Genomic DNA, 55,379 nt, shown 5'->3' on the forward strand with positions numbered 1-55,379 from the left:
GCGGCATGTCTTGGAATGGCTGAAAGACTACGGCCAGGAACCGAAACACCTGCTGTTTGTATCCAGCAGCAGCGTATACGGGCAGCAGAATGGGGAATGGGTCGACGAAACATCCGAGACCCAGGCGAAAGGCTATTCAGGGCAGGTGATGCTCGAAGCCGAGCAAGTGGCGCTCAGCAGCGGCATTCCGGCCAGCGTTGTGCGGTTGACGGGGATTTACGGCCCGGGCCGTGAGTGGCTGCTGACCCAAGTGCGCCAAGGTTATCGCGTCGCGATCGATCCACCGCTGTATGGCAACCGGATTCACGCGGACGATGCGGCAGGCTTGTTGGCGTTTTTGCTCCGGCATGTGGAGCAGGGCGGTTCGCTGGATAAGGTCTATATCGGCGTCGACGATTCACCGGCGCCGCTGGCTGAGGTGGTGGCCTGGTTGCGTGAGTACCTGGGCGTGACAGAGTGGTCCGAAGACGCCAGTGTGCGGCGGGCGGGCAGTAAGCAGTGCAGTAATGCGCGGATCAAGGCGTTGGGTTGGGTACCGACGTATCCAAGCTATCGCGAAGGGTATGCAGCCATTCTTAAAGGCTGAAATGCGGTTAAAGATGTGGGAGGGCTTGCCTCCTCCCACATTTGGATCTGGGTGATGACGGCTATTGTTTTTCAAGCAGCCATTGGCGTGGACCTTGGGTGAATTGCGGCACTTCGTCCGCCTGTGCGGTGTTGACCGCCTGGAATATTTCCAGCTGCTTGCCTTTGCGGGCGAAGATCCAGGGGTTGCCGACACCGTTGAGTTGCAGCCAGATGCTGTCGTAGCCGCCGCTCATGGAGGCGCAGTCGCCCGCCAGGCACAGTGAGTACCGATCAACATTTGGCAGGCCCACGACCTTGCCGTCGGGCTGGAACTGCACGATGGCGCCGTTTCCGAAGCCGTCAGTGATCTTCCAGTCGCCGCCCATATAGGCCGCGTACAGCGCGCGCTCAAAGTTGGCGCCCAGTGGCGCGCCTTCCGGTGCGGGGTCCTGGGCACGGGCGAACAGTTGCTCAGGCTCATTGTCGTTGGCGGATTGCAGCAGTTGCTTGCCTTTGCGCTTGAGTTCGGTGGCGGAGCTGCCGTAGAAATCCACGTTCCAGGCGCCGGATTTTTCACCAAGCAACTTGCCTTCGGCGACTTCAAAACCGTTGTAGTAGCGCGCCTGCGAAGCCTTGGGGTTGATCTCCCATTCGAGGTTCGGGCCATAGCTTTGCAGCGCTTCACGCAAAGGGCCGCCTTTGGCTGCCGCATCGATGGCGACCTGATTGATCCAGGTGCCGCTCACATCCAAATCGGCAGGGTTGCTGGCGCAGCCGCCAAGCAGCAGGGCGAGCAACGACGTGGCTACAAGCGCTTTGCGCATCATGAAATCCTTTTAAAACGAAGTCGGCGCAGCCTGTGGAGGCTGCGCCGGGTGTTTTACTCGATGACCAGAATCGCGTCCATTTCAACCTGCGCGCCCTTTGGCAGGGCTGCAACACCAATCGCGGCACGGGCGGGGTAAGGCTGTTCGAAGTACTTGCCCATGATCTCGTTGACCTTGGCGAAGTGGCTCAGGTCGGTGAGGAAAATGTTCAGCTTGACGATGTCCTTGAAGGAGCCGCCGGCGGCTTCTGCTACGGACTTGAGGTTTTCGAAGACCTGTACGGTCTGGGCTTCGAAGCCTTCCACCAGTTCCATGGTCTTTGGATCCAGCGGGATCTGGCCGGACATGTAGACGGTGTTGCCCGCCTTGATGGCCTGGGAATAAGTACCGATGGCGGCTGGGGCTTTGTCGCTGGTGATAACGGTCTTGGTCATGAATGACTCCTTGTAATGGATGGGCTACGCACGCATGCGAGTGATGCGGATCACACCGGTCAAGGCGCGCAGTTTCTTGATTACGCGGGCCAGGTGCACGCGGTCATGCACACTGACCACCAGCTGGACCACGCTGATGCGACCATCGCGCTCGTCCATGCTGATTTTCTCGATATTGCCGTCGGCCGCGTTGACGCTGCTGGCCAGCAGGGCGATCAGGCCGCGCTGGTGTTCCAGCTCCACGCGCAGCTCGACGTTGAATTCGCCGGTGACATCCTTGGCCCACGAGAGCTGGATGCATTTTTCCGGGTTGTGACGGATCTCGGTGATGTTGCGGCAGTTGTCGAGGTGAACGACCATGCCCTTGCCAGCCGACAGGTGGCCGACAATCGGGTCGCCAGGGATCGGCGTGCAGCATTTGGCGTAGCTGAGCACCAGGCCCTCGGTGCCGCGAATCGCCAGCGGGCCTTCGGGGCTTGGCAACTGTTCGCCTTCGCCCAGCAGGCGGCGTGCGACCACGTAGGCCATGCGGTTGCCCAGGCCGATATCTTCCAGCAGGTCTTCGATGGTTTCCTGGCGGTACTCGTGGAGCATCGCTTGCACGCGCTCTTGCGGAATCTTGTCCAAGGCGCTGTCGAAGCCGTTGAGTACTTTGTTCAGCAGGCGTTCGCCCAGGCTGATGGACTCGGAGCGGCGCTGCAGTTTCAGGGCATGGCGGATGTGTGTGCGGGCCTTGCCGGTGACCACGAAGTTGAGCCACGCCGGATTCGGGCGGGCTCCGGGTGCACTGACGATCTCGACCGTGGAGCCGCTTTGCAGCGGTTCGGACAGCGGCGCGAGACGGCGGTTGATCCGGCAGGCAATGCAGCTGTTGCCGACGTCGGTGTGCACCGCGTAGGCAAAGTCGACCGCAGTGGAGCCTTTGGGCAGCTCCATGATGCGGCCTTTGGGCGTGAACACGTAGACCTCGTCCGGGAACAGGTCGATCTTCACGCTTTCGATGAATTCCAGGGAGTTGCCGGCACGTTGCTGCATTTCCAGCACGCCCTTGACCCACTGGCGCGCGCGGGCATGGGTGCCTTTGGGCTGCTCGTCGCCGCTGGATTTGTACAGCCAGTGCGCAGCGATGCCATTGTTGGCCATCTCTTCCATTTCGCGGGTGCGGATCTGGATCTCGATGGGCACCCCGTGCATACCGAACAGCGTGGTATGCAGCGATTGATAGCCGTTGGCCTTGGGAATGGCGATGTAGTCCTTGAAGCGCCCCGGCAGGGGTTTGTACAAATTATGCACAGCCCCGAGTACGCGGTAGCAGGTATCGACCTTGTCCACGATGATGCGGAACGCGTACACGTCCATGATCTCGTTAAAGGCCCGGCGCTTGCCGCGCATCTTCTTGTAGATGCCGTAGATGTGCTTCTGCCGGCCGCTGACCTCGCCCTCGATCTCGTCGATCGCCAGGCAATGGCTCAGGGATTCTTCGATCTTGTTGACGATTTCCTTGCGGTTGCCCCGGGCACGCTTGACCGCCTGGTAGATGCGCGCCGAACGCATCGGGTGCATGGCTTTGAAGCCGAGGTCTTCGAACTCGATACGAATGGCGTGCATGCCCAGCCGGTTGGCGATGGGCGCGTAGATTTCCAGGGTTTCCTTGGCGATGCGCCGGCGTTTTTCGCCGGACAGCACTTCCAGCGTACGCATGTTGTGCAGCCGGTCGGCCAGCTTGACCAGGATCACCCGGATATCGCGGGCCATGGCCATGGCCATCTTCTGGAAGTTTTCCGCCTGGGCTTCGGCCTTGGTCTCGAAGTTCATCTGGGTCAGTTTGCTGACCCCGTCGACCAGTTCGGCCACGGTTTCGCCAAATTGCGCACTGAGCGCTTCCTTGGCAATGCCGGTGTCTTCGATCACGTCATGCAGCATCGCGGCCATCAGGCTCTGATGGTCCATGTGCATGTCGGCCAGGATATTTGCCACCGCAAGAGGATGGGTGACGTACGCCTCGCCGCTTCGGCGGCGTTGGCCGTCGTGGGCTTGTTCGGCGTAGAAATACGCTCGGCGGACCAGGTTGACCTGGTCGGGGCCGAGGTAGGTCGATAAGCGATCGGCGAGGGCGTCTATGCTCGGCAAAGTGTGAACTCCTGCCGAAGGCTGTGACCCCGCGCCGTGCTACGTCGACCAGGCATAGGCTTAGACGGCCTCGTTGGACTCGTCCTCGAACGCTGCGAACAGCGGTTCGTCTTCAACGATCTCAGCGTTGGCGATGAACTCGTAGCTCATCAGGCCTTCAGCGATTTCGCGCAGGGCTACAACGGTAGGCTTGTCGTTTTCCCACTGTACCAGGGGCTCTTTGCCGCCAGTAGCCAGTTGACGGGCACGCTTGGTAGAGAGCATGACCAGCTCAAAGCGGTTTGCCACGTGGTCTAGGCAGTCTTCAACGGTTACGCGGGCCATGATATTCCTCGGAGCGAATGCAAGATGCGCGCTGCCCGGTTGGGCGAGCGGACTAAACAGTTTAAAAAATCACCAGCGTTTAGGGAAGCGCTGATTTTTCGCAGGCCCTCGCAAAACCGCTACAAGCGCCAATGTAAAGCCCTTGCAGCGGTTTTGGGAAGAGCCAATCAGCCGAGCAGTTCGGCCAGTAATTTGCCGAAACGCTGCTGTTGACGCTTTTGCTGGAGCTGATTGGCACGAAAAATCGCCTTCAAGTCATCCAGTGCGTGGGAAAAATCGTCATTGATGATCAGGTAGTCGTAGTCGACGTAGTGGCTCATTTCGCTGACGGCTTCACGCATGCGGCCTTCGATGATTTCGTCGCTGTCCTGTCCCCGGTTGGTCAGGCGCTGGTGCAACGCCTCGAGGGACGGCGGCAGGATGAAGATCGAGCGTGCCTTGGGCATCAGCTGGCGCACTTGCTCGGCGCCCTGCCAGTCGATTTCCAGGATCAGGTCATGGCCTTCGTCCAGGGTCTGCTGCAGGTGGCTTTGCGAGGTGCCATAGAGGTTGCCGAATACTTCGGCGCGCTCCAGGAAGTCGCCGTGTTCGATCATCTTGACGAACTCGGTGCGCTCGACGAAGTGATAGTGCACGCCGTTCACCTCGCCCGGGCGCATGGCACGGGTGGTGTGGGAGACCGAGATGCGAATCTGCTCGTCGGCGTCGGTCAGGGCCTTGACCAGGCTGCTCTTGCCCGCGCCCGAAGGGGCGGAAATGATGTAAAGGGTGCCGGTGCTGTGGGTCATGGAGGTTGCCTTACTCAATATTCTGTACTTGTTCGCGCATCTGCTCGATCAACACCTTGAGGTTGACCGCCGCCGTGGTGCTGCGCGGATCGAAAGCCTTGGAGCCCAGTGTATTGGCTTCGCGGTTGAGTTCCTGCATCAGGAAGTCCAGGCGCCGACCAGCGGCGCCGCCGGACTTGAGCACGCGGCGCACTTCGAGGATGTGGGTGCTCAGGCGGTCCAGCTCTTCGGCAACGTCGCTCTTCTGCGCCAGTAGCACCATTTCCTGCTCCAGGCGCACGGGGTCGAGGTCGGCCTTCATGTCGGTGAAGCGATCGAGGACCTTCTGGCGTTGGGTGGCGAGCATTTGCGGGACCAGCTCGCGCAGGATGACCACGTCTGCTTCGATCGATGTCAGGCGCTCATTGATCAGTCGGGCCAGTTCGGCGCCTTCGCGCTCGCGGCCGGCCTTGAGCTCCTTCAAGCCCTGGGTGAACAGGGCGAGGGCTTCGGCATTGAGGGCTTGCGGGTCGGTGGCATCGGCCACCAGCACGCCGGGCCAGGCCAGCACTTCCAGAGGGTTCAGCGCGGCGGGTTGCTTGATCAGGCCGGCGATGGTTTCGGCGGCAGCGACCAGTTGCGCTGCGCGCTCGCGATCCACCTGCAGCGGCTTGCCAGTGGTTTCCTCGGTAAACCGCAGGGTGCATTCCAGCTTGCCGCGGGAAATCCCCTGGCGCAGTGCCTCACGCACGGCGCCTTCGAGGTCGCGGAAGGATTCCGGCAGGCGCAGGTGCGGTTCCAGGTAGCGGCTGTTGACCGAGCGCAGTTCCCAGCTCAGGGTGCCTTGGACACCGGCTTTTTCGACGCGGGCGAAGGCGGTCATGCTGTGCACCATGGAGGTACCTCGCGTTACAGCCTGCAAACACGGGCTGATGGGTAAATTGAAGCCGACTGGCTGCGAAGGCGCAGGATTGTAGCGCAGTGCGGCGAGCGCGCCCAAACAATGGGCGATAGGCTGGCCATTCGTAACCAGATTTTTAGCAGTGCCCCGAATCGGCTCGCGGCTCTATAATGCTCGGCAGTTTTTCGTCCTCAGTACAGGTATCCCCTATGAAACGTCCAAGTGGTCGCGCTGCCGATCAGCTCCGCTCGATCCGCATCACCCGCAACTACACCAAACACGCCGAGGGATCCGTACTGGTCGAGTTTGGCGATACCAAGGTGATCTGCACCGTCAGCGTCGAAAACGGTGTGCCACGTTTCCTCAAGGGCCAGGGCCAGGGCTGGTTGACCGCCGAATACGGCATGCTGCCGCGCGCCACCGGCGAGCGTAACCAGCGTGAAGCCAGCCGTGGCAAGCAAGGCGGCCGCACCCTGGAAATCCAGCGCCTGATCGGGCGCTCCCTGCGCGCCGCGCTGGACATGTCCAAGCTGGGCGACGTGACCCTGTACGTCGACTGCGACGTGATCCAGGCCGACGGTGGTACGCGTACTGCGTCCATCACCGGCGCCATGGTGGCGCTGGTTGATGCACTGAAAGTCATCAAGAAGCGTGGCGGCCTGAAAGGCGGTGACCCGCTCAAGCAGATGATTGCCGCCGTATCGGTGGGCATGTACCAGGGCGAGCCAGTGCTGGACCTGGACTACCTGGAAGATTCGGCCGCCGAGACCGACCTGAACGTGGTGATGACCAGCACCGGTGGTTTCATCGAAGTGCAGGGCACCGCCGAAGGCGCGCCTTTCCAACCGGCCGAGCTGAACGCCATGCTGGCCCTGGCGCAGAAAGGCATGACCGAAATCTTCGAATTGCAAAACGCCGCACTGGCTGACTAAGCCGGCTTCAAGGAGAAGCGCCATGAGTGACAGTCAATTGCCGGTTCCGGCACCGACCAAGGAAGTTCGCCAGTGGGCGATGTTGTGTCACTTCGCGGCGTTCCTGGGGTTGGTGTTCCCCTTCGGCAGCCTGTTGGGGCCGCTGATCGTGTGGCAGATCAAGAAGGATATGGACCCGCTTATCGATGATCAGGGCAAGGAAGCCCTGAACTTCCAGATCACCGTGGCCATCGCCTGGCTGGTCTGCATGGTGCTGGGGTTCGTGGTGATCGGCTTTCTGCTGATGTTGATCCTGGTGGTGGCGGCGCTGGTGCTGACGATCATCGCTGGCATCAAGGCCAACAACGGCACGGCCTATCGCTACCCGTGGACCTGGCGCCTGGTCAAATAACACCCACAAAAAAACCGACAGCGATGTCGGTTTTTTTGTGCCTGGATAAAGACCTTAGATGGTCAGTGTCCAGTCGTAGTCCACGATCAGCGGCGCGTGCTGCGAGAAGCGCGGCTGGCGCGGCAAACGTGCACTGCGCACGAACCGGCGCAGACCTGGGGTCAGCAACTGGTAGTCGAAGCGCCAGCCCAGGTTGAGCATCTCAGCCTGTTCGTTGTCTGGCCACCAGCTGTACTGGTCGCCTTCGCGGCTGACTTCGCGCAGGGCATCCACATAGCCCATGTTACCGACAATCTCGTCCATCCAGGCCCGTTCCGGCGCCAGGAAACCCGGGGATTGCTGGCTGTCGCGCCAGTTCTTGATATCCAGCTTTTGTTGCGCCACGTACAGCGAGCCACAATAAATGTACTCGCGACGTTTGCGTCGCTGTTTATCCAGGTAACGGGCGAAATCGTCCATTAGCTTGAACTTCTGGTTCAAGTCTTCATCGCCGTTCTGCCCCGAAGGAAGCAGCAAGGTCGCGATGCTGACCTTGTCGAAATCGGCTTGCAGGTAGCGCCCGTAGCGGTCGGCTGTCTCGAAGCCGAGGCCGCTGATGACCGCCTTGGGTTGCAACCGCGAGTACAAAGCCACGCCACCTTGGGTGGGCACTTCGGCATCGCAGGCATAAAGGAAGTAGCCATCCAGTTGGAAGGCTGGGTCGTCCAGTTCAAAGGCGGAGGCGCGGGTGTCCTGCAGGCAGATGACGTCGGCATTCTGAGCTTGCAGCCAACTGAGCAAACCACGCTCGACTGCAGCCTGAATACCATTAACGTTCACACTGATGATCCGCATAAATGGCCCCAAAAATCGCGTGCGTGTATGATACACGCCGTCTACCTAATTAGCTAAATCCGTGGTATCTGAGGCTTTTTTCATGCAGGCGTATCAACGCGATTTCATTCGTTTTGCCATCGATCGCGGGGTTTTGCGCTTCGGTGAGTTCACCCTCAAGTCCGGGCGCACCAGCCCGTACTTCTTCAATGCGGGCTTGTTCAACTCGGGTTCGGCCCTGGCTCAGCTGGGTCGTTTCTACGCGGCAGCCATTGTTGAAAGCGGTATTTCCTTCGACGTGCTATTTGGCCCGGCCTACAAGGGTATTCCCCTGGCAGCTGCAACGGCCGTGGCCCTGGCGGAACATCATGGGCGGGATCTGCCATGGTGCTTCAACCGCAAGGAAGCCAAGGCGCATGGCGAAGGTGGCAGTCTGGTGGGTGCGCCGCTGACCGGCGATGTATTGATCATTGATGACGTGATCACGGCCGGTACGGCTATCCGTGAAGTGATGCAGATCATCGCTTCCCAGGACGGCGCCAAGGCCGCTGGTGTGCTGATCGCGCTGAACCGTCAGGAGCGTGGCAACGGTGAGTTGTCGGCGATCCAGGAAGTGGAGCGTGATTTCGGTATTCCAGTGGTAAGCATCGTGTCGTTGAACCAGGTGTTGCAGTTCCTGGAAGATGATCCGCAGCTCAAGCAGCACTTGCCGGCAGTGAAGGCGTATCGCGAGCAGTTCGGCGTTCAGTAATCGGCGCCCAACAAAAAGCCCCACCCCTTGTAGGAGCGAGCAAGCTCGCTCCTACAAGGGGTGGGGCTTTTTAGTGCTTTAAGGACGCTTGCGGTTACTGATCAGCGTGCCCACGCCGGTATCGGTGAAGATTTCCAGCAGGATCGCATTCGGCACACGGCCATCCAGGATCAGCGAGCTGCCGACGCCGCCTTGCACGGCTTCCAGCGCGCAACGGATCTTCGGCAGCATGCCGCCGTAGATGGTGCCGTCGGCGATCAGTTCGTCCACTTGTTGAGTGGTCAAGCCGGTCAGTACCTTGCCTTCCTTGTCCATCAGGCCGGCGATGTTGGTCAGCAGCATCAGCTTTTCAGCCTTCAGCGCCTCGGCTACCTTGCCGGCGACCAGGTCGGCGTTGATGTTGTAGGACTCACCGTTGGCACCCACGCCGATCGGCGCGATCACCGGGATGAAGTCACCCTTGACCAGCAGGTTCAGCAGGTCGGTGTTGATGCCGATCACTTCGCCTACCTGGCCGATATCGATGATTTCCGGCTGGGTCATTTCCGGCGTTTGACGGGTAACGGTCAGTTTTTTCGCACGGATCAGCTCGGCGTCCTTGCCGGTCAGGCCAATGGCGCTGCCGCCGTGACGGTTGATCAGGTTGACGATGTCTTTGTTCACCTGGCCGCCGAGGACCATCTCCACCACGTCCATGGTTTGCGCGTCAGTGACGCGCATGCCATCGATGAAGTGACTCTCGATCGACAAGCGCTTGAGCAGGTCGCCGATTTGCGGGCCGCCACCGTGGACAACAACAGGGTTGATCCCCACGGCTTTCATCAACACGATGTCGCGGGCAAAGCCGGTTTTCAGCTCGTCGCTTTCCATGGCATTGCCACCGTACTTGATCACCAGCGTCTTGCCGACGTAGCGTCGAATGTAAGGCAACGCTTCGGACAGGACCTTGGCGGTGTTAGCAGCGGCTTCGCGTTCGAGGGTCATTCAGGGCTCCGGTAAAAATCAGAACGGTAATTGGAGATCAGGGGCAACACGTTTCAACTGGGCGTGGAACACGTCCTTGATGCGCTGCAACTCAGCCTCGGTATCCGCCTCGAAACGCAGCACCAGCACCGGTGTGGTGTTGGACGCGCGAACCAGGCCCCAGCCTTTGGCGTAATCGACTCGCACACCATCAATGGTGGTCAGGTTGGCGCCTTCACCCCATTGCGCATCGTGCAGTGCGTCAATGATGCTGAATTTGCTCTCCTCGGTCACATGGATATTGATCTCTGGCGTAGAAATATCATTCGGGAAGGTCTGAAACAGCTCTTCGGCGGTGGATTTTTCCTTGCTGAGGATCTCCAGCAGACGGGCGGCGCTGTAAATGCCGTCATCAAAGCCGAACCAGCGCTCCTTGAAGAACACGTGGCCGCTCATTTCGCCGGCCAACAGTGCGCCGGTTTCTTTCATTTTCTTTTTGATCAACGAGTGACCGGTCTTCCACATTAGCGGACGGCCGCCATATTCCTTGATCAGCGGGGTGAGGCGGCGGGTGCACTTCACGTCGAAAATGATTTCGGCGTTGGGGTTGCGCGCCACCACGTCACGGGCAAACAGCATCAGCAAACGGTCCGGGAATACGATCTCGCCGGTTTCGGTCACCACGCCCACGCGGTCGCCGTCACCGTCGAAGGCCAGGCCGACGTCAGCACCGGTTTCCTTCACCTTGGCGATCAGGTCCACCAGGTTTTCTGGCTTGCCCGGATCCGGGTGGTGATTGGGGAAGTTGCCGTCGACCTCGCAGAACAGTGGGATCACTTCGCAGTTCAGGGCTTCGAGTAGTTGCGGAGCGATCACGCCAGCCGCGCCGTTGCCGCAATCCACCACCACTTTGAGGCGGCGCGCGAGTTTGACGTCGCGGGTGATTTCGTCAGAGTAGCGCGGCAGGATGTCAACTTTAGTGATGCTGCCTTGGCCGCTGGTCAGGTCGTTGGTCTTCAGGCGGGTGTGCAGGGCCTGGATCTGTTCGTTGGCCAGGGTGTCGCCGGCGATGACAATCTTGAAGCCGTTGTAGTCCGACGGGTTATGGCTACCGGTCAGCATCACCCCGGATTTGCCGGCCAGTACGTTGGCGGCGTAGTAAAGCGCAGGGGTGGGCACCAGGCCGACGTCGCTGACATGGCAGCCGCTGTCGGCCAGGCCCTGGATCAGTTGCTCCACCAGTTCCGGACCGGACAGGCGACCGTCACGGCCGACGGAAACGTTCGGCTCATCCTGGGCCAGGCTCTGGGCGCCAATGGCACGGCCAATCCAGTAGGCGGTTTCGGCGGTCAGGGTCTTGGGCACCACGCCACGAATGTCATAGGCGCGAAAGATGCTGTCAGGGAATGTCGGGGCTACTCGGGCTGCGGTACTCATCGCGGGGGGAAACTCCATCTCAAGGGGGCAAGGCTGGCCTTAATGTGGCTGACCGGCAGGCTCAAACTGAAGGGTATGACGGTGTTTTCGGCAGAGAGTTCGTGGTGCAAAAGTGCCATCGGAGCTTGGCTCCTGTCTTTTTGTCTGCGTAATGCATTGATTTCAAAGGTGAAATCTCGCTGATAAAGTCCGCGCATTCTTCATCCTGAAAAGCCTTGCGGGGGCGTCGAGCCGGGCAAAAGCGCCCGGCCAGGTTCAGCGTAGTCAGTGACTGCCGGAATGCCCAAAACCGCCTGCGCCGCGTTGGGTTTCGTCGAAATCCTGTACCAGCTCGAAATGCGCCTGCACCACCGGTACCAGTACAAGCTGGGCAATGCGCTCGCCGACGACGATGTTGAACGCCGTCTGGCCACGGTTCCAGCACGACACCATCAGCTCGCCCTGGTAGTCCGAATCGATCAGGCCCACCAGGTTGCCCAGCACGATGCCGTGTTTGTGTCCCAGGCCGGAGCGCGGCAGGATCAGCGCCGCCAGGCCCGGGTCGCCGACGTAGATCGACAGGCCAGTGGGGATCAGGAGGGTCTGGCCCGGTTCAAGCACGGTGTCTTGCTTGAGCATGGCACGCAGGTCCAGGCCGGCGGAGCCTGGGGTGGCGTAGGCCGGCAGTGGAAATTCGGTGCCGATGCGGGGGTCGAGGATCTTGGCTTGCAAAGCGTGCATGGAAATTAAACCTGGTTCAGCCGTTGGGCGATAAAAGAGATCAGTTGGCGGGCAATCTTGCCTTTGCTGGTCTGGGCGAAAAGGGTGGCGTGCAGGTCGCGGTCGATCACGCTGCAGGCGTTTTCCTCGCTGTTGAAGCCGATGCTCGGGTTGGCGACATCATTGGCAACGATCAGGTCGAGATTTTTGTCTTTCAGTTTGCGTGCGGCGTAGTCCAGCAGGTGCTCGGTCTCGGCGGCGAAGCCGACACTGAACGGGCGGTCCGCACGCGTGGCGATGGTGGCCAGAATGTCCGGGTTGCGCACCATTTGCAGGAGCAGGCCATCGCCGCTCGTAGGGTCTTTCTTGAGCTTTTGCGGGGCGACGACTTCCGGGCGGTAGTCTGCAACCGCTGCCGAAGCGATAAACAGGTCACAGGGGATGGCGGCCTCACAGGCGGCCAGCATGTCCCGGGCGCTGACTACGTCGATTCGCGTGACGCGATCGGGGGTCGGCAAGTGCACCGGGCCGGTGATCAGGGTTACGCGTGCGCCTGCCTCGACCGCCGCTTCCGCCAAGGCAAAACCCATTTTTCCTGAGCTATGGTTGGTGATGTAGCGCACCGGGTCGATGTTTTCCTGGGTCGGGCCTGCCGTAATCAGCACGTGCTTGCCGGTCAGGGCCAGGTGCTGGAAGCACTCCGCGGCGCACAGTGCCAGGTCGATGGCTTCGAGCATGCGGCCCATGCCGACATCGCCGCAGGCCTGGCTGCCGGAGGCCGGGCCGAACACCTTGAGGCCACGGCTTTGCAGGAGTTGGGTGTTCGCCTGGGTTGCCGGGTCACGCCACATGGCCTGGTTCATGGCTGGGGCGATGGCGACGGTGGCGTCGGTGGCCAGTACCAGGGTGGTCAGCAGGTCATCGGCGATGCCTTGCGCCAAGCGGGCGATCAGGTCGGCGGTGGCAGGGGCGATCAACACCAGGTCGGCCCACTTGGCCAGCTCGATATGGCCCATGGCAGCTTCGGCTGCTGGGTCCAGCAGGTCCAGGTGGACCGGGTGTCCGGACAAGGCCTGCATGGTCAGCGGGGTGATGAACTCACTGCCGCCGCGGGTCATGACCACGCGCACTTCGGCGCCCTGGTCGAGAAGCCTGCGGACCAGCTCTGCGCTCTTGTAGGCGGCAATGCCGCCGCCGACGCCGAGAACGATGCGTTTCCGATACAGACGCTGCATTGGTTTGCCTTTCCAGTTCAGTGAAGCCAGTTCAGTGACGCCTGCGATGTCCCCTCCCCAGGTGAAATCGCATGCAAAAAAGAGGGCCTACGATAACACAGCGCCTGCCAGGCAACAGCGGCGCACATGCACAGGGAGGTGGGATGAGTATTCGTGATTGGCCGGCAGCAGAGCGGCCGCGAGAGAAGCTTTTGGAGTGGGGCGCGGCGAGTCTGTCCGACGCTGAATTGCTGGCGATCTTCCTGCGCACCGGGGTAACCGGCAGGAGCGCGGTGGACCTGGCGCGGCATCTGCTGGCGCAATTTGGCGGTTTGCGCCCGCTCATGGAAGCCAGCCAGACATTGTTCAGCCAGCAATTGGGCTTGGGCCCGGCGAAGTTTGCCCAGTTGCAGGCAGTGCTGGAAATGTCCCGGCGCCATATGGCTGAGCGCCTGCGCAGCGATTCGGTGCTGGAAAGCCCGGTAGCGGTGCGCGACTACCTCAAGGCGTTGTTGCGTCATGAGCCTCACGAGATCTTCGGCTGCCTGTTCCTGGACTCAAAGCATCGGGTGTTAGGGTTCGAGGCGTTGTCCGAAGGGACCATCGACGCGGCCGTGGTTTACCCCCGGCAAGTGGTCAAGCGCGCCCTTGCCTATAACGCGGCGGCGTTGATTCTGTGTCACAACCATCCATCCGGGAGTGTGGAGCCCAGCGCAGCTGATCGAAAATTGACCAAGGTGCTGCAAAAGGCCTTGGAAGTGGTGGATGTGCGAGTACTGGATCACATCATCGTGGGGGATGGTGATCCGTTGTCGATGGCGGAATATGGCTGGATGTAAGCCCGCCCAGTGAGGGCGGGCGTGGTTCTCAGGGCTTGACGCTGACCTTCGAGAAGTCCTGGCGCCCGAACGGGCTCACCTGGTAGCCCTCGACGCTCTTGCGCGCCAGGGCGAAGGCCGTCGGGTGCGCCAGCGGCAACCACAGCGCCTGCTGCTGGATCTGCGCCTGGGCCTGCTGATACAGCTTGCTGCGCACGCCTTGCTCGCTGGTGGTCTTGCCGGCGCTGATCAGCTTGTCCAGTGCCGGATCACAGTAGCGCGCGAAGTTGGTGCCGGACTTAACCGCCGCGCAGGAAAACTGCGGGGTGAGGAAGTTATCCGGGTCGCCGTTATCACCGGCCCAGCCCATGAACAGCAGGTCGTGTTCACCCGCTTTGGCACGGCGAATCAGCTCGCCCCACTCAATCACGCGGATCTCGGCCTGGATGCCGACCTTGGCCAGGTCCGCCTGCAGCAGTTGTGCGCCGAGGTTCGGGTTGGGATTCAGCAGGCTGCCGGTGGGGCGCGTCCAGATGGTGGTCTTGAAGCCGTCCTTGAGGCCGGCACGGTCCAGCAAGGCCTTGGCCTTGGCGAGGTCCTGTGGATAACCCGTCAAGTCCTTGGCGTAGCTCCAGGTATTGGGCGGGTAAGGGCCATTCGCGGCTTCGGCGGTGCCTTCGAACACGGCCTTGAGGTAGCTGTCTTTGTCGAAGGCCAGATTGATTGCCTGGCGTACCTCGGGTTTGTCCAGCGGCGGATGCTGGCTGTTGATGGCCACGAATGCGGTCATGAACGCTGCGGTTTTTTCCACCTTGAGTGCGGGGTCCTTCTCCGCCTCGCCCACGTCCAGGGGCTTGGGCGACAGGGCGATCTGGCATTCATCGCGGTGCAGTTTCTGCAGGCGCACGTTGGCGTCCGGGGTAATGGCAAAGATCAAGTTATCCACAGCCGGTTTGCCGGCGAAGTAGTCCGCGTTGGCCTTGTAGCGCACCACGGCGTCTTTCTGGAAACGGCTGAAGATGAACGGCCCGGTGCCGATCGGTTGGCTGTTGAGCTTCTCTGGCGTGCCAGCCTTGAGCAGTTTATCGGCGTATTCCGCCGGGTAGATCGAGGCAAAGCCCATGCTCAGGGCCGCGAGGAAGGTGGAGTCGGCGTGATCGAGGGTAAAGCGCACGGTCAGCGGGTCGAGCGCATCGATCTTCTTGACCAGGGCCGGCAATTGCAGGGACTGGGCGTGGGGGAAGCCGCTCTGGGCGATCTTATGCCACGGGTTGGCCGGGTCGAGCATGCGCTCGAAGCTGAAGCGTACGTCTTCGGCGGTCAGGGTGCGGCTTGGGGTGAAATACTCGGTGCGATGGAATTTCACGTCCGGGTGCAGCTTGAAGGTATAGGTCAGGCCATCCGGCGAGACGTCCCAGCTGTCCGCCAGGCTTGGCACCAGTTTGCCGCTGGCCGCGTCGTAGTCCACCAGGCGGTTCATCAGCACGTCGGCCGAGGCGTTGGTGGTGGTCAGTGAGTTGTATTGCACCACATCGAACCCTTCGGGGCTGGCCTCGGTGCAGACGCTCAAATTGCTGGCGGCGGAGGCCAGCGGCGCGATAAATAGAGGGGCTAGCAATAGCGGTAGGGCAGCGAGGCGCATGTTCGGTTTCCTTTGCAGATCGAAGGCCCATCTGCGAGTGCAGTCTGGAAAAGTCCTACCGTAGTGCTCTGATTGATAAATGACTAGCCCATTTTTGCCTGTGCTTTTGGGCAAAATGCTGTTTTGATGGCGCCTCAGATCGTTTCGTCATGCGCTTTGCGGTGCTGGCGGGCGCTGAAAATCATTCTGTGCGACGAGCGGTCGGCTGTTGTAGCGGCCCCTCCTGGCAACGGTTCAGGTATCAACAGCCGAGATTTGCGTCGATAAAAATATACGGCCTGTTGTTGCGCCGGGGTCTTTCTGGTATAAAGCAGCGCTCTTTTCTAGGGGCCCGGTTCCTTCGCTTGTAGGTGTAGCCGGTAAGACCCTAAAGAAACGCGGCGCCTGGCGCCAAATGACTGAGAGATTAAGCGGCCAACCCATGCCGGGTTGGGCATGTGGTTTTAGAGGGCTGAGGCATGTCGAGAGTCTGTCAAGTTACCGGTAAGGGTCCGGTGACTGGGAATAACATTTCCCACGCAAATAACAAAACCCGTCGTCGTTTCCTGCCGAACCTGCAGCATCACCGCTTCTGGGTTGAAGAAGAGAAACGTTTTGTTCGCCTGCGTGTATCTGCCAAAGGCATGCGTATTATCGACAAGCGTGGCATCACTGTCGTGCTGGCCGAAATCCGCGCCGCTGGCAAGATCTAAGGAGCTCTATCATGCGTGAATTGATTCGAATGATCTCTAGCGCCGGTACTGGTCACTTCTACACTACCGACAAGAACAAGCGTACTACCCCGGACAAGCTCGAAAAGAAAATGTTCGACCCGCGCGTTCGCAAGCACGTGATCTACAAAGAAGGCAAAATCAAGTAATTGATTTTCTTCCTTGTGAAAAAACGCCCGTATCTCACGATACGGGCTTTTTTTTGCCTGGCGTTTGTTGATCAGGCCTTCTGTTCGAACACCACGTAGATCTTGCGGCACGGCTCCAGCACTTCCCAGGTGCCACTGAAGCCGGCCGGGATCACAAAGCGGTCGCCGGCACGCAATGTCTTGGCATTGCCCTCAGCGTCGCGCAATACGGAAACCCCCTGCACGATCTCGCAGTATTCATGCTCGGTGTAGTTGACCTTCCACTGCCCGACCTCACCTTCCCAGACCCCGGCGTTCATCTGGCCGCACGGGCTGTTGTAATGGTTGTACACCGTTTGTTCGGGATCGCCCTTGAGGATTTTTTCGGCGGCAGGGCGGTAGCGGTCGGGGGCGGTGTTGGCTTGGCTGAAGTCGACGATGTCCTGGATGCTCATGTGCGTGTCCCGTCTGGCCTGGGGTTGGAGAGCCCAAAGTCTATGTTTATTAAAATGAACATCGCAAGGGCATTTCCCGGCGTTATGTCAAATATATTGAAACATCCCCAGCCGCTGGTTTAGGGTGGCAGCTGCCTTTGAGCCGAACAGCTGGCTGGCGGGCAAGCATTCTTTGAGGCTGCCGGGGGACATCGCCTGGCCCTTGTATTCAATAAGAGGAGGACACTCGCATGACCACCCTGACCCGTGCCGACTGGGAACAACGCGCCAAGGACCTGAAGATCGAAGGCCGCGCCTACATCAATGGCGAATACACCGCCGCTGTTTCCGGTGACACCTTCGAATGCATCAGCCCGGTCGATGGCCGCCTGCTCACCCGCGTAGCCAGTTGTGACGCCGCCGACGCCCAGCGCGCTGTGGAAAACGCCCGCGCCACCTTCAATTCCGGTGTCTGGTCGCGCCTGGCGCCGGCCAAACGCAAAGCCACCATGATCCGTTTCGCCGCGCTGCTCAAGGCCAATGCCGAAGAGCTGGCGCTGCTCGAAACCCTGGACATGGGCAAGCCGATCAGCGATTCCCTGAACATTGACGTACCCGGCGCGGCAAATGCCCTGAGCTGGAGCGGCGAGGCAATCGACAAGATCTATGACGAAGTCGCGGCCACCCCGCACGATCAACTGGGTCTGGTGACCCGTGAGCCGGTCGGCGTTGTGGGGGCCATTGTGCCCTGGAACTTCCCGCTGATGATGGCCTGCTGGAAGCTCGGCCCGGCGCTGTCGACCGGTAACTCGGTAATCCTCAAGCCGTCTGAAAAATCCCCACTCACCGCCATCCGCATCGCGGCCCTGGCCGTTGAAGCCGGTATTCCGAAAGGCGTGTTCAACGTGTTGCCGGGCTACGGCCACACCGTGGGTAACGCGCTGGCGCTGCACATGGACGTCGACACCCTGGTGTTCACCGGTTCGACCAAGATCGCCAAGCAACTGTTGATCCGCTCCGGCGAATCGAACATGAAGCGCGTCTGGCTGGAAGCCGGCGGCAAGAGCCCAAACATCGTGTTCGCCGATGCTCCGGACCTGCAGGCTGCCGCCAAATCCGCTGCCAGCGCCATCGCCTTCAACCAGGGCGAAGTCTGCACGGCCGGCTCGCGCCTGCTGGTGGAGCGTTCGATCAAGGACACGTTCCTGCCGCTGGTGATTGAGGCCCTCAAAGGCTGGAAACCCGGCAACCCGCTGGATCCGGCGACCACCGTTGGTGCGCTGGTGGACACCCAGCAGATGAACACCGTGCTCTCGTATATCGAAGCGGGTCACGCCGATGGCGCCAAGTTGGTAGCGGGCGGCAAGCGCATTCTTGAAGAGACGGGTGGCACCTACGTCGAGCCGACGATTTTCGACGGTGTGACCAACGCCATGAGAATCGCCCAGGAAGAGATCTTCGGCCCGGTGCTGTCGGTGATCACCTTTGACGGCGCCGAAGAAGCGATCAAAATCGCCAACGACACCCAATACGGCCTCGCCGCTGCGGTGTGGACGTCGGACATTTCCAAGGCGCACCTCACCGCCAAGGCCCTGCGCGCCGGTAGCGTGTGGGTTAACCAATATGATGGCGGCGACATGACCGCGCCGTTTGGTGGCTTCAAGCAGTCGGGTAATGGTCGCGACAAATCGCTGCATGCGTTCGACAAGTACACCGAGCTGAAGGCGACCTGGATCAAGCTCTAAGCAACACCGCTGACCCCTGTAGGAGCGAGCTTGCTCGCGAAGAACTTGAAGGCGCCGCGTTTATCCAGGATGAACGCGTCATCGTTAACGTTTTTCGCGAACAAGTTCGCTCCTACAGTTCGTTTTGAAACTAGATAAATAATTATCCACAGGAGCGTGGACATGCGTTGGGCGACCTATTTCGCCGTCCTGACCTCGGTACTCAGTGTCGGTCTGGCCCTGGGCGTCAGCATGCCGCTGGTGTCGCTGCGCCTTGAAGGCTGGGGCTACGGCAGTTTTGCCATTGGCGTGATGGCCGCCATGCCGGCGTTCGGCGTGCTGCTCGGCGCCAAGGTCTCCAGCCGTCTTGCTTCATGGCTGGGCACCGCCAATCTGATGCGCCTGTGCCTATGGGCCGGAGCCGTGTCCATCGGCCTGCTGGCAATTTTGCCCAGCTATCCGGTGTGGCTGGTGCTGCGGCTGATGATCGGGGTGATCCTGACCATCGTGTTTATCCTCGGTGAAAGCTGGATCAACCAGTTGGTGGTGGAACAGTGGCGTGGCCGGCTGGTGGCGCTGTATGGCTGCAGTTATGCCTTGAGCCAACTCTCGGGGCCGTTGCTGCTGGGCGTGATCGGCACCGACCATGACTATGGTTTCTGGGTCGGCGTTGGCCTGTTGCTGGTGGCACCGCTGGCCTTGCTGGGTCGCTCCGGTGCGCCCAGTGCCGAGTCGTTCAGCGTGACCTTCGCGGACCTGTGGCGCTTCTGCCTGAGCCTGCCAGCGATTGCCTGGGCGGTGGCGCTGTTCGCGGCGTTCGAGGCGATGATCCTGACGCTGCTGCCGGTGTACTGCCTGCAGCAGGGCTTCACCGCCGAGGTCGCCTTGGCGATGGTCAGCACGGTGGTGGTCGGCGACGCGTTGCTGCAACTGCCCATTGGCGCGCTGGCGGATTACCTGCCGCGGCGCACTTTATTCCTGAGTTGCGCGGTGCTGTTGCTGGCGTCAAGCCTGGCGATCCCATTGTTGTTGCACACGCCGTTGATCTGGCCGGTGTGGGTGCTGTTCGGCGCCAGTGCTGGTGGGTTGTTCACGTTGTCGCTGATTCTGATCGGCGAGCGTTATCGTGACGATGCGCTGGTGCGCGCCAATGCTCACATTGCGCAGTTGTGGGGAATCGGTTGCCTGATCGGCCCGCTGGTGGCTGGCGCGGGTAGCCAGTGGATCAGCGGGCATGCGCTGCCGTGGCTGATGGCGGCCGGAGCGCTGGGGTTGGTGGTGCTGTTGTTGCGCCAAGGCGCATTTGGTGTCGCACAGCCCGCTTGATCCTCGCTGTTCCTAGAGCATGCGCTCCAGGCCGACCGAGGTGGCGAACCAGGCATTGAAGCGCCGCCACCAACTGCCAGGCTCACGGGTCAGGGTGTGCAGTTGGCCGTTGTCCTCGGTCACCCACACCAGGTTGCCGTCCTGCAATTTCGCCTCGTAGCTCAAGGCCGGCGCCATGCCTTGCAGAGCCAGGTTGCGCACGTGTTCCGCCAGCTCGGGGCTGTCCACCAGCACACCGACTTCGGTGTTCCACAGCACGGAGCGAGGGTCGAAATTGAAAGAGCCGACAAACGATTTTTGCCGATCAAAGATCATCGCCTTGCTGTGCAGGCTCGAGTCCGAGCCGCGGAACGTGCCTCGCCGAAACAGGTGCGGGCCGCTGCCGCCACCGTCACCCGGTTGGCGGCGCAGTTCGTAGAGTTTTACCCCGTGCTCCAGCAGTGCCTTGCGATACGGCGCATAGCCGCCATGTACGGCAGGCACGTCGGTGGCTTCAAGGGAATTGGTCAACAAGCTCACCGATACGCCCGCGTCGGCGCGGCCCGTCAGGTACACCAGCCCTGGCTGCCCCGGGACGAAGTACGCCGAGATCATGATCAGCTCGTGGTTGACGCCTTCCAGTTCCGGGGCCAGTTGGGTGGTCAGCAGCAGGTGCGGGTCCGGGTCGGCCTTGGACAGGACCTTGCTCGGCGCGTCCCACAGTGCCTGGTTCCAGGCCCAGATCAGTTCGCGGCGCCAGATGTCCATGCGCGGCTGAGTCTGGTAGGTCCGCAAGCGCGCATACAGCGCATGCTTTTGCTGGCGCGACTCGGCCAGCGATGCTTCCAGGCTCAGGCGCGCGGCGGCCAGGTCACCTTTGGAGGGCGTATTGGAGACAAAGTCATCAATGGGTTTGCTCAGGGCGCTGTTCCAGTACTGATCGAAACTGTGCCCGAGTTGCTCGGCCACCGGTCCGACGCTGAGCATGTCGATATCGGTGAAGTTCAGGTTGGGCTCGGCGTCGAAATACTCGTCCCCCAGGTTGCGCCCACCGACGATGGCCACGCTGTTGTCCGCCAGCCACAGCTTGTTGTGCATGCGCCGGTGCTGCAGCGACAGGTTGAACAGGCGGCCCATGGCGCGCGTCACGCCGGTGCTGCGCCCCAGGTGCAAGGGGTTGAACAGGCGAATCTCGATCTTGGGGTGGGCGGCGAGGGTGGCGATGATCTGGTCGAGGCCGTCGCTGGTGGTGTCGTCCAGCAGGATGCGCACGCGCACCCCACGGTCGGCAGCCTTGAGCAGTTCATCCACCAGCATGCGGGTGCTGATGCCGTCGTGGACGATGTAGTACTGCAGGTCGAGGCTGGTCTGGGCGTTGCGGATCAGCTCGGCGCGGGCCATGAAGGCTTCGCTGCTGTTGGGCAGCAGGCGGAAACCGGAGCGCCCTTGATACGGCGCGGCCTGGGCCTGGATCGAGCGGCCGAATGACGACTGGGCAGCCGGTAGGGCATCGCTGGAGATGCGCGGGGTACTCACCGTGGCACAGCCGCCCAAGGCCAGGGCTCCCAACAGGAAAAGCGGTAAAAGCCGTCGAATCATCAAGGGAGTCGCTTCCAGGTCAGGGCGGTTGTCGACATATGACGGCGATTTCTCGTGAAAGGTCAGTCGGCGGCCTCGGCCAGCAGTTTGCTCGCGGCAGCGCCGACCTTGCGCACGGCCTCTTCGATCTGGGCGGTTGGCTTGGCAGCGTAGTTCATGCGCAGGCAATTCCTGTACTTGCCCGAGGCGGAAAAGATGCTGCCCACCGCCACCTGAACACCTTGTTCCACCAGCACACGGTTGAGCTTCAACGTATCAAAACCTTCCGGCAGTTCGATCCACAGCATAAAACTGCCCTGCGGGCGGCTGGCACGGGTACCCGCTGGGAAATAGCGGCTGACCCAGTCGAGCATCAAGTCGCGATTACGTTGATATTGCGTGCGCATTCGCCGTAGATGCGGCTCGAAATGCCCGCCCTTGAGAAACTCGGCAATGGCGATCTGTGGCTGTGTGGCGGTGGAACCGGTGCTGATGTACTTCATGTGCAGCACCCGCTCCAGGTACCGGCCCGGCGCCACCCAACCAATACGCAGGCCCGGCGCCAGGGTCTTGGAGAACGAGCTGCACAGCAGCACGCGGCCGTCTTCGTCGAAGGATTTAATGGTGCGCGGGCGCGGGTAGCTGTAGGCAAGCTCGCCATACACGTCGTCTTCGATAATCGCCACGTCAAAGCGCTGGGCCAGGTTCAGCAGCGCTCGCTTGCGTGCCTCCGGCATGATGTAGCCCAGGGGGTTGTTGCAGTTTGGGGTCAGTTGGATGACCTTGATCGGCCACTGCTCCAATGCCAGTTCCAGGGCTTCGAGGCTGATGCCGGTGATCGGGTCGGTGGGGATTTCCAGGGCTTTCATGCCCAGGCCCTTGAGGGTCTGCATGGCGCCGTGGAAGCTGGGCGAGTCCACCGCAACGATGTCGCCGGGCTCACAGATGGCGTGGATGCTGGCGGACAGCGCCTCGTGGCAACCAGTGGTAATCACAATGTCCTCGGCCGTCAGTTGGCAGCCGGAGTCCAGTGACAGTCGGGCAATCTGCTCGCGCAACTCCATACAGCCGAGGATGTTGTCGTAATACAGCCCCGGCAAGTCCTGGCGCCGGCTGACACGGGCCAGGCTGCGCAGCAAAGGCTTGATGGTGGGCGACAATACATCCGGCATGCCGCGACCCAACTGTATGACGTCTTTGCGCGGAACCGCGCGAATCAGTTCCAACACCAGGTCCCATTGCGAAATCTCCACCGGGCGCTGGGCCGGGCGGCTGACCTCAGGCAGCGCCGGTAACTCACGGCCCACCGGTACAAAGTAGCCGGACTTGGGCTTGGGCATCGCCAGGCCATTGTCTTCCAGCAACCGATAAGCCTGCTGCACGGTGCTCAGGCTGACCCCGTGCTCCACGCTCAAGGCGCGTACGGACGGCAGTCGATCACCGGGGCGATAGAAACCCTGCTCGATGCGCGTGCCCAGCAATTCGGCGAGGTTGACGTAAAGCGTCATGGCGGTCGCTCCCAGGGGACCAGTACAGATAGCGGGAAAATACAGGGTTCAGCCACGTAAAGGCAGTATCTGTATGGATTTAATAAAGATTGGTTGAATCTGTAATGGTTTTGCTCGCTCACCCATTCTAGTCACTCATGGCAACAGGCAAATGAGGGGCAGCAAAATGAACGGCATGAGCGATGTGCGGCTGATGTTACACAGTCAGGAATTGCAGGCTGGGCAAGAGCGGGCGACGTCGCCGCGCGAGATCAGCCGCTGGAGTCTGTTCTGGCACCGCCGTCATACGCGCAAGGCCCTGCTGCACTTGACCTGCGAGCAATTGCGCGACGTTGGATTGACTCCTGAGCAAGCGCGCCAGGAAGGCCTGAAACCCTTCTGGCGCGATTGATCAGGCCAGCTCTTTGAGGCGGTGCCAGAGCATTCCCAAGGCCAGCAGCGGCGAGCGCAGGTATTTGCCGCCGGGGAAGGTGATGTGTGGCACCTGGGCGAACAGGTCGAAACGTCCCTGCTGCTGGCCACTGATGGCTTCGGCCAGCAACTTGCCCGCCAGGTGCGTGGCGTTGAGGCCATGGCCTGCATAGGCCTGGGCGTAATACACGTTGGGCTGATCCGCCAAGCGGCCGATCTGCGGCAGGCGGTTGGCGCCGATGCCGATCATGCCGCCCCATTGGTAATCGATCTTCACCTCTGCCAGCTGTGGGAATACCTGCAGCATCTTTGGCCGCATGTAGGCGCCGATGTCCTTGGGGTCGCGTCCGGAGTAGTGGCAGGCGCCGCCGAATAACAGGCGGCGGTCGGCGGACAGGCGGAAGTAATCCACCGTCACGCGCTGGTCACACACCGCCATGTTCTGCGGCAGCAGGTTGGCGGCTTGTGCTTCGCTCAACGGTTCGGTGGCGATGATGTAGCTGCCGGCGGGCAGCACCTTGCCGCTCAATTGCGGGTTCAGCCCATTCAGGTAGGCATTGCAGGCCAGCACCAGGGTCTTGGCGCGCACATGGCCCTGGGCGGTGTGCACCTTGACCTCGGGGCCGTAGTCGATACGCGTGACTTCGGACTGTTCGAACAACTGCACACCCCATTGCTGCGCGGCGGCGGCTTCGCCGAGAGCCAGATTCAACGGGTGCAGGTGGCCGGAACCCATGTCGATCATGCCGCCCACATAGCGGTCGGAGCCGATGACGCTGCCCATTTCGCTCGCTTGCAGCAAGCGTACTTCGTGGCGATAGCCCAGGCTGCGCAGTTCTTCGGCGTCTTCGGCCAGGCCGTGCAGGTCGCGAGGCTTGTTGGCCAGGTCGCAGTAGCCCCAGGTCAGGTCACAGGGGATCTGGTAGCGTTCGACACGTTCACGCACGATCTCCACGGCTTCCAGGCCCATCAGCTTCATCTGGCGCACGCCATCGGTGCCGATCACGTTGGTGAACTGCTCCAGGCCATGGCCGACGCCGCGAATCAACTGGCCGCCATTGCGCCCGCTGGCGCCCCAGGCGATCTTGCGCGCCTCCAGCAGCACCACACTGAAGCCGCGCTCAGCCAGCTCCAGGGCCGTGTTGAGCCCGGAGAAACCGCCGCCGATCACGCACACATCGGCGCTCACTTCGCCCGTCAACGCTGGGTAATCGGGTTGCGGCACGCTGCTGGCGGCGTAGTAGGAAGCGGTGTGCCGGGTGCTGGCAGTCATGGGGAGCATCCCTGTTTGGAAAATTTGACGCAGGATACAGCGGTCGGACGAAGCTGTCTGCGCAGGGCGTTTTGCTTCAGAATCCACCTCTATTTGCCGTTCGGTACGTGTTTCGATGAGTTGCAACAGTCAGAAAATCAGCGCGCTGCGCCGTCAGATTCCTTCGTTCGAGTGCGTCCCTGGCTGCCACGACTGCTGTGGGCCGGTCACCACTTCGCCCGAGGAAATGTCGCGCCTGCCACGCAAGACCGCTGCCGAGCAGGACGCGGCGATGGACGAGCTGAACTGCGTGCACCTGGGCCCCAACGGCTGCACCGTGTATGACGAGCGGCCGCTGATCTGTCGGCTGTTCGGCACCACCAAGACCTTGCCTTGCCCCAATGGGCGCGGGCCGGTGGAGCTGATTCACCCTCGGGTGGAGAAGCAGATCCATGAGTACATGGCGAGCACCCGGCAGGTGCTGGTCTGACAGGCGTATGTGCCGATCAGTCAGGGATCGGCAGGTTCAGGCTCTCTTTCACCTCTTCCATCACGATATAGCTCTTCGATTCCCGCACATGGGGCAGCTTGAGCAGGATATCGCCGAGCAATTTGCGGTACGAGGCCATCTCGGAAATTCGCGCTTTCACCAGGTAGTCGAAGTCTCCCGAGACCAGGTGGCACTCCAAGACATGGGGCAGTTTCAGCACGGCGCGGCGGAACTCTTCAAAGGTGTCGCCGGATTTGTAATCGAGGCTGATCTCGACAAATACCAGCAAACTTCCCTTCAAATGCTGTGGGTTTAGACGCGCGTTGTAGCCCATGATGATCCCCTCGCGCTCCAGTCGCCGTACCCGCTCGGTACACGGCGTGGTGGAGAGCCCGACCTTTTCCCCCAGCTCGGTGAACGAAATTCGCCCGTCGGTTTGCAGGATGCGCAGGATGTTGCGGTCGATCTTGTCCAGCTCCCGCTTGGTCTGGGTGTTGGTACGCATAGGGGATACGCCTCTGTGAAAAGGGTTTTTGCCGAGAATTGTCGCCAAATATAGGCATTTATATAGTGAAATGCACTGGTGATTGCTTTTTATACTGCGCCCATCATTGCTCGAATAACACACGTCAGCGGCTAAGCCCGTGATGAGGATATAAAAATGCGCGTTCTGGTCTTAGGTAGCGGCGTCATTGGTGTGACCAGTGCCTACTATTTGGCGCGGGCCGGCTTTGAAGTCGTTGTAGTCGACCGTCAGCCTGCGGCTGCCATGGAAACCAGTTTCGCCAACGCCGGCCAGGTGTCCCCAGGCTATGCATCGCCATGGGCCGCGCCGGGCGTGCCGCTCAAGGCCATCAAGTGGCTGCTGCAACGCCACGCGCCGCTGGCGATCAAGGCCACTGCCGATATCGACCAATACCTGTGGATGGCGCAGATGCTGCGCAACTGCACCGCCAGCCGTTATGCGGTGAACAAGGAGCGCATGGTGCGCCTGTCCGAGTACAGCCGTGACTGCCTCGACGAATTACGTGCCGAAACCGGCATCGCCTACGAAGGCCGCAGCCTCGGGACTACCCAGTTGTTCCGCACCCAGGCCCAGTTGGATGGCGCCGCCAAAGACATCGCCGTGTTGAAAGAGTCCGGCGTGCCATTCGAACTGCTCGACCGCGCCGGTATCGCCCGTGTTGAGCCGGCCCTGGCCAGTGTCACCGATATTCTCGCCGGTGCCCTGCGCCTGCCCAACGACCAGACCGGCGACTGCCAGATGTTCACCTCCCGCTTGGCCGAGATGTGCAAGCAGTTGGGCGTGGAGTTCCGCTTCGAACAGGACATCCAGCGCCTCGACTACGCCGGCGAGCGCGTCAACGGCGTGTGGATCGACGGCAAGCTGGAAACCGCCGACCGCTACGTGCTGGCCCTCGGCAGCTACTCGCCGAAGCTGCTCAAGCCGCTGGGGATCAAGGCGCCGGTGTACCCGCTCAAGGGTTACTCGCTGACGGTGCCGATCACCAACCCGGCGATGGCGCCAACGTCGACCATTCTCGATGAGACCTACAAGGTCGCCATCACCCGTTTCGACAACCGCATCCGCGTCGGCGGCATGGCTGAAATAGCCGGTTTTGACCTGTCGCTTAACCCGCGTCGGCGTGAAACCCTGGAGATGATCGTCAACGACCTTTATCCTCAGGGCGGCGATCTGGCCGAAGCCACGTTCTGGACCGGCCTGCGTCCGACCACACCCGACGGCACGCCGATTGTCGGTGCCACGCCATTCAAGAACCTGTTCCTGAACACCGGCCATGGCACCCTCGGTTGGACCATGGCGTGCGGCTCCGGGCGCTTGCTGGCTGATCTGATGGCGAAGAAAACGCCGCAGATCAGCGCCGAAGGCCTCGATATTTCCCGTTATGGCAACCACCAGGAGTCTGCAAAACATGTCAATCCAGCGCCAGCTCACCAATGAGCGCATGAGCCAGATCGTTGTTCACAGCGGTACCGTGTATCTGGCCGGGCAAGTCGGTGACGACATGAACGCCGGGATCGAACAGCAGACCCGTGAAACCCTGGCCAATATCGAGCGTTTGCTGGACTTGGCGGGCACCGACAAAACCAAGCTGCTGTCGGTGACGATCTACCTGAAAGACATCGACGCCGACTTCGCCGGCATGAACGCGGTGTGGGACAAGTGGCTGCCCAAAGGCTTCGCCCCGGCCCGTGCCACGGTTGAAGCCAAGCTGTGCGAACCGCAAATCCTGGTAGAGCTGTCCGTCGTGGCTGCATTGCCTTAAACAACGATCCCTCTCCCGGTGCCGAAGCTGTTAGGCGGTGCCGGTTTTTTCATCATTTTGCCGCCTAGAAGCCTGCCGCCATGCGTCCTGCCCGTGCCCTGATCGACCTCCAAGCCCTGCGCCACAACTACCAATTGGCCCGTGAAGTCACGGGCGCCAAGGCCCTCGCGGTGGTCAAGGCCGACGCCTACGGCCATGGTGCCGTGCGCGTCGCCCAGGCGCTCGAAGCCGAGGCCGACGGGTTTGCCGTGGCGTGCATCGAAGAAGCGTTGGAGCTGCGCGCCGCCGGTATTCGCGCGCCAGTGCTGCTACTGGAAGGCTTTTTCGAGGCCGATGAGCTGCCGTTGATCGTCGAGCATGACTTCTGGTGCGTGGTGCATTCGCTGTGGCAACTGGAGGCCATCGAACAGGCCAGCCTGCTCAAGCCGCTGACTATCTGGCTCAAGCTCGATTCGGGCATGCACCGCGTTGGCCTGCACCCCAAGGATTACCACGAGGCTTACCAGCGCCTGCTGGCCAGCGGTAAAGTCGCGAAGATTGTGTTGATGAGCCATTTTGCCCGCGCCGATGAACTCGATTGCGTCAGCAGCACCGAGCAAGTGGCGGTATTTGAGGCCGCGCGCCAAGGTCTGGTGGCTGAAGTCAGCCTGCGCAATTCGCCGTCGGTGCTGGGCTGGCCGAGCGTGTCCAGCGACTGGGTGCGTCCGGGCATCATGCTTTACGGTGCCACACCGTTTGGTGAGGGCCAGGCCTTGGCTGCGCGCTTGCAGCCGGTGATGACCCTGGAATCGAAAGTGATCTGCGTGCGTGAACTGCCAGCCGGCGAGCCGGTGGGCTACGGCGCCCGGTTCATCACACCTAAACCGATGCGTATCGGCGTGGTTGCCATGGGTTATGCCGACGGCTACCCGCGCCATGCGCCCACCGGCACGCCGGTACTGGTGGCGGGGCAGCGCAGCCAATTGCTGGGGCGCGTGTCCATGGACATGCTGTGCATCGATCTGACGGACGTGCCTGAGGCGGGTCTTGGCTCCACGGTAGAGCTGTGGGGCAAAAACATCCTCGCCAGTGACGTCGCCGTCGCCGCTGAGACCATTCCGTACCAGATCTTTTGCAACCTGCGTCGTGTGCCAAGGCTCTATTCCGGCGCTTGACCGTCAGGCACGAACACCGCTCCCTGGGATTTAGGCCCAAGTGTTGTAAATACTGAACGCTGTCGCCATGATAACGCTCAATTACAACAAAGCCTGAATCCTAGGAGGCACCTGCATTGGACGTCGGCGAACGACTGCAATCCATCCGTAAACTGAAGGGTCTTTCCCAGCGTGAGCTCGCCAAGCGCGCGGGTGTCACCAACAGCACCATTTCGATGATCGAAAAAAACAGTGTCAGCCCTTCCATCAGCTCCTTACGCAAGGTGCTGGGCGGCATTCCCATGTCGATGGTCGAGTTCTTTTCCGAAGAGATCCTCCAGGAAATACCGACGCAGATCGTCTATAAAGCCAATGAGCTGATCGACATCTCTGACGGCGCCGTCACCATGAAACTGGTGGGCCGGGCGCACCCGAGCCGGGCAATTGCATTTCTCAACGAGATCTACCCGCCTGGCGCCGACACCGGCGAAGAAATGCTCACCCACGAGGGCGAAGAAACCGGGATTCTGGTGGAAGGCCGTTTGGAATTGGTGGTCGGTCTTGAAACTTTTGTGCTCGAAGCCGGCGATAGCTACTACTTTGAAAGCACCAAGCCTCATCGTTTCCGTAATCCGTTCGATGTGCCGGCGCGACTAATCAGCGCAGCCACACCCGCGAACTTTTAACAAAAGAGGCGTCCTGCCAGCGTTGCAGAGACACCCGAGCAGCATTCCGCGAGACTGAATCTCCCTTTGTTTAATAGGGTTGTTTCGGCCGGACGGGCTAACCGTTATACTTTCGCCGCCTGCGAAACCGTGGCCGCAGGCGTGAATAGCCACCATTGAGGGTGAACGCGTGAACCTAATTATGAAAATGCTGGCTGCACCAGCAACCGTACTGGCCCTATGGGCTGTCAGCGCTCAAGCTGCGACCAATGATGAAATTGCCAAGCGCCTGGAGCCTGTGGGCCAGGTGTGCGTTCAGGGGCAAGAGTGCAAGGGGATGGAAGTGGCTGTGGCAGCGGGCGGCGGCGGTGGAGCGAAAACACCAGATGACGTGATCGCCAAACACTGCAACGCGTGCCACGGCACCGGTTTGCTGGGCGCGCCGAAAATCGGCGACACCGCTGCCTGGAAAGAACGCGCTGATCACCAAGGCGGTCTCGACGGCATCCTGGCCAAGGCGATCACCGGTATCAACGCCATGCCGCCAAAAGGCACCTGTGCTGATTGCTCGGATGATGAGCTTAAAGGTGCAATCAAGAAGATGTCCGGCCTGTAACCGTCGATCTTCGCCAAAAACGCCGCTTACGAGCGGCTTTTTTGTGCCCGTAATTTGTGTTTCGAAGCTGTTCTTTGCAGCAAAGACCCGCCACTCTCTGTCCAACCCCTAATCACGGAATGTTCAGGAGGGTCGGATGGTGCAGTTGTGTTCAATCGAGCAAGCAGTTGACGACGTACTGGCGCGGTTACCGGCGCATATCCACATGGGCATGCCCCTGGGCCTGGGTAAGCCGAACCTGTTCGCCAATGCACTGTACCGGCGTATCGCCAAGTTGCCGGATCGCGCGCTGACGATTTACACCGCGTTGAGCCTGGGCCGCCCCACCTTGGGCGATGGCTTGCAGAAGCGCTTTCTCGAACCCTTTATCGAGCGGGTGTTTGGCGACTATCCCGAGCTGGATTTCCTCGCTGACCTGCACAAGGACAGCCTGCCGAAGAATATCCATGTGCAGCAGTTCTTCATGCAGCCCGGCAGCCTGCTCCACAGCACGTCGGCCCAGCAGGACTACGTGAGCAGCAACTACAGCCATGCCGCCCGCGACATCAATGCCGCCGGCCTGAACCTGGTGGCGCAGTTGGTCGCGAGCAGCGCCGAACACCCGGATCGCCTGAGCCTGAGCTGCAACCCCGACATCACCCTCGACCTGCTGCCCATGATCGCCAAGCGACGTGAAGCGGGCGAAACCGTTTTGATCGTTGGCCAGGTTCACACTGACTTGCCCTACATGCCGGGCGACTCCGAGTTGGGCATGGACGCGTTCGACTACCTGATCGATGCAAAGGACAGCAGCACGTTGTTCTCCACGCCGAACATGCCGGTGGGGTTCCAGGACCATTTCATCGGCTTGCACGCCAGCACCCTGGTGCGCGATGGGGGCACCTTGCAGATAGGTATCGGTTCCATGGGCGACGCACTGACCGCCGCTTTGCTGGCGCGCCAGGCCGATAACGAAGCTTATCGCCTGCTACTGACTGACCTGGATGTGTACCAATGGGCCCCGCTGATCAGCCGTGAAGGCGGTGTCGACCCCTTCGCCCGTGGCCTCTACGGTTGCAGCGAAATGTTCGTCAACGGCCTGCTGGTGCTGGCGGATGCGGGGATTATCCGGCGCAAGGTCTACCCGGATGTGGCCACTCAGGAACAAGCCAACGCCGGTTTGCTGGACGATGCGGCGCAGCCCGATGGCGTTTCGATCCACGGCGGTTTCTTCCTGGGGCCGCGCAGTTTTTACCAGCGTTTGCAGGAGATGACCCACGCCAAGCGTCTGGAATTCAACATGACCCGTATCAGCTACATCAACGAGCTGTACGGCCAGGAAGAGCTCAAGCGCCTGCAGCGCCAGGATGCACGGTTTATCAACAGCGCGATCACGGTGACGTTGCTGGGCGCAGGCGTGGCCGACCAGTTGGAGGACGGCCGCGTGCTCAGCGGTGTGGGCGGGCAATACAACTTTGTGGCCCAGGGGCATGCGCTGGAGGGCGCGCGTTCGATCCTGATCCTGCGCAGCTGGCGCGAGTCGGCGGGTGAGGTCAGTTCCAATATCGTCTGGGAGTATGGGCATTGCACCATCCCCCGGCACCTGCGGGATATTGTCATCACCGAGTATGGAATTGCCGACTTGCGTGGTCAGACGGATGCCAAGGTGATCGAGGCGTTGCTCAACATTACCGACTCACGCTTCCAGGCCGACTTGATCGAGCAGGCGCAAAAAGCCGGCAAGTTATCCAAGGATTTCCAGCTGGATCCGCGCTTTGGCGACAACACGCCGGAGCGGCTCCAAGGTATCCAGGCGCGGCATCGGCGGCTGTTCCCGGAATATCCGCTGGGCAGCGACTTCACGGATGAAGAGCGGGACCTGTTGCGTGCATTGAACTGGCTCAAGAGCAAATTCAAGCTCACGGAGATTCTGGAGTTGGGCAAGGCGGCGCTGGATGCACCGGAGCCGGAGGCGTTTCCAGCGCATTTGAGGCGGATGCGGTTGGATAAACCGGAGGGGCTGAAAGAGGATCTCTATCAGCGCCTATTGCTCGCTGGCTTACAAGCAACCGCATACTAAAAACCAACACAAAGCCAAATGTGGGAGGGTGCTTGCCCCTCCCAGATGTTTAACCGCGTGCAGGCAACGATTATTCGATGAAGGTGACGACGCCACCGGCCAGCGACTTCACCCGCGCCAGCGACTCAACCCGATAACCCTGTGCGTCCAACTCCGCACGGCCACCCTGGAACGACTTCTCGATCACAATCCCCAAACCGGCAACGGTCGCACCGGCCTGCTTGATGATCGAAATCAGCGCCTGGGACGCCTTGCCATTGGCCAGGAAGTCATCGATCACCAGTACGCGGTCGCTGCTGGTCAGGTGACGCGGCGAGATCGCCACGGTGCTTTCGGTTTTCTTGGTGAAGGAATACACCGTTGCCGACAGCAGGTTTTCGGTCAGGGTCAGGGATTGTTGCTTACGAGCGAAGATCACCGGCACGCCGAGGTTCAGGCCGGTCATGATCGCCGGCGCGATGCCCGAGGCTTCGATGGTGACGATCTTGGTGATGCCCGAATCCTTGAACAGCGCGGCGAATTCGTCGCCGATCAGTTTCATCAGCGCCGGGTCGATCTGGTGGTTCAGAAAGGCGTCGACCTTGAGTACCTGATCGGAAAGCACGATGCCTTCTTCGCGAATTTTCTTGTGCAGTGCTTCCACGGAAAGCTTCCTCTAATGGCGCGTTGTGCGCCGAAAGTAGATTAAAAAGTAGTCGATTCTAGCGCTTTAACATCGCGCGTATATCCGCCAGGGCGGTGTTGCCGCGAACGGCCTTCACTTCGGTCGGTGTGTCGTCATTGCCTTCCCAGGCCAGGTCATCCGGAGGCAATTCGTCCAGGAACCGGCTGGGGGCGCAATCGATGATTTCGCCGTATTGCTTGCGCTTGGCGGCAAAGGTGAAGGCCAGTGTCTGACGCGCGCGGGTAATACCCACGTAGGCCAGGCGCCGTTCTTCCTCAATGGTGTCGGCTTCGATGCTGGAGCGGTGCGGGAGGATTTCCTCTTCCATGCCCATGATGAACACGTAGGGAAATTCCAGGCCCTTGGACGCATGCAAGGTCATCATCTGTACACCTTCGGCGCCATCTTCCTCTTCCTGCTGGCGCTCGAGCATGTCGCGCAGCACCAGCTTGCCGATGGCGTCTTCGACGGTCATTTCGCCGTCTTCGTCTTTTTCCAGGGTGTTCTTCAGCGCTTCGATCAGGAACCAGACGTTGCCCATTCGGTAATCCGCGGCCTTGTCGCTGGAACTGTTGGTGCGCAGCCAGTTTTCATAGTCGATGTCCATGACCATGCTGCGCAGGGCGCTGATCGGGTCTTCGCCGGCGCACTGCTCACGTACCTTGTCCATAAAGCGCTTGAAACGTGACAGGCGATCGGTGAAGCGCGTGTCCAAGTGTTCGCCCAAGCCGATTTCGTCGGTGGCGGCGTACATCGAGATCTTGCGTTCGGTGGCGTAGTTGCCGAGCTTTTCCAGGGTGGTGGAACCGATCTCGCGGCGCGGCACGTTGATCACGCGCAGGAAGGCGTTGTCGTCGTCCGGGTTCACGATCAGACGGAAGTAGGCCATCAGGTCTTTCACTTCCTGGCGTCCGAAAAAGCTGTTGCCGCCCGACAGACGATACGGCACCTGGTGGTGCTGCAACTTCAGTTCGATCAGCTTGGCCTGGTAGTTGCCGCGATAGAGGATTGCGAAGTCGCTGTAAGGGCGGTCGGTGCGCAGGTGCAGGCTGAGGATTTCGACGGCAACACGCTCAGCCTCGGCGTCTTCGTTACGGCAGCGGATCACGCGGATCTCATCGCCGTGACCCATCTCGCTCCACAGTTGTTTTTCAAACTCGTGGGGGTTGTTCGAGATCAGCACGTTGGCGCAACGCAGGATGCGGCTGGTGGAGCGGTAGTTCTGCTCCAGCATCACCACTTTCAGGGACGGGTAGTCGTCCTTGAGCAGCATCAGGTTTTCCGGGCGGGCGCCGCGCCAGGCGTAGATCGACTGGTCGTCGTCGCCCACCACGGTGAACTGGTTGCGCGTACCGATCAGCAACTTTACCAGCAGGTATTGGCTGGCGTTGGTGTCCTGGTATTCGTCTACCAGCAGGTAGCGCACCTTGTTCTGCCACTTTTCGAGGATGTCGGCGTGTTCCTGGAACAGCTTCACCGGCAGCAGGATCAGGTCGTCGAAGTCCACCGCGTTGAACGCCTTGAGCGTTCGCTGGTAGTGGGTGTAGACGATGGCGGCGGTCTGTTCCTTGGGGTTGCGCGCGTTTTCCAGGGCTTCGGGCGGCAGGATCAGGTCGTTTTTCCAGGCGCCGATCATGTTCTTGATCTCGTCGACGCCGTCGTCGCCCGCGTATTCCTTCTGCATGATGTCGGTCATCAGGGCCTTGACGTCGGTCTCGTCGAAGATCGAGAAGCCCGGCTTGTAGCCCAGCCGCACATGCTCCTTGCGGATGATGTTCAGCCCCAGGTTGTGGAAGGTACACACAGTGAGGCCACGGCCTTCGCCACCCTTGAGCAGGGTGCCGACACGCTCTTTCATCTCGCGCGCGGCCTTGTTGGTAAAGGTCATGGCGACGATGTACTGGGCGCGGATGCCACAGTTCTGGATCAGGTGCGCGATCTTGCGGGTGATCACGCTGGTCTTGCCGGAGCCAGCACCGGCGAGCACCAATAGAGGGCCGCCGACGTAGTTCACGGCTTCTTGCTGCCGGGGATTGAGTCGGGACATACGGAATTCAGGGAGTCGTTGTTCAAAAGGGCGGGCATTTTAACAGGCTGGCAAGATTCTGCTGCGCTGGATCGACGGTGTGACGTACCACTCGATCTAAATTTGCCGGTTTTGTTACTTTGCCGCAGGATGTCGGGGCTTCTTGTGGTTAAAGCAGCGACAATTGCTTACACCTGCGTATTTGATAACCCCTATCATTGGTGATTATCAGGCCGCACGTCATAATGCCCTCCGCCAACGAAACTTTGCAGAGTCTAGGGAGCTAGCTTGTCTACGCCTGTCGAACCCTTGCGTTTGCTGCTACTGGCCGATGCGCCTGAGTGGGCAGCGTTGTTGCGCGAGTGCCTGGCGCCGATGGGCGATGGGGCTGTGCTGATCAGCGCCCCCAACTGGGACTCGGTGAGTCGTCTGTTCGATGACGACGACAGCGCCGTGCTGCTGACCACGCCCAGCCTGCAACCCGGCCCTGGCCGTTGCAGCTTGCCGTGCGTGTTGTTGCTGGAGCAGGAGCCGCTGGTTTCGCCGCTGGGCGTCAGTGACTGGCTGATCCGCGATGTTCTGGACGCCGACACATTGCGTCGCTGCCTGCGCCATGTGCGCGAGCGTGGTGTGTTGGAAACCACCCTGCAACGCCTGGCCGAGCAAGACCCGCTCACCGGCATCGCCAACCGCCAGGGCTTCCAGACCCTGCTGGCCGCGCGGCTGGCCGAGAATGAAGGTCGCGGCCTGGCCCTCGGTCACCTGGACCTCGATAACTTTCGCCATGCCAACGATGCCCTCGGTCACCAGGCCGGCGACCGCCTGATCCTGCAGGTGGTGTCGCGCCTCAAGAGCCAACTCGAAGCCGGCGATCAACTGGCGCGGCTGGGCAGCGACGAATTTGCCCTGCTGATCGATACCCGCCGCGCGCCGCAGCGTGCAGAGTGGATGGCCGAGCGCATCACCGAAGCGATGGCCGAGCCTTACTGGGTGGATGGCGAAAGCCTGTTGATCGGTTGCAGCCTGGGCGTGGCCCATGCCCGCGCCCGTGCCGGCGCCGACCCACTGATGTGGCACGCCCATATCGCCATGCAGCAAGCCAAGAGCACCCAGGGCTGCACCTTTCATATCTTCAACGAACGCATCAACCGCAACGCGCGCAGCCTGGCCGACCTGGAAAGCGAGCTGCGCCGTGCCTTGCGCCGCGATGAACTGGAACTGCATTACCAGCCGCGCCTGGACCTGGACGACGGGCATATCGTCGGCCTGGAAGCCCTCGTTCGCTGGCGTCACGGCGAGCGCGGCCTGTTGCCGCCGAGCGAATTCGTGCCCCTGGCCGAACAGAGTGGCCTGATTGTGCCCCTGGGTTACTGGGTGATTTCCCGGGCCCTGCGTGACATGCAAGACCTGCGCGAACGCGGCCTGCCGCCGCTGCATATGGCGGTCAACCTGTCGTTCCGTCAGTTCCAGGACAGCCAATTGCTGTCCACCCTCAGTCGGCTGATTGCCGAGCGTGGGGTAGAAGCCCAATGGTTGGAATTCGAACTGACCGAAACCGCCGTGATGCGCCGCAGTGACTTGGTCAAGCAGACCATGGACGCCCTTGGCCGCCTGGGTGTGCGGTTTTCCCTGGATGACTTCGGCACCGGTTTCTCGTCCTTCGTGCACCTCAACAGCCTGCCGATTGCGTTGCTGAAGATCGACAAGAGCTTTGTCGGCGGCATGGAAGAGCGCGAGGAAAACCGCAAGCTGGTGCACGCCATGATCAACCTGGCGCACAACCTCAATCTGGAAGTGGTGGCCGAAGGTGTCGAGACTCCCGAGCAACTGGCACTGTTGCGGCTGTTCGGCTGCGACCAGGCCCAGGGTTACCTGATCAGCAAGCCGCTGCCCTTGCCGGAACTGGTGGAATACCTGACCTTCGGCAACGGCCAGCACACCCGCGTGGGGGAGGGGCTCTAGTCGGTCTGTGCAGCCTGAAACCCGGTGTCGGCTTCGGGCTCTGAGCCTTCCCGCCGAATCATCCGCTTCATCTTTGCTTCAAACGCCCAGGTCAGGCTTATCGCCGCGCAGGCCAGGCCCAGTGCCAGGCCCCACCACACGCCGGTCGGCCCCCAGCCCAGGGTGAAAGCCATCAACCAGGCCGACGGAGCGCCAATCAACCAGTAGCAGCCCGCACCGATCAAGAAGGTGGTCTTGGCGTCTTTGAGCCCGCGAATGCAACCCATGGCGATGGTTTGCACGCCGTCGAACAGCTCGAACCAGGCGGCGACGGCGAGCAGGCTCACGGCCAGGACGATCACGTCGTGGAACGCCGGGTTGTTGTGGTCGATAAGCAGTCCTATGAGCGGATCGGAAAACAGCCACAACACGGCGGCAAATCCCAACATGATTGCCGCGCCAAAGCCTATGCCAACGCGCCCGGCCATGCGTGCCTGCAGCAATTGTCCGGCGCCGTAATGCTGGCCGATGCGCATGGTCACCGCGTAGGACATCCCCGCCGGCACCATAAAGGCTACCGACACGATTTGCAGGGCGACCTGATGTGCCGCCAATTGCGTGCTGCCCATGGTGCCCATGCACAGTGCCGCAAAGGCAAACAGCCCGACCTCCACCGCGTAGGTGCCACCAATGGGCAGGCCCAGGCGCCACAACTCACGCAGATAGTGGGTGTTGAGGCGCAGCAGCCCGGCGCTCAGCGGGTAGGCTGCATAGGCCCGGTTGCTGCGGATGTACCACATCAACGCCAGCGCCATGCTGTTGGCGACAATCGCCGTGACTAAACCAATGCCCATCAAGCCGAGTTTGGGCAGGCCGAACATGCCTTCGATCAGCGCGTGGTTGAGCAGGTAGTTGACCACCGTGCCACCGACGCTGATCACCATCACCGGAGTGGCTTTGCCGATGGCGCTGGTAAAACCGCGCAGCGCCATGAAGCTCAGGTAGCCGGGCAGGGCGAACGGCAGCAGGGTCAGAAATTGCCCTGCCGAGTGCACGTTGGTGTCGGTCTGGCCGAACATCAGCAACACGGGCTTGAGGTTCCACAGCAGCAGGGCCGCCGCCAAGGCCATCAGCCAGGCCAGCCACAGCCCTGCCTGGGTCAGGCGGGTGGCGCCTTCGATATCGCCCGCGCCATGGCGGATGGCAACCAGGGTGCCCACGGCGGCAATCACGCCGATGCAGAAAATCGCGACGAACGAATAACTCGCCGCGCCCAGGCCGCCACCGGCCAGGGCTTCGGGGCTCAGGCGCGCCATCATCAGGGTGTCGGTCAACACCATCAGCATGTGCGCCAACTGCGAGGCAATCAACGGCCCTGACAGCCGCAGAATGGCCCAGAGCTCGGTACGTGCCGGATGCTGCATGATCATCACGCTCAAAAAGTCAGAGGGTTGGGGAGGGGTTGATTCTCGGCGCTCTCAGCCGATTGCACAAAGGGATAAATGCGATCACTTGCATGATTAAAACTCATGCCTGATTGATTCTGGTAGGGTTTCGGTATTGCGCTGTCGGAGCTTTCCTCATGCATCGTCGTCTTCCTCCCCTTTATGCCTTGCGCGCATTTGAAGCGGCCTCCCGGCACAGCTCCTTCACCCGGGCAGCCGAGGAGTTGTCGATCACCCAAAGTGCGGTGAGCCGGCATATCCGCACACTTGAAGAGCATTTCGCCTGCCGCCTGTTCCTGCGCAGTGGCCGTACCCTGCAGCTCACTGAATCGGCGCGCCTGTTGTTGCCCGGCGTGCGCGAAGGGTTTGCGGCGCTGGAGCGGGCCTGTCATACCTTGAATGCTGAAGATGACATCCTGCGCATGAAGGCCCCCTCCACATTGACCATGCGCTGGCTGCTCGCGCGGCTCAGCCGCTTCCGGGCACTGCAGCCCGGCAATGAGGTGCAACTGACCAGCGCCTGGATGAACGTGGATGAGGTGGACTTCAATCAGGAGCCTTTCGACTGTGCGGTGCTGTTGAGCTACGGGCATTTTCCAGTGGACTGGGAGGCCAGCTACCTGTTCCCCGAACTGTTGATCCCTGTCGGTGCGCCGAACCTGTTGGAGGATGGGCCCTGGGATGCCTCGCGCCTGGCCACCACCGAGCTGCTGCATCCCACCCCCGACCGCAGGGACTGGCGCAAATGGCTGGAGCGCATGGGGCTGTCATCCCAGGTATCACTCAAGGGCGGGCAGGTGTTCGATACCCTGGAGCTGGGCATGATCGCCGCAGCGCGGGGGTATGGCGTGTCCATGGGCGACTTGTTGATGGTGGCCGAGGACGTGGCGCAGGGACGGCTGAGCCTGCCGTGGCCAACCGCAGTCGCCAGTGGGGAGAATTACTATCTGGTGTGGCCGAAAACCCGCCCCGGCGGTGAGCGTTTGCGGCGCCTGGCGGACTTCCTCCAGAGCGAAGTGCAGGCCATGGTTCTGCCCGGCGTCGAACGCCTCTATTGAGTGGTTCAGGCCTCAACGCGCAACCGTTTGCCTGGTACCCCTGCGATTCGCTCAAGTATTGTCGCCTGCCGCCGAAGTAGGTGTGTTGGAACCATCGTGCACCAACGTTTCCCACCAGATAATTTGCCGAGCAGCGCTATGAGATCAGGATGATCCTGGCCTCGGCCAGGAGCTGTCATGTCTCAACCTCGCGCCCGGATTGCCTCACAGTTAGGCCTCGCATTAGCCGTGATACTGGCTGTCGCTATTGGCGGCAGTACGGTGTTTGCCTTGCGCTCCCTCGACTCTGCCAACCTCGATACCCGCGAGGAACACCTGGCCAGCGAGGCGCGCCTGCTCGCCGACCAGCTCAACACTTTCCACAGCACCTTGCGCGAGAGCACTCAGCGCCTGACAGGGTTGTTCGAGAAGCGCTTCAGCGCCGGGTTGACGGTGCAGTCGGATCAGATGATCACTGTCGCCGGGGTTCAGACACCGAGTCTGCTGTTGGGCAGCGAAGTGCTCAACAACAACTTCAGCGAAGTTGACGAGTTCAAGCAGATGTCCGGCGGCGTGGCTACGGTATTCGTGCGCAGCGGTGACGACTTCATCCGCGTCAGCACCTCCCTGACCAAACAGGACGGCAGCCGTGCGATCGGCACCGTGCTTGATCGCCAGGGCCCGGCTTACCAGCGTGTACTGGGTGGCCAGGCCTATATCGGGCGCGCGGTATTGTTCGATCGGTCCTACATGACCCAGTACAGCCCCGTACGGGACTCCAGCGGCAAGGTAATTGCCGTGCTGTTCATCGGTTTTGACTACACCGATGCGCAAGCCGCGCAGTTCGAAAACCTCAAGCGCTTCCGCATTGGCCAGACGGGTTCCCTGGCGTTGCTGGATGAGCAGAAGCGTTGGCTGGTGCCGCCGGCGGGCGTGCAGGCGTTGGATCAGTCGGTTCCTGTGATGCTGGACCTGGCCAAGAGTCCAGGCAAAGGCCGCTTCTGGAGCGACAAGAACGAAGACTTCTACAGCGTTTCGGTGCCCTTCGAGGGCGGTCCTTGGGCCGTGGTCGCGAGCATGCCGAAAGCTGAAATCCGCGCGGTCACCTGGGCGGTGGGTACTCGCCTGGTGATCGGCAGCGTGCTGGCGATGTTGCTGGCGGTGGGCGCCACGGTCTGGCTGCTGCGCAGCAAGCTGCAACCCCTGAGTGACCTTGTGCGTCAGGCCGAAGCCTTGGGCGCGGGTGACTTGAGTGCACGCCTCAACGTGTCCAGCCATGACGAAATCGGCCAGTTGGCGCGTAGTTTCAACCAGATGGGCGAAGCGCTGTCGACCATGGTTTCGCATATCCGCAAGGCGGCCGAAGACGTCAACAGCCGCGCCCAGGCGTTGTCCGGCCTGTCCGGCGGTGCCTATGACGGCATGGAGCAACAGTCCGGTGAGATCACCAGCATGGCTGGCGCGGTCGAAGAATTCAGCGCCACTTCGCTGAACATCGCCGACAACATGGGCGCCACCGAGCGCCTCGCCCAGGAAAACGCCCAGCAAACCCGCATTGGCCGCAACTCGATGCAGGAAGCCTCGTCGTCTCTGGAACATATCGCCACGGCGCTGAACAGCACTGCCACCGTGATCAACACTTTGGGCCAGCGCTCCCAGGAAATCGGCGGGATCGTCGGCGTGATCACCTCGATCGCCGAACAGACCAACCTGCTGGCGCTCAACGCTGCCATCGAAGCCGCCCGCGCCGGTGAGCAGGGCCGTGGGTTTGCCGTGGTCGCCGATGAGGTACGTAACCTGGCGTCGCGTACCCGCGAAGCCACCGATGAAATTTCCGGGATGATCCAGAGCATCCAGAAGGAAACCGGCAACGCCATCAGCACCATGGAGCACGGTAATGCGCTGATGCAGGAAGGCCTGTCGCGCAACGCCGACGTGGCCTCGGCCCTGGCGCGCATCGACGAGCAAAGCCGCTCGGCCGGTCAGCAGTTCGCCGCGATCACCACCGCCACCCAGGAGCAGAGCAGCACCGCGACCTTGCTCAGCAGCAACTTGCAAAGTATCGCGCTGGCCAACAGCGAGCAGCGTGAAGTGGTGTCCAACCTGGCAATTACCGCCAAGGAGCTGGAGACGCTGGCGGCGAGTTTGCGCCATGAGGTGGATCGCTTTCGCTGAGCCACCGCTGTACAAAATGTGGGAGAGACCCAGCCCCCTCCCACATTTGGATCTGCGCCACGCTTAAGTGATCGCCGCCGGGCGGTATTGCAGGGCCTCTTTCAGATGATCACGGGTGATGGCATCCACCTGATCCAGGTCCGCCAGGGTACGTGCCACTTTGAGCAGTCGATGGGCTGCGCGCAGCGATAGCGTCAGTCGTTCACAGGCCGTTTCCAGCCAGCCTTCATCCACCTTCGCGAGCTTGCAGTGCTCGCGCAGCCCTGGCAGGTCAAGAAAGGCATTCGCACAACCCTGGCGCTTTTGTTGATGCTCGCGGGCCTGGGCGACCCGTGCTGATGCATGGGCGGTATCCTCGCCAGCCTGTTGGATCGGGTTCAGCGCAGTCGTTTCCCTTGCCACTGTCAGGTGCAGGTCGATTCGGTCCAGCAGCGGCCCGGAGAGCTTGTTGCGATACCGCTGAATCTGTTCCGGCGTACAGCGACAGCGCCCGCTGGGTTCTCCCATGTAGCCGCAGGGGCAGGGATTCATCGCGGCCACCAGCTGAAAGCGCGCGGGGAAGCTTACCCGGTCGCGAGCGCGGGAAATCACGATATGCCCCGATTCCAGGGGCTCGCGCAGCACCTCAAGCACCTTGCGATCAAACTCCGGCAGCTCATCGAGAAACAGCACCCCATGGTGAGCCAGGGTGATTTCTCCCGGCTGTGGTTTCGAGCCGCCGCCCACCAGTGCCGGACCTGATGCCGAATGATGCGGTTGGCGGAACGGTCGATGGGGCCAATGGCTCAGCGGTGCCAGACTTACAACCGATTGAATCGCGGCAACTTCCAGCGCCTCCTGTTCGCTCAACGGGGGCAATAAACCTGGCAGGCGGCTGGCGAGCAAGGTTTTGCCGGTGCCGGGCGGTCCGCTGAACAGCAGGTTATGCGCGCCGGCCGCCGCAATCAGCAGCGCCCGCTTGGCCGCCAATTGGCCCTGCACCTCACTCAAGTCCGGGTACGGCTTGTTCAAGTACATCAAGCCATCGGACTTGTAAGGCTCGATCGGCACGTGCCCATTCAGGTGCGCCACCACTTGCAGCAGGTGGTCCACTGCTATCACCTTCAACCCGGAAGCCAGGCACGCTTCCTCGGCATTCGCCCGTGGCACTATCACGGTGCGCCCGGCCTTGCGTGCCGCCAGGGCCGCCGGCAACACGCCTTTTACCGCACGCACCTCGCCGGACAGCGCCAACTCCCCCAGGCATTCCACGTCATCGAGCATCAACGCCGGCACCTGCACACTGGCTGCCAGGATCCCCAGGGCAATCGCCAGGTCAAAACGGCCGCCGTCCTTGGGCAGGTCGGCGGGCGCGAGGTTGAGGGTGATGCGGCGGGCGGGATATTGCAGCGCGGAGTTGAGGATGGCGCTGCGTACGCGGTCCTTGCTTTCCTTGACCGCCGTTTCGGGCAGACCCACCAGCGTCAGGGACGGCAGACCATTGGCCATATGCACTTCGACGGTGACGGCAGGGGCTTCGACGCCGATCTGGGCGCGGCTGTGGACGATGGCGAGGGACATGCTCGTTCCTTGAATGGGGGAGGCCGCTTCCTGCGGTTTTTCAAGGGTAGACGAGGTAGGGAAGAGCGAGGCGGGGAGGTTTTACAGAACGTATCCAGAGCAAAAGGTGGAGCAAATGTAGGAGGGGACTTGTTCCCTCCCACACTGATCGCATTTATTCAGCAGGAGGGGTCAACCGCGCTTCCAGCTCGGCAACTTTCGCCTCCAGGCTCTCCAATCGCGCACGGGTGCGGGCCAAAACCACCATCTGACTATCAAACTCTTCCCGGCTCACCAGGTCGAGCTTGCTGAAGCCGCTTTGCAGCAAGGCCTTGAACTGGCTTTCGATTTCATTGCGGGGCAGCGGGGTGTCGCCGCTGAACAGGCGAGAGGCGTGGCCGCTCAGGGCATCGAGGAGGTCTTTGGGCGCGAGCATGGGGAATATTCCGGAAAACTGTTGGCGGGCAGTGTATCACGCAGCGTCTATAGTCTTTTTCACGACCTCGGGCGCACGGTTTTCGCGCAGGGGGACGGGCGGCGGCGCACTGTTTTTGTGCGCATTGCCCTCGTCGCAAAGCCCGGCAATTGGGCGTACGTGGCCAAAGGACTGATTTCAGTGATTTTTACGGAGCTGGCAAGGTTTCTGCTTAGACGATCATGACCCATGCACTGATGCAGTCGCTGTGACGAATGCAGTGCGCCGACGGATCAGGGGTACAGGTTTCGTCACCAGTGGTTCGCTGGCGTCGCAATGGCAACTGCCCTTGCGACGATGCGTTACAAAGCCAGGCACTGCGCTTAGACTTGAGACGGGTTTGTTTTCCTGGGGCAAGTCCACCAATTCGGGAGAGAGTTTTCATGAAGCTAGTCACTGCCATCATCAAGCCGTTCAAGTTGGACGATGTACGCGAGTCGTTGTCCGAGATCGGCGTGCAGGGCATTACCGTTACTGAGGTCAAGGGCTTCGGTCGGCAGAAGGGTCACACCGAGCTGTATCGCGGCGCGGAATACGTAGTCGATTTCCTGCCGAAGGTGAAGATTGATGTCGCCATTGACGACAAGGATCTTGACCGGGTTATCGAAGCGATAACCAAGGCCGCCAACACCGGCAAGATCGGTGACGGCAAGATCTTCGTGGTCAATCTGGAACAGGCTATTCGCATCCGTACCGGCGAAACCGATACCGACGCAATCTAAGCCGCCAAACCCCAACGCCCCAGGAGAAAACAATATGACTCTGCGTAAATTCGCAGGGCTCGGAGCCCTGTTGTCCATCGTAATGCCAAGCCTGGCCATGGCGGCAGACGAAGTGGCTGCTCCAGTCCTCAACTCCGGCGACACCGCCTGGATGCTGACCGCCACCGCACTGGTGCTGTTCATGACCATCCCCGGCCTGGCGCTGTTCTACGGCGGCATGGTCCGCTCCAAAAATATTCTGTCGGTGATGATGCAGTGCTTCGCCATCACCGGCCTGATCAGCATCCTGTGGGTCGTCTACGGCTATAGCATCGCGTTCGATACCACGGGTATGGAACAGGGTGTGGTCAACTTCAACTCCTTCTTCGGCGGCATGGGCAAGGCGTTCCTGGCGGGTGTGACCCCGGCCAGCATCACCGGGCCTGCGGCGCTGTTCCCTGAAGCGGTGTTCGTCACCTTCCAGATGACCTTCGCCATCATCACCCCGGCGCTGATCGTCGGTGCTTTCGCCGAGCGCATGAAGTTTTCCGCGATGCTGATCTTCATGGCTATCTGGTTCACCCTGGTCTATGCACCCATCGCCCACATGGTGTGGAGCGGCAACGGTGGCCTGCTGTGGGACTGGGGCGTGCTGGACTTCGCTGGCGGCACCGTGGTGCATATCAACGCCGGTGTGGCTGGCCTGGTGGCGTGCATCGTGCTCGGCAAGCGCAAAGGCTTCCCGACTACCCCAATGGCACCGCATAACCTGGGTTACACCTTGGTAGGTGCGGCGATGCTGTGGATCGGCTGGTTCGGTTTCAACGCCGGTTCCGCTGCTGCGGCCAACGGCACCGCCGGCATGGCGATGCTGGTGACTCAGATTGCTACCGCTGCTGCAGCGCTGGGCTGGATGTTCGCCGAGTGGATCACTCACGGTAAGCCAAGCGCACTGGGCATCGCCTCGGGTGTAGTGGCCGGCCTGGTAGCCGTTACGCCGGCCGCCGGCACCGTTGGCCCGATGGGCGCCCTGGTGATCGGCCTGGTGGCGGGTGTGATCTGCTTCTTCTGCGCGACCAGCCTCAAGCGCAAGCTGGGCTATGACGACTCCCTGGACGCATTCGGCGTGCACGGTATCGGCGGTATCGTCGGCGCGATCCTCACGGGTGTGTTTGCAGCCCCTGCATTGGGCGGCTTCGGCACCGTGACAGATATCGCGGCTCAAGTCTGGATCCAGTGCAAAGGTGTCGGTTTCACCGTGATCTACACGGCCATCGTTACCTACGTCATCCTCAAGGTGCTGGACATGGTCATGGGCCTGCGCGTCACCGAGGAGGAAGAGGCTGTCGGCCTTGATCTGGCGCAACACAACGAACGCGGCTACAACCTGTAAGTACGCAAAAAAAAGATGCCCGGCTTGCCGGGCATTTTTTTGTCTGGTGTTTGTCAGTCTTAACAAGCTGTGTCGGTTTTTGCGTCGAGTTTGTGATGGTACGCATGCGGCACTTTCCTGCGTGCAAATGTCTTACAGGCATGTAGGCGTATTCGGCACTTTGTTTTTTCCCAGAGCGCGCTAGAATGCGCGCCGATGGGCGGAGAACTGTATGTGGCAACAGACCCTGATTACCCTGCGGGCCAAGCCCCGAGGCTTTCACCTGGTGACCGACGAGTTGCTTGCCGGCTTGCCTGAGTTGAAGGCCTGTCGCGTGGGCCTGTTGCATCTGTGGTTGCAGCACACCTCGGCCTCGTTGACCGTCAACGAGAATGCCGATCCGGCGGTTCGCCGTGACTTCGAACGGTTTTTCAACTCGCTGGTGCCGCAAGGCCGTGCCGGGTTTGAACATAACGACGAAGGTCCGGATGATCTGCCGGCGCACTTCAAGGCCAGTCTCCTGGGCTGCCAGCTGAGTTTGCCGGTCAAGGCCGGCCGCTTGGCGATGGGAACCTGGCAAGGTGTTTATCTGGGCGAGCACCGTGATCATGGCGGTGCTCGTAAAGTCCTCGCCACCTTGCAGGGTGATGAGGCATAAGCCACTGGTTATCCGGTGGATGTTGATTTTTTCCCGGCGGCCTCGACAGAGGATGAAGCTGGGCTATAACTAATCTGCTTTTCGCAAGTCATGAGGTAGAACATGAGCGACGATGATCTGGAAAACGACGACCTTGAAGTAGGTGACGACGACGAGGCCGAAGATAATCTTGACGCGGCAGCAGTTGACGACGTTGCTGACGAGGCCGATGACGCTGGTGGCGATGACGCGGCTCCCAAAGCCAAGGGCAAAGCCAAGGCTGCGGTTTCGGTAGACGAATTGCCGAGCGTTGAAGCCAAGAACAAAGAGCGCGATGCGCTGGCCCGTGCGATGGAAGAGTTTCTTGCCAAAGGCGGCAAAGTGGTCGAAGTCGAGCCCAATGTGGTTGCAGACCCGCCCAAGAAGCCGGATAACAAGTACGGCAGCCGACCTATCTAAGGTCAGCCACCTGCTTGTAAGAAAAAACCCGCCGTCGCTGCGGGTTTTTTCATGCCTGATGATTTGTTTGAGCCTTGTGGTGATCCAAATGTGGGAGGGGGGCTTGGATCTCTGGTGCTACTGCCAACTGCGCAGCAACTCCGGTAGCTCAGTCAGGCTACGAATCTCCGCGTCGGGGTGCTTATCTGCTTCCCACACCTTGGCGGTGGGGTTGAACCACACCGCCCTCAGCCCCGCCTGCTGCGCCCCAGCAATGTCATCCCCAGGATGGTCGCCAACATGCACCGCCGCGCTGGCATCCACTCCGCCGCGTTGCAGCGCTTCCTGGAACAGTCGTGCGTCCGGCTTGGCGATGCCGATATCTTCAGCGCGCAAGGCAAAGTGAAAGTAGTCCGCCAGGCCCACACGCTGCACATCGGCATTGCCATTGGTGATCACACCCAGCAGGAAATGCTGGCGCAGCGCTCGCAACATCGGCTCGGCCTCAGGGAATGGCGTGAGCTGATGGCGGGCGTGAATGAACGCTTCGAAACACACATCGGCCATTTCGGTGGCCTCAGGCTGTGGATAACCGGCCTCTTCAAACGCGTGCATCAACACCCGGTGGCGCAGGATACTGATGCGGTGCTTGAGTTCGGGATGGCGTTGCAGCACCTGCTGGCGAAGATTGGCGAAATGCTCCAGGGGCAGGTCGCCGACTTTGGCAGCGTGGGTGGCCAGCCATTCGCGCATCGACGCTTCGGCGCTGATGATGACGGGTACGTTGTCCCAGAGCGTGTCGTCCAGGTCGAAGGTGATCAGCTTGATACTCATGAGTCGCCGCCCTTGATGCGTTTGGCCCGTGGATGGGCACTGTCGTACACCGTTGCCAGGTGTTGGAAGTCCAGATGGGTATAGATCTGTGTGGTCTTGATGTCGGAGTGGCCGAGCAGTTCCTGCACCGCGCGCAGGTCCTGGGACGATTCCAGCATATGGCTGGCAAAGGAGTGGCGCAGCATATGCGGGTGCAGGTTCTGCCCCAGCTCGCGCTCGCCGGCGGCCTTGACCCGTATCTGGATGGCCCGTGGGCCCAGGCGCCGGCCTTGCTGGCTGATAAACACCGCGTCGTCCACCGGGTTGGCCAGGGCGCGCAGCGGCAGCCAGGTTTGCAGGGCTTCGCGGGCTTTCCTGCCGACCGGCAGCACTCGGGTCTTGCTGCCTTTGCCGAGCACTTGCACCAGGCCGTCCGCCAGGTCCAGTTGATCGAGGTTCAGGCCGGTCAGCTCCGACAGGCGCAGGCCTGAAGAGTAAAACAGTTCGAGGATCGCCTGGTCGCGGTGGGCGAGGAAATCGTCCTCTACTGCACCATCGAGCAATTGCAGGGCACGGTCGGTATCCAGGGTCTTGGGCAGGCGCCGCTCGCCTTTCGGCGGGGACAGGCCATTGGCCGGGTCGTGGTCGCAGAGGCCTTCGCGATTGAGGTAGTGATAGAGACCGCGCACCGCCGACAGCAGCCGCGACAGGCTGCGCGAAGACTGGCCCGCCTGGTGCAGCCGTGCGATCAGGCTGCGCAGGTTCTGGATATCCAGGGTCTTCCAGCTGCTGATCTGCTGTTTTTCGCAGTAGGCCAGGACCTTGTTCAAGTCCCGCCGATAGGCTTCCAGCGTATGGGGTGACACCTGGCGCTCATTGCGCAGGTGAGCGCAATAAGCGTCCAGTTGCCGTTCCATGGTTAGCGCACCGCGCGCAGGGCGGTGGTGAAGCGTGGCAGGACGCGGCCCAGCACTTCGGCGATATAGGTCAGGAACAGCGTGCCCACCGAGCTCTTGTAGTGCGCGGGATCACGGCTGGCAATGGCCAGCACGCCATGCAGGCCTTGATGGCTGAGGGCGACTACGGCCGTAGAGCCGATCTGCTTGCGCTGTTCGGCGCCGAACAGGAAGTCCAGTTCATGCTCGCGTAGCGTGCCGCTGATGGTCTTGCCTTCGGAAAGCAGGCCGCCAATGGCCGTCTGTGCTTCGCTGCCGCTGACCCAGCGACCCACCGGCATCGGGTTGTCGCTGAACAGAATCAGGCTGACAAACGGCACCTGGAAGTCCTGACGCAGGCTGTCTTCCACGGCGATCACGGTTTCTTCCAGGCTGGTGGCGTCCATCAGCGTCAGAATCAGGCGACGGGTCTTGTCGAACAGGCGATCGTTGTCGCGCGCGACGTCCATCAACTGCGAAAGTCGATGGCGCATTTCGATATTGCGCTCGCGCAGGATCTTCATCTGTCGCTCCACCAGCGACACGGTATCGCCGCGCTGGTGGGGGATGCGCAGGGCCGGCAGCAGTTCTTCGTGTTCGACGAAGAAGTCCGGATTAGCCTCAAGGTACGCCGCGACAGCAGCGGCCTCCAGACTATCGCTCGGGGTTGCGTGTGCGGGTACTTGAGGCTTATCGGTCATTCGCTTGGCTCACTCATAGACGGACCTGTCCTTCGTATACGCGCGAGGCCGGCCCGGTCATCATCACCGGGTGGCCAGGGCCTGCCCATTCGATGGACAAGCGTCCACCGGGCAGGTCGATCAGCAGTGGCGAATCCATCCACCCCTGGCTGATCGCGGCCACGGCAGCGGCGCAAGCACCGGTACCGCAGGCCTGGGTTTCGCCGGCGCCGCGTTCCCACACACGCAATTGCGCGCGGGAACGGTCGATCACCTGCAGGAAACCCACATTGACCCGCGCCGGAAAGCGCGGGTGGTGTTCGATTTTCGGCCCCAGTTCATGCACGGGGGCATTGTTGATGTCGTTGACCCGTAGCACCGCATGGGGGTTGCCCATGGACACGGCAGCGATGTCGACGGTCTGGCCGTCAACGTCCAGCGGGTAGCTGGCGGCCTGCTCGGTCGCCTGGAACGGAATATCCGCCGGGACCAGGCGTGGCGCACCCATGTTGACGCTGATCTGGCCGTCGCTGCGGATATCCAGCTCGATCACGCCGCTCTTGGTCTCGACGCGGATCTGCCGCTTGGCGGTCAGGCGCTTGTCCAGCACAAAGCGTGCAAAGCAGCGCGCGCCATTGCCGCACTGTTCCACTTCGGAGCCATCGGAGTTGAAGATCCGATAACGGAAATCCACCTCCGGGTTGCTTGGCGCCTCGACGATCAGTAACTGGTCGAAACCAATCCCGGTATGACGGTCGCCCCACTGTTTAGCGTGCTTGGGCAGGATGTGTGCGTGCTGGCTGACCAGGTCGAGGACCATGAAATCATTGCCCAGCCCGTGCATCTTGGTAAAACGCAGCAGCATGGCTTACTCCGGCAGCAGGCTTTCGCCAGCATACAACTCGGCTACCGTCTCGCGGCGACGCACTTCAAACGCTTGATCACCGTCCACCAGCACCTCGGCGGTACGCCCGCGGGTGTTGTAGTTGGAACTCATGACAAACCCGTAGGCACCGGCCGAATGCACGGCCAGCAGGTCGCCTTCTTCCAGGGCCAGTTGACGATCCTTGGCCAGGAAGTCACCGGTCTCACAGATCGGGCCGACAATGTCGTACGCGCGGGCTTGGGTGTCACGAGGCGTCACGGCGGTGACGTTCATCCAGGCCTGGTACAGCGCCGGGCGGATCAGGTCGTTCATCGCCGCATCGACGATGGCGAAATCCTTGTGCTCGGTGTGCTTGAGGTACTCGACCTGGGTCAGCAGCACGCCAGCGTTGGCGACGATATAGCGGCCCGGCTCGAACATCAGCGTCAGGTCGCGGCCTTCGATGCGCTCGCGCACCGCCTGGATATAGTCGGCGATCGCCGGTGGCTCTTCATCGCGATAACGCACGCCCACGCCACCACCGAGGTCGATGTGGTGCAGGTAGATGCCGCATTCGCCCAAGCGGTCGATCAAAGCCAGCAGGCGGTCGAGGGCGTCCAGGAACGGCGGCAGCGTAGTCAGTTGCGAACCGATGTGGCAGTCGACACCCAGCACTTCCAGGTTCGGCAGTTGGGCGGCACGGATGTACACGTCTTCGGCGTCGGCAATGGCGATGCCGAATTTGTTCTCTTTGAGACCGGTGGAAATGTACGGGTGGGTGCCGGCATCGACGTCCGGATTGACGCGCAGGGAGATCGGCGCACGAACGCCCATTTCGGCGGCAACGACTTGCAGGCGTTCCAGCTCGTCGGTGGATTCGACGTTGAAGCAATGCACGCCGACTTCCAGGGCGCGGCGCATGTCTTCGCGGCTCTTGCCGACGCCGGAGAACACGATCTTGTCAGCCTGGCCGCCAGCGGCCAGTACCCGTTCCAGCTCGCCACGGGAGACGATGTCGAAACCGGCGCCCAGACGCGCCAGGACATTCAGTACGCCCAGGTTGGAGTTGGCCTTGACCGCGTAGCACACCAGGTGCGGTACGCCATCGAGCGGGTCGGTGAACGAGCGGTACTGAGCTTCGATATGCGCACGGGAGTACACGTAGGTCGGGGTACCAAAGCGCTGGGCAATCGCGGACAACGCCACGCCTTCCGCGAACAGCTCGCCGTCCCGGTAGTTAAAAGCGTCCATGGAGCTCCCTTATTCGTAGGTGTCGTGCTTATGCGCTTTGGATGGCTTTTGCGACGATTGTGCCTGTTCGTTCGGGTCTTTGCTGTCATCGGGCAGGTACAGCGGGCCTTTTTGACCACAGGCACTAACGAGGCAAGCGACCGCGACGAGCGCAGCAAGGGAAGAGATCAGGCGCTTCATGGCGAAATCCTTGAATATGCATTAATTGCGCCCGAGTATACCGACCACCCGCCAGCTTGCCTATGCGCTGAAATACCCGTCCGGCGGGGGTTTGCCGAGATGGTCTGGAGGCGGACTACGCTGGTTGAGGATATTTCCCGCCGTCAATCGCGTTGAAATCGGTATCCTTTGCAATCGGCGAGGCTCGCCCGTATCGTGCGGCGCTTGAGCAAAACCAGACACTTTTGAGGTTGCCACAATGAGTTTGACCGAAGCCCGTTTTCACGACCTGGTGGATGCGACCCAGCAGGCACTGGAAGATATTTTCGACGACAGCGGCCTGGACGTGGACCTGGAAAACTCGGCCGGCGTGCTGACCGTCAAGTTCGAGAACGGCACCCAGTTGATCTTCAGTCGCCAGGAGCCGTTGCGTCAGCTGTGGCTGGCTGCACGTTCCGGTGGTTTTCACTTCGACTACGACGAAGAAGAAAGTCGTTGGGCACACGACACCACTGAGGAACTGCTGAGCGAAATGCTGGCTCGTCTCACGAAGGAACAGTCCGGCGCTGACCTGGACTTCGACGAGATTTGATCGTGACGCAACCTGTACCCGCACGCCCACCCAAGCCGCTGTTCAGTAATGTCAGCCCGGCGGTGCCGTCACCTTGTATCAGTTTGTGTCGCCTGGACGAGCAAAAAGTCTGCCTCGGCTGCTTCCGCCATGTGGAAGACATCCGTGAATGGCGCTCCGCCGATGATCAGCGGCGGCGAGTGATCGTGGCCCAGGCCGAGCAACGCAAAGCCACGCCTTGAGCCCGTCTTGTTTATTTGCGGTGCTGTGGTAGTGTCCGGATACGCCTCAACTCATCGAGGCCCGTGAGAACCCCGCCTTTTCCTGGCGGGGTTTTGCTTTTTTGTGCAGAAAAAAGGAGTCTGCCTGAATCATGACCGCACCTTCCATCATCCTCACCCGTCTTGATGTGCAGCGTCTTGAGCAATTGATCGACCGTATGGACGAGACGCAGCCGGGCGTTATTGCATTGCAAGCCGAACTCGACCGCGCCGAAGAAGTGGTTGGCCACGATGAAGTGCCTGCAACGGTCGTGACCATGAATTCCAGCGTGCATTGCCGTGAGCAAGGCAGCGGTAAGGACTACCACCTGACCCTGGTCTATCCGAAGGATGCTAATGCCGATGAAGGCAAGATCTCGGTCCTGGCCCCGGTGGGCAGTGCCTTGCTTGGCTTGCAGGTAGGGCAGCACATCGATTGGCCGGCACCGGGTGGCAAGACCCTCAAGCTTGAGCTGCTCAGTGTTGACGGTCAGCCCAAGGACGGCGGTGCCTTCCCGCTCTAAACCTGATTCAACGCTGCATTGAGTGACTGTTCCAGCTCGGCTTTGTAGCGCAGGTACAGGTTGCTCGGGCTTTGCACATCACCGAGCAGCCCCGACAGGTCGAGGTCGGTGATGTAGCAGCGGTAGCGCTCGGTTTCCCGGCGTTGCCCGACGATTTCCTGGGCGACCACCGCAAACAGTTGGTCGCCAAACTCCAGTTCGGAAAACTCCCGCTGATTGCAGTACAGGGTAATGCCCACCTGGCCTGGCGCTGCCTTGCCGATAATCGCCTGCACGTCGTAAAACGGTTTGTTCGCGGGGTTCTGCGGGGCCGGCCGAGGTTCGATACCGCGCGCGCGGCCGTTGCCTGTCGGCAATAGCTGGTAATACAAGGTCTGCACTGCGCCCAACGGTTCCTGCGGATCCAGCGGCGATAACGCATCCCGGCGATAAATGATCGATTGCAGGAAGCGCTGCAGCGGTGCCAACAGGCTCTGCTCATCGTGAAACGGCAAGCTCTGCTGCCAGAGCGCGTTGAACTCATCCAGCACATACAGCTCGGCGAAGCCTTCATTGACCCGGTAGAACACTTGCACGCAATCGGCCATACCCATGGGCAAAAGCAGCGCCAGGTCGTGGTCTTCCAGGGCCATCGCGTCCAGGTGCAGCGGGCTGTAGCTGGCCAGTTCTTCGCTGAGGTAGGCGATCAGCGCATCCTGGGTTGCCAGTGATACGTGGGTGGCCTGGCCCGGTATCAACTCCATCACGTGGTAGTGCTGCTGTACCTGGAGCAGGTAGCGGTGATTGCCTTGACTCAGTAGCAGGTTCTGCGCGGTGTCGAAGATTTCTTCTACGCGTTGGGCAATGAACTGCGCACGGTTATGGCAAAAGCAGCGCACCCGCAGGCGCGGCAAGTGATCCGAGGGCAGTTGATTGAGGTAGTCGCGCAGGCAATCGAGCAGGGCGTGCGGGCCGTCGTAGCGGCTGACCATCACCTCGTTCCAGCTGTTGAGCGTGACCTGGTCCAGGGTCAGTACCAGATTGTCGCGGACCCCTGCATAGCTCAGGGAGTCGGTGCGCTCGGTGGTCATCAGGATGTTCAGGTCGCGGTGATGCTTGAGCGGGTCGACGCCGACGTTGATCAGCAGCAACACCTCCTCGGGTACCGCCGAGCGCAACAGGCGCGTCTCATCGACGCTGGCCAAGGGCAGCGCGACAGTCTGTTGCAGGCTGCCCAGCAGGTTGAACAGCTCGAATTCGGTCATGTCGCTGGTGCCAGGGTGCAGAGCCAGGCGCGTGCTGCTGTCGATCACGCCGTTGCGATGGCACCAGGTGAGCATTTCCAGCAGGTCGCGGCTGCGCTTGATCGGCGCGAAATGCTCCCACTCCAGGGCCGTGAGGTTGCCGTTGTACAGGCCCCAATGGTGCTGGCCGGGCTCCTTGCGGTTAGGCGATTGCACCAGTGTCAGGGTGTCTTCGGCCAGATCGGGGGCGATCCCGGGGTTGATGAATTCGACTTTGCCGGCCTTGCGTTCAAAGGCGGCATACAGGCGCCGTCCCAGCACATTGAGGTCGCGCTTGTTGATCAGGCTGACGGTCTGTTCGGTCCGGGCGAACTGGGTCAGGAAGCGATAGCTGTAGTTCAGCTCGCTGACCAGGGCGCGGCGCTCGGAGGCCACCTGGCGGACTTTCCACTGGCTGCGGCTGTCCAGCAGCGCCAGTTGGCGTTGGTCCCAGCCCCACTCGTGGGCCAGGCGCTCCAGCAATAAGCGTTGCCAACTGCTGCTGCGCTGGCCGGCACTGAGCTTGCGGTTGACCTTCAGGTACAGCGCACGGCGCACCAGTTCCAGGCGCTCCGGCTCGTTGCGTGCCTGGAGGTATTCCTCGATGCGGCGGTACACCACGATGTACGGGTCCAGCTCATCCAGGTCCATCTGGTTGGCGAACACCGCACGCTTGAAGCGCAGGCTCAGGCAATGCACGTTCGGGTGCTCGCTGGCATAAACCTCGGTCAGCAGCAGCTTGAGTACCGACTTGTAGGGCGACTCGATGCCTTTGAACAGTTGCCACAGCCCGGCACCGATAAATTCGCCCGGGGGGATGTGCGCCAGGTGACCCAAATCGAGGGTTTCATCGGCCCGGATAAACCGCTTGGAAATCAGCGCGTGGGTGAATTCTGCATAGCGGGTCTCTTCATACACCGGCACCAGCCACCAGATCGGCGTGCGCCCGGCCAGCCAGATGGCGGTGCGGTAGAACTCGTCCAGCAACAGGTAATGCTGGGTGGTGCCGCAGTCGTCGGAGCTCAGTTGCGTGTCGCGCTCACCGAGCACGAAGCGCGTCGGCTCGATCAGGAAGAAGTGCGCCTCGGCGCCCATGGTCAGGGCCCAGGCTTCCAGCAGTTGGCATTTTTTGCGCAGTTCGACGAGCTCGTTGTCACCCAGGTCGGGGGCGTGGCATACCCACACATCCATGTCGCTCTGGTCGGCCTGGGCCAGGGTGCCGAGGCTGCCCATCAGGAACAGGCCGTGGATCGGTTTGGGTTGATTGACTGGACGCGGCTTGTAAGAGAACGAGCGGGTCAAGCGCTGGGCTTCGGTCAGGGCCTGGGCGTCGGGCTCGAAGTTCGACAGCCCGGCCGGCGTGCTGCCCGATACGTAGCCTGGCAACAGCGGATGATTAACGTGAAAAAACAGTGGCAGCAAGGTCAGCACGCTTTGCTGGCGCGGCGTCAGCCCTTCGATGGCACGAGCCATGCGACCTTCATTGAGGGCCATGAAGCGCGCACGCAATTGGGCCAGCACCTTGCGGTCGATGCCTTCGTCCAGGTCAGGGCGGATTTCATGGGTGCGGGTCATGTCGAACTCGGTGGCTCGCAGGGCCCGACGTGGGCGGCCGTGTAGGAGTTTACAGCCAGTCGCGTAGGAGGTTTAGAGGGAAATGATTGTTGACGTCAAAAATCGAGCCGTTGCGCAGCAATG

Annotated in this window: 55 protein-coding genes and 1 pseudogene (1 of these 56 running past the window's edge); 27 read left to right on the forward strand and 29 right to left on the reverse strand. The window is 61.2% G+C overall.

All coding sequences use genetic code 11. The features are described 5' to 3' along the window. Positions 1-586 carry the 3' portion of an SDR family oxidoreductase gene (locus AD670_RS01295; RefSeq protein WP_053127646.1) on the forward strand. 266 nt of this gene lie to the left of the window's left edge, so the window shows 586 of its 852 coding nt (coding positions 267-852); the start codon falls outside the window, past its left edge; the stop codon is at positions 584-586. Between the two features lie 61 nt (positions 587-647). Here the strand turns inward: AD670_RS01295 and AD670_RS01300 are convergent, their stop codons facing one another. From AD670_RS01300 to AD670_RS01325, 6 genes are all read right to left on the reverse strand, one after another. Then, complete coding sequence (locus AD670_RS01300; RefSeq protein WP_053127648.1) at positions 648-1,391, reverse strand: hypothetical protein; 744 nt, start codon at positions 1,389-1,391, stop codon at positions 648-650. Positions 1,392-1,447: 56 nt separating this feature from the next. After that, positions 1,448-1,828 (reverse strand): RidA family protein, encoded by a 381-nt coding sequence (locus AD670_RS01305; RefSeq protein ID WP_003176922.1) that lies wholly within the window; start codon positions 1,826-1,828, stop codon positions 1,448-1,450. Positions 1,829-1,852: 24 nt separating this feature from the next. Next, the gene (spoT, locus tag AD670_RS01310) at positions 1,853-3,958 is read right to left on the reverse strand and encodes a bifunctional GTP diphosphokinase/guanosine-3',5'-bis pyrophosphate 3'-pyrophosphohydrolase (protein ID WP_015886535.1); all 2,106 of its coding nucleotides are present in this window, start codon (positions 3,956-3,958) and stop codon (positions 1,853-1,855) included. Between the two features lie 60 nt (positions 3,959-4,018). Then, complete coding sequence (gene rpoZ / locus AD670_RS01315) at positions 4,019-4,282, reverse strand: DNA-directed RNA polymerase subunit omega (protein ID WP_017735757.1); 264 nt, start codon at positions 4,280-4,282, stop codon at positions 4,019-4,021. A 167-nt stretch (positions 4,283-4,449) separates the two neighbouring features. Then, positions 4,450-5,070, reverse strand: coding sequence for a guanylate kinase (gene gmk, locus AD670_RS01320; RefSeq protein ID WP_053127649.1), 621 nt, complete (start codon positions 5,068-5,070; stop codon positions 4,450-4,452). Positions 5,071-5,080: 10 nt separating this feature from the next. Continuing rightward, positions 5,081-5,944 (reverse strand): YicC/YloC family endoribonuclease, encoded by an 864-nt coding sequence (locus tag AD670_RS01325; RefSeq protein ID WP_053127652.1) that lies wholly within the window; start codon positions 5,942-5,944, stop codon positions 5,081-5,083. 215 nt (positions 5,945-6,159) lie between these two features. On the opposite strand from AD670_RS01325, the gene rph reads away from it, so the two are divergent. Next, the gene (rph, locus tag AD670_RS01330; protein ID WP_016975928.1) at positions 6,160-6,882 is read left to right on the forward strand and encodes a ribonuclease PH; all 723 of its coding nucleotides are present in this window, start codon (positions 6,160-6,162) and stop codon (positions 6,880-6,882) included. Positions 6,883-6,904: 22 nt separating this feature from the next. After that, entirely contained in the window at positions 6,905-7,273 is a 369-nt protein-coding gene (locus tag AD670_RS01335; RefSeq protein WP_053127655.1) for a DUF4870 domain-containing protein, read from the forward strand. 54 nt (positions 7,274-7,327) lie between these two features. On the opposite strand, the gene AD670_RS01340 is transcribed toward AD670_RS01335, so the two are convergent. Beyond that, the gene (locus AD670_RS01340; protein WP_003195493.1) at positions 7,328-8,107 is read right to left on the reverse strand and encodes an exodeoxyribonuclease III; all 780 of its coding nucleotides are present in this window, start codon (positions 8,105-8,107) and stop codon (positions 7,328-7,330) included. 82 nt (positions 8,108-8,189) lie between these two features. On the opposite strand from AD670_RS01340, the gene pyrE reads away from it, so the two are divergent. Next, positions 8,190-8,837 (forward strand): orotate phosphoribosyltransferase, encoded by a 648-nt coding sequence (gene pyrE, locus AD670_RS01345; protein ID WP_027608288.1) that lies wholly within the window; start codon positions 8,190-8,192, stop codon positions 8,835-8,837. Positions 8,838-8,915: 78 nt separating this feature from the next. On the opposite strand, the gene argB is transcribed toward pyrE, so the two are convergent. The 4 genes and pseudogenes from argB to coaBC form a co-directional block, all read right to left on the reverse strand. Then, positions 8,916-9,821, reverse strand: coding sequence for an acetylglutamate kinase (gene argB, locus AD670_RS01350; RefSeq protein ID WP_015886532.1), 906 nt, complete (start codon positions 9,819-9,821; stop codon positions 8,916-8,918). 18 nt (positions 9,822-9,839) lie between these two features. Continuing rightward, positions 9,840-11,246, reverse strand: a pseudogene (locus tag AD670_RS01355) (phosphomannomutase/phosphoglucomutase); the annotation flags it as partial. A gap of 255 nt (positions 11,247-11,501) precedes the next feature. Continuing rightward, positions 11,502-11,957, reverse strand: a complete 456-nt coding sequence (dut, locus tag AD670_RS01360; protein ID WP_053127661.1) for a dUTP diphosphatase — start codon at positions 11,955-11,957, stop codon at positions 11,502-11,504. A gap of 5 nt (positions 11,958-11,962) precedes the next feature. Continuing rightward, entirely contained in the window at positions 11,963-13,171 is a 1,209-nt protein-coding gene (gene coaBC / locus AD670_RS01365) for a bifunctional phosphopantothenoylcysteine decarboxylase/phosphopantothenate--cysteine ligase CoaBC (RefSeq protein ID WP_053127662.1), read from the reverse strand. A gap of 143 nt (positions 13,172-13,314) precedes the next feature. Between coaBC and radC the strand changes: the two genes are divergently transcribed. Continuing rightward, positions 13,315-13,989 carry a DNA repair protein RadC gene (gene radC, locus AD670_RS01370; RefSeq protein WP_053127663.1) on the forward strand — a complete coding sequence of 225 codons (675 nt, stop codon included), beginning with the start codon at positions 13,315-13,317 and terminating at the stop codon, positions 13,987-13,989. 28 nt (positions 13,990-14,017) lie between these two features. Here the strand turns inward: radC and AD670_RS01375 are convergent, their stop codons facing one another. Beyond that, complete coding sequence (locus AD670_RS01375) at positions 14,018-15,610, reverse strand: ABC transporter substrate-binding protein (RefSeq protein WP_053127664.1); 1,593 nt, start codon at positions 15,608-15,610, stop codon at positions 14,018-14,020. Between the two features lie 458 nt (positions 15,611-16,068). On the opposite strand from AD670_RS01375, the gene rpmB reads away from it, so the two are divergent. Both rpmB and rpmG read left to right on the forward strand, forming a co-directional pair. Next, on the forward strand, positions 16,069-16,302 hold the full coding sequence (gene rpmB / locus AD670_RS01380; protein WP_003176907.1) for a 50S ribosomal protein L28: 234 nt from the start codon (positions 16,069-16,071) through the stop codon (positions 16,300-16,302). Positions 16,303-16,313: 11 nt separating this feature from the next. Then, positions 16,314-16,469, forward strand: a complete 156-nt coding sequence (gene rpmG, locus AD670_RS01385) for a 50S ribosomal protein L33 (protein ID WP_003176906.1) — start codon at positions 16,314-16,316, stop codon at positions 16,467-16,469. Positions 16,470-16,540: 71 nt separating this feature from the next. On the opposite strand, the gene AD670_RS01390 is transcribed toward rpmG, so the two are convergent. Continuing rightward, entirely contained in the window at positions 16,541-16,903 is a 363-nt protein-coding gene (locus tag AD670_RS01390) for a cupin domain-containing protein (protein WP_053127665.1), read from the reverse strand. Positions 16,904-17,133: 230 nt separating this feature from the next. Between AD670_RS01390 and AD670_RS01395 the strand changes: the two genes are divergently transcribed. Then, positions 17,134-18,627 carry an aldehyde dehydrogenase gene (locus tag AD670_RS01395; RefSeq protein ID WP_053127666.1) on the forward strand — a complete coding sequence of 498 codons (1,494 nt, stop codon included), beginning with the start codon at positions 17,134-17,136 and terminating at the stop codon, positions 18,625-18,627. A 162-nt stretch (positions 18,628-18,789) separates the two neighbouring features. After that, a complete protein-coding gene (locus AD670_RS01400) occupies positions 18,790-19,932 on the forward strand; it encodes an MFS transporter (RefSeq protein WP_053127668.1) in 1,143 nt (380 codons plus the stop codon). 12 nt (positions 19,933-19,944) lie between these two features. On the opposite strand, the gene AD670_RS01405 is transcribed toward AD670_RS01400, so the two are convergent. Then, on the reverse strand, positions 19,945-21,510 hold the full coding sequence (locus tag AD670_RS01405) for a phospholipase D family protein (RefSeq protein WP_053127670.1): 1,566 nt from the start codon (positions 21,508-21,510) through the stop codon (positions 19,945-19,947). Positions 21,511-21,572: 62 nt separating this feature from the next. Continuing rightward, positions 21,573-22,997, reverse strand: coding sequence for a PLP-dependent aminotransferase family protein (locus AD670_RS01410; protein WP_053127672.1), 1,425 nt, complete (start codon positions 22,995-22,997; stop codon positions 21,573-21,575). A 166-nt stretch (positions 22,998-23,163) separates the two neighbouring features. On the opposite strand from AD670_RS01410, the gene AD670_RS01415 reads away from it, so the two are divergent. Then, positions 23,164-23,388: a DUF1127 domain-containing protein gene (locus AD670_RS01415; RefSeq protein ID WP_053127674.1), complete on the forward strand. Its 225-nt coding sequence runs from the start codon at positions 23,164-23,166 to the stop codon at positions 23,386-23,388. Here AD670_RS01415 and AD670_RS01420 read toward each other — a convergent pair whose 3' ends face one another. After that, entirely contained in the window at positions 23,389-24,681 is a 1,293-nt protein-coding gene (locus tag AD670_RS01420; protein WP_053127676.1) for an FAD-binding oxidoreductase, read from the reverse strand. Positions 24,682-24,796: 115 nt separating this feature from the next. Here AD670_RS01420 and AD670_RS01425 point away from each other — a divergent pair, with 115 nt between their 5' ends. Further along, positions 24,797-25,150: a YkgJ family cysteine cluster protein gene (locus AD670_RS01425; protein ID WP_003176897.1), complete on the forward strand. Its 354-nt coding sequence runs from the start codon at positions 24,797-24,799 to the stop codon at positions 25,148-25,150. Between the two features lie 16 nt (positions 25,151-25,166). Here AD670_RS01425 and AD670_RS01430 read toward each other — a convergent pair whose 3' ends face one another. Continuing rightward, complete coding sequence (locus AD670_RS01430; protein WP_003176896.1) at positions 25,167-25,655, reverse strand: Lrp/AsnC ligand binding domain-containing protein; 489 nt, start codon at positions 25,653-25,655, stop codon at positions 25,167-25,169. 156 nt (positions 25,656-25,811) lie between these two features. Between AD670_RS01430 and dadA the strand changes: the two genes are divergently transcribed. The 6 genes from dadA to AD670_RS01460 all read left to right on the forward strand — a co-directional run bounded on the left by dadA (position 25,812) and on the right by AD670_RS01460 (position 31,911). Beyond that, positions 25,812-27,113 (forward strand): D-amino acid dehydrogenase, encoded by a 1,302-nt coding sequence (dadA, locus tag AD670_RS01435; RefSeq protein ID WP_053127678.1) that lies wholly within the window; start codon positions 25,812-25,814, stop codon positions 27,111-27,113. Continuing rightward, the gene (locus AD670_RS01440) at positions 27,085-27,438 is read left to right on the forward strand and encodes a RidA family protein (protein WP_053127681.1); all 354 of its coding nucleotides are present in this window, start codon (positions 27,085-27,087) and stop codon (positions 27,436-27,438) included. Before dadA ends, AD670_RS01440 begins: the two co-directional genes overlap by 29 nt. A gap of 80 nt (positions 27,439-27,518) precedes the next feature. Next, entirely contained in the window at positions 27,519-28,592 is a 1,074-nt protein-coding gene (gene alr, locus AD670_RS01445) for an alanine racemase (RefSeq protein WP_053127683.1), read from the forward strand. 116 nt (positions 28,593-28,708) lie between these two features. Further along, positions 28,709-29,257, forward strand: coding sequence for a cupin domain-containing protein (locus AD670_RS01450; RefSeq protein WP_003176893.1), 549 nt, complete (start codon positions 28,709-28,711; stop codon positions 29,255-29,257). A 181-nt stretch (positions 29,258-29,438) separates the two neighbouring features. Beyond that, positions 29,439-29,852 (forward strand): cytochrome c5 family protein, encoded by a 414-nt coding sequence (locus AD670_RS01455; protein WP_053127685.1) that lies wholly within the window; start codon positions 29,439-29,441, stop codon positions 29,850-29,852. Positions 29,853-29,988: 136 nt separating this feature from the next. Next, entirely contained in the window at positions 29,989-31,911 is a 1,923-nt protein-coding gene (locus AD670_RS01460) for an acetyl-CoA hydrolase/transferase C-terminal domain-containing protein (RefSeq protein WP_053127687.1), read from the forward strand. 70 nt (positions 31,912-31,981) lie between these two features. On the opposite strand, the gene AD670_RS01465 is transcribed toward AD670_RS01460, so the two are convergent. Beyond that, positions 31,982-32,554 (reverse strand): xanthine phosphoribosyltransferase, encoded by a 573-nt coding sequence (locus AD670_RS01465; protein ID WP_003195447.1) that lies wholly within the window; start codon positions 32,552-32,554, stop codon positions 31,982-31,984. A gap of 58 nt (positions 32,555-32,612) precedes the next feature. Beyond that, positions 32,613-34,622 (reverse strand): DNA helicase Rep, encoded by a 2,010-nt coding sequence (gene rep / locus AD670_RS01470; protein WP_027608306.1) that lies wholly within the window; start codon positions 34,620-34,622, stop codon positions 32,613-32,615. A 267-nt stretch (positions 34,623-34,889) separates the two neighbouring features. Here rep and AD670_RS01475 point away from each other — a divergent pair, with 267 nt between their 5' ends. Then, positions 34,890-36,563 carry a bifunctional diguanylate cyclase/phosphodiesterase gene (locus AD670_RS01475; RefSeq protein WP_053127689.1) on the forward strand — a complete coding sequence of 558 codons (1,674 nt, stop codon included), beginning with the start codon at positions 34,890-34,892 and terminating at the stop codon, positions 36,561-36,563. Here the strand turns inward: AD670_RS01475 and AD670_RS01480 are convergent. Continuing rightward, the gene (locus tag AD670_RS01480; RefSeq protein WP_053127691.1) at positions 36,560-37,972 is read right to left on the reverse strand and encodes a NorM family multidrug efflux MATE transporter; all 1,413 of its coding nucleotides are present in this window, start codon (positions 37,970-37,972) and stop codon (positions 36,560-36,562) included. The two genes, AD670_RS01475 and AD670_RS01480, sit on opposite strands and share 4 nt — an antisense overlap. A gap of 152 nt (positions 37,973-38,124) precedes the next feature. On the opposite strand from AD670_RS01480, the gene AD670_RS01485 reads away from it, so the two are divergent. Together AD670_RS01485 and AD670_RS01490 are read left to right on the forward strand one after the other, a co-directional pair. Next, positions 38,125-39,045 (forward strand): LysR substrate-binding domain-containing protein, encoded by a 921-nt coding sequence (locus AD670_RS01485; RefSeq protein WP_053127693.1) that lies wholly within the window; start codon positions 38,125-38,127, stop codon positions 39,043-39,045. A gap of 177 nt (positions 39,046-39,222) precedes the next feature. After that, entirely contained in the window at positions 39,223-41,199 is a 1,977-nt protein-coding gene (locus AD670_RS01490; RefSeq protein ID WP_053127695.1) for a methyl-accepting chemotaxis protein, read from the forward strand. 63 nt (positions 41,200-41,262) lie between these two features. On the opposite strand, the gene AD670_RS01495 is transcribed toward AD670_RS01490, so the two are convergent. Together AD670_RS01495 and AD670_RS01500 are read right to left on the reverse strand one after the other, a co-directional pair. Further along, positions 41,263-42,759: a YifB family Mg chelatase-like AAA ATPase gene (locus AD670_RS01495; protein WP_053127697.1), complete on the reverse strand. Its 1,497-nt coding sequence runs from the start codon at positions 42,757-42,759 to the stop codon at positions 41,263-41,265. Between the two features lie 154 nt (positions 42,760-42,913). Next, positions 42,914-43,174, reverse strand: coding sequence for an accessory factor UbiK family protein (locus tag AD670_RS01500; RefSeq protein WP_027608312.1), 261 nt, complete (start codon positions 43,172-43,174; stop codon positions 42,914-42,916). Between the two features lie 422 nt (positions 43,175-43,596). Here AD670_RS01500 and glnK point away from each other — a divergent pair, with 422 nt between their 5' ends. The 4 genes from glnK (at position 43,597) to sutA (ending at position 46,382) form a co-directional block, all read left to right on the forward strand. Then, complete coding sequence (gene glnK / locus AD670_RS01505) at positions 43,597-43,935, forward strand: P-II family nitrogen regulator (protein ID WP_002555808.1); 339 nt, start codon at positions 43,597-43,599, stop codon at positions 43,933-43,935. 34 nt (positions 43,936-43,969) lie between these two features. Further along, positions 43,970-45,307: an ammonium transporter gene (locus AD670_RS01510; protein WP_053127699.1), complete on the forward strand. Its 1,338-nt coding sequence runs from the start codon at positions 43,970-43,972 to the stop codon at positions 45,305-45,307. A 211-nt stretch (positions 45,308-45,518) separates the two neighbouring features. Continuing rightward, positions 45,519-45,944 (forward strand): secondary thiamine-phosphate synthase enzyme YjbQ, encoded by a 426-nt coding sequence (locus AD670_RS01515; protein WP_053127701.1) that lies wholly within the window; start codon positions 45,519-45,521, stop codon positions 45,942-45,944. A 102-nt stretch (positions 45,945-46,046) separates the two neighbouring features. Beyond that, positions 46,047-46,382, forward strand: coding sequence for a transcriptional regulator SutA (sutA, locus tag AD670_RS01520; protein ID WP_053127703.1), 336 nt, complete (start codon positions 46,047-46,049; stop codon positions 46,380-46,382). A 117-nt stretch (positions 46,383-46,499) separates the two neighbouring features. On the opposite strand, the gene AD670_RS01525 is transcribed toward sutA, so the two are convergent. The 6 genes from AD670_RS01525 to AD670_RS30430 are packed head-to-tail and all read right to left on the reverse strand — an operon-like array spanning position 46,500 to position 51,085. Then, a complete protein-coding gene (locus tag AD670_RS01525; RefSeq protein WP_053127705.1) occupies positions 46,500-47,195 on the reverse strand; it encodes an HAD family hydrolase in 696 nt (231 codons plus the stop codon). Then, the gene (xerC, locus tag AD670_RS01530) at positions 47,192-48,091 is read right to left on the reverse strand and encodes a tyrosine recombinase XerC (protein WP_053127707.1); all 900 of its coding nucleotides are present in this window, start codon (positions 48,089-48,091) and stop codon (positions 47,192-47,194) included. Before xerC ends, AD670_RS01525 begins: the two co-directional genes overlap by 4 nt. Before the next feature lie 2 nt (positions 48,092-48,093). Beyond that, complete coding sequence (locus AD670_RS01535) at positions 48,094-48,810, reverse strand: DUF484 family protein (protein ID WP_053127709.1); 717 nt, start codon at positions 48,808-48,810, stop codon at positions 48,094-48,096. 13 nt (positions 48,811-48,823) lie between these two features. Continuing rightward, positions 48,824-49,654, reverse strand: a complete 831-nt coding sequence (gene dapF / locus AD670_RS01540) for a diaminopimelate epimerase (RefSeq protein WP_027608319.1) — start codon at positions 49,652-49,654, stop codon at positions 48,824-48,826. A 3-nt stretch (positions 49,655-49,657) separates the two neighbouring features. Next, complete coding sequence (gene lysA, locus AD670_RS01545) at positions 49,658-50,905, reverse strand: diaminopimelate decarboxylase (protein WP_053127711.1); 1,248 nt, start codon at positions 50,903-50,905, stop codon at positions 49,658-49,660. A gap of 9 nt (positions 50,906-50,914) precedes the next feature. Further along, positions 50,915-51,085, reverse strand: coding sequence for a lipoprotein (locus AD670_RS30430; RefSeq protein WP_010207449.1), 171 nt, complete (start codon positions 51,083-51,085; stop codon positions 50,915-50,917). Positions 51,086-51,323: 238 nt separating this feature from the next. Here AD670_RS30430 and cyaY point away from each other — a divergent pair, with 238 nt between their 5' ends. From cyaY to rnk, 3 genes are all read left to right on the forward strand, one after another. Continuing rightward, entirely contained in the window at positions 51,324-51,656 is a 333-nt protein-coding gene (cyaY, locus tag AD670_RS01550; protein ID WP_053127713.1) for an iron donor protein CyaY, read from the forward strand. A 2-nt stretch (positions 51,657-51,658) separates the two neighbouring features. Further along, a complete protein-coding gene (locus AD670_RS01555) occupies positions 51,659-51,877 on the forward strand; it encodes a DUF1289 domain-containing protein (protein ID WP_053128154.1) in 219 nt (72 codons plus the stop codon). Positions 51,878-52,008: 131 nt separating this feature from the next. Continuing rightward, a complete protein-coding gene (rnk, locus tag AD670_RS01560; RefSeq protein ID WP_053127715.1) occupies positions 52,009-52,419 on the forward strand; it encodes a nucleoside diphosphate kinase regulator in 411 nt (136 codons plus the stop codon). Here the strand turns inward: rnk and AD670_RS01565 are convergent. Continuing rightward, a complete protein-coding gene (locus tag AD670_RS01565) occupies positions 52,416-55,256 on the reverse strand; it encodes a class I adenylate cyclase (RefSeq protein ID WP_053127717.1) in 2,841 nt (946 codons plus the stop codon). The genes rnk and AD670_RS01565 overlap by 4 nt on opposite strands. Positions 55,257-55,379 lie beyond the last annotated feature (123 nt).

The organism is Pseudomonas sp. MIACH (genome assembly GCF_001269925.1).
Lineage (GTDB): Bacteria > Pseudomonadota > Gammaproteobacteria > Pseudomonadales > Pseudomonadaceae > Aquipseudomonas.

Bases quoted from the DNA above. Each gene is read 5' to 3' on its own strand.
- AD670_RS01525 (WP_053127705.1), bottom strand. From the start codon at position 47,195: ATGAGTATCAAGCTGATCACCTTCGACCTGGACGACACGCTCTGGGAC.
- AD670_RS01300 (WP_053127648.1), bottom strand. From the start codon at position 1,391: ATGCGCAAAGCGCTTGTAGCCACGTCGTTGCTCGCCCTGCTGCTTGGC.
- coaBC (WP_053127662.1), bottom strand. From the start codon at position 13,171: ATGCAGCGTCTGTATCGGAAACGCATCGTTCTCGGCGTCGGCGGCGGC.
- cyaY (WP_053127713.1), top strand. From the start codon at position 51,324: ATGAGTTTGACCGAAGCCCGTTTTCACGACCTGGTGGATGCGACCCAG.
- AD670_RS01340 (WP_003195493.1), bottom strand. From the start codon at position 8,107: ATGCGGATCATCAGTGTGAACGTTAATGGTATTCAGGCTGCAGTCGAG.
- dadA (WP_053127678.1), top strand. From the start codon at position 25,812: ATGCGCGTTCTGGTCTTAGGTAGCGGCGTCATTGGTGTGACCAGTGCC.
- AD670_RS01460 (WP_053127687.1), top strand. From the start codon at position 29,989: ATGGTGCAGTTGTGTTCAATCGAGCAAGCAGTTGACGACGTACTGGCG.
- AD670_RS01335 (WP_053127655.1), top strand. From the start codon at position 6,905: ATGAGTGACAGTCAATTGCCGGTTCCGGCACCGACCAAGGAAGTTCGC.
- AD670_RS01375 (WP_053127664.1), bottom strand. From the start codon at position 15,610: ATGCGCCTCGCTGCCCTACCGCTATTGCTAGCCCCTCTATTTATCGCG.
- rpoZ (WP_017735757.1), bottom strand. From the start codon at position 4,282: ATGGCCCGCGTAACCGTTGAAGACTGCCTAGACCACGTGGCAAACCGC.
- AD670_RS01480 (WP_053127691.1), bottom strand. From the start codon at position 37,972: ATGATCATGCAGCATCCGGCACGTACCGAGCTCTGGGCCATTCTGCGG.
- rep (WP_027608306.1), bottom strand. From the start codon at position 34,622: ATGTCCCGACTCAATCCCCGGCAGCAAGAAGCCGTGAACTACGTCGGC.
- lysA (WP_053127711.1), bottom strand. From the start codon at position 50,905: ATGGACGCTTTTAACTACCGGGACGGCGAGCTGTTCGCGGAAGGCGTG.
- dut (WP_053127661.1), bottom strand. From the start codon at position 11,957: ATGCACGCTTTGCAAGCCAAGATCCTCGACCCCCGCATCGGCACCGAA.
- AD670_RS01390 (WP_053127665.1), bottom strand. From the start codon at position 16,903: ATGAGCATCCAGGACATCGTCGACTTCAGCCAAGCCAACACCGCCCCC.
- AD670_RS01400 (WP_053127668.1), top strand. From the start codon at position 18,790: ATGCGTTGGGCGACCTATTTCGCCGTCCTGACCTCGGTACTCAGTGTC.
- radC (WP_053127663.1), top strand. From the start codon at position 13,315: ATGAGTATTCGTGATTGGCCGGCAGCAGAGCGGCCGCGAGAGAAGCTT.
- rnk (WP_053127715.1), top strand. From the start codon at position 52,009: ATGACCGCACCTTCCATCATCCTCACCCGTCTTGATGTGCAGCGTCTT.
- AD670_RS01455 (WP_053127685.1), top strand. From the start codon at position 29,439: ATGAAAATGCTGGCTGCACCAGCAACCGTACTGGCCCTATGGGCTGTC.
- xerC (WP_053127707.1), bottom strand. From the start codon at position 48,091: ATGGAACGGCAACTGGACGCTTATTGCGCTCACCTGCGCAATGAGCGC.
- AD670_RS01485 (WP_053127693.1), top strand. From the start codon at position 38,125: ATGCATCGTCGTCTTCCTCCCCTTTATGCCTTGCGCGCATTTGAAGCG.
- AD670_RS01515 (WP_053127701.1), top strand. From the start codon at position 45,519: ATGTGGCAACAGACCCTGATTACCCTGCGGGCCAAGCCCCGAGGCTTT.
- AD670_RS01415 (WP_053127674.1), top strand. From the start codon at position 23,164: ATGAACGGCATGAGCGATGTGCGGCTGATGTTACACAGTCAGGAATTG.
- rpmB (WP_003176907.1), top strand. From the start codon at position 16,069: ATGTCGAGAGTCTGTCAAGTTACCGGTAAGGGTCCGGTGACTGGGAAT.
- AD670_RS01325 (WP_053127652.1), bottom strand. From the start codon at position 5,944: ATGGTGCACAGCATGACCGCCTTCGCCCGCGTCGAAAAAGCCGGTGTC.
- AD670_RS01535 (WP_053127709.1), bottom strand. From the start codon at position 48,810: ATGACCGATAAGCCTCAAGTACCCGCACACGCAACCCCGAGCGATAGT.
- AD670_RS01510 (WP_053127699.1), top strand. From the start codon at position 43,970: ATGACTCTGCGTAAATTCGCAGGGCTCGGAGCCCTGTTGTCCATCGTA.
- gmk (WP_053127649.1), bottom strand. From the start codon at position 5,070: ATGACCCACAGCACCGGCACCCTTTACATCATTTCCGCCCCTTCGGGC.
- alr (WP_053127683.1), top strand. From the start codon at position 27,519: ATGCGTCCTGCCCGTGCCCTGATCGACCTCCAAGCCCTGCGCCACAAC.
- AD670_RS01430 (WP_003176896.1), bottom strand. From the start codon at position 25,655: ATGCGTACCAACACCCAGACCAAGCGGGAGCTGGACAAGATCGACCGC.
- pyrE (WP_027608288.1), top strand. From the start codon at position 8,190: ATGCAGGCGTATCAACGCGATTTCATTCGTTTTGCCATCGATCGCGGG.
- AD670_RS01500 (WP_027608312.1), bottom strand. From the start codon at position 43,174: ATGCTCGCGCCCAAAGACCTCCTCGATGCCCTGAGCGGCCACGCCTCT.
- AD670_RS01425 (WP_003176897.1), top strand. From the start codon at position 24,797: ATGAGTTGCAACAGTCAGAAAATCAGCGCGCTGCGCCGTCAGATTCCT.
- argB (WP_015886532.1), bottom strand. From the start codon at position 9,821: ATGACCCTCGAACGCGAAGCCGCTGCTAACACCGCCAAGGTCCTGTCC.
- AD670_RS01395 (WP_053127666.1), top strand. From the start codon at position 17,134: ATGACCACCCTGACCCGTGCCGACTGGGAACAACGCGCCAAGGACCTG.
- AD670_RS01420 (WP_053127676.1), bottom strand. From the start codon at position 24,681: ATGACTGCCAGCACCCGGCACACCGCTTCCTACTACGCCGCCAGCAGC.
- AD670_RS01410 (WP_053127672.1), bottom strand. From the start codon at position 22,997: ATGACGCTTTACGTCAACCTCGCCGAATTGCTGGGCACGCGCATCGAG.
- dapF (WP_027608319.1), bottom strand. From the start codon at position 49,654: ATGCTGCTGCGTTTTACCAAGATGCACGGGCTGGGCAATGATTTCATG.
- rpmG (WP_003176906.1), top strand. From the start codon at position 16,314: ATGCGTGAATTGATTCGAATGATCTCTAGCGCCGGTACTGGTCACTTC.
- AD670_RS01490 (WP_053127695.1), top strand. From the start codon at position 39,223: ATGTCTCAACCTCGCGCCCGGATTGCCTCACAGTTAGGCCTCGCATTA.
- AD670_RS01565 (WP_053127717.1), bottom strand. From the start codon at position 55,256: ATGACCCGCACCCATGAAATCCGCCCTGACCTGGACGAAGGCATCGAC.
- AD670_RS30430 (WP_010207449.1), bottom strand. From the start codon at position 51,085: ATGAAGCGCCTGATCTCTTCCCTTGCTGCGCTCGTCGCGGTCGCTTGC.
- AD670_RS01440 (WP_053127681.1), top strand. From the start codon at position 27,085: ATGTCAATCCAGCGCCAGCTCACCAATGAGCGCATGAGCCAGATCGTT.
- sutA (WP_053127703.1), top strand. From the start codon at position 46,047: ATGAGCGACGATGATCTGGAAAACGACGACCTTGAAGTAGGTGACGAC.
- AD670_RS01495 (WP_053127697.1), bottom strand. From the start codon at position 42,759: ATGTCCCTCGCCATCGTCCACAGCCGCGCCCAGATCGGCGTCGAAGCC.
- rph (WP_016975928.1), top strand. From the start codon at position 6,160: ATGAAACGTCCAAGTGGTCGCGCTGCCGATCAGCTCCGCTCGATCCGC.
- glnK (WP_002555808.1), top strand. From the start codon at position 43,597: ATGAAGCTAGTCACTGCCATCATCAAGCCGTTCAAGTTGGACGATGTA.
- AD670_RS01405 (WP_053127670.1), bottom strand. From the start codon at position 21,510: ATGATTCGACGGCTTTTACCGCTTTTCCTGTTGGGAGCCCTGGCCTTG.
- AD670_RS01305 (WP_003176922.1), bottom strand. From the start codon at position 1,828: ATGACCAAGACCGTTATCACCAGCGACAAAGCCCCAGCCGCCATCGGT.